Here is a 57671-nt window from a genome sequence, read left to right as displayed (position 1 = left end):
TTTGGGTAGGGACGAGCTTCATTTTCTGTTCAATCAATGCCCGTTCTTCCTCTGTTACATAGAATTTGATTTGTACTTTTCTTTTGCGTCCGTTCATGCAATCGTTCCTTTCCATTCCGAGGGTTTGGGACACTTCCCAACAAGCAATTTTTAACCGACGCACCGCAGGGCGGGAGGGCGAAAATACGGAAAAGGGTACTCTTTTCCTATGCTTGCTAAGAAAGTTTTTTATCTTTTATGTCCTTATTTCCCTCTACGGAGAAAAAACCATTTTGCCGAACTTATGCAAAAGAAAAACGCTGCAATCTCAAAAAAGATTACAACGCTTCCGAAAATCCATATTCAATTTTGCCGGACGTTTCTATTTGTCCTCTTTTTCGACTTCTGAAATTTCCTTTGCGGTTGCTGTTACAATCCGTATGCCGTTATCACTCATATCATCAAGCAGAGCGTCGAGCTGCCGCCGCTTTGTATCTTTTCCGACGGGCGTATCTAAAAGAAACTGGTCTACGGATATATTGTAACGGAGCATAAGCTCAAAAAAGATTTGCAGACTGGGGTGCTGTCCTTTATTCTCAATATTCGCAAGGTAGCGAGGGGAAATATACATTTCATCACTTACCTGTTTGCGGCTTTCCTTGCGTCCTGTCCGCGCAGCTTTTATCGCTTCTCCAAAGGCTTTGAAGTCATATTTTTCTACTGGTCTTTTTGCCATATTTATTCACCCAGTTACATTTTACTGTTCCCCTTTCTTCTTGGATATGTCTATACAGTTCCACTAATTAGCCATAATAATTCATATTTATATACTTGCTATTATTCGTATGTCCGACTATAATTATACTGATATGATTTGTAGAAAGGACTTGGGTGTTATGGAATATATGTCTTGCCCCGAAGCAGCGAAGAAATGGGGAATTTCTGAAAGGCGGGTACAGGTACTTTGCAGAGAAAACCGCATACCGGGTGTTTCAAAACTTGGATATATGTGGCTGATACCAAAGGACGCTGAAAAACCGATTGACGGGAGAACAAAACGAGGAAAGGAGCTGCACCATGAATAAAGTTTTGATTATAGATGATGATAAAGAGCTTTGCGCTCTTATGAAAAAGTGCATAGAGCAGGAAAAATTATCAGCCGTAACTGTATATAACGGTATTGAGGGGGTTCGTCTAATTGATGAAAATAAAGATAGCTATTCCCTTATTATTTTGGACGTAATGCTGCCGGATATAGACGGGTTTCAGATTCTCCAAAAAATTAGAGATACAAGCAATATCCCGGTGCTTATGCTTACTGCAAAAAGCAGCGAAGAAGATAAGGTTTTCGGTCTGCGACTGGGAGCAGACGACTACTTGACAAAGCCATTTGGTATTAACGAGCTTTTGGCGCGTGTCAATTCCCTTATCCGGCGATATACCACCTTAAACCCCTTTACGGCAGACATAGACAGCATATCGTTGAAAGATATGGTAATTGACAAATTAAATCGTACAGTTACGGTCAAAGATATTCCCGTTTTGCTTACAGGAAAAGAATTTGATTTACTTCTCTTTCTTGCTTCCAACAAAGGACGAGTATTTACCAAAAAACAAATTTATTCACAGGTATGGGAGGAAGAATACGCTTTTGATGATAGCAATATTATGTCTTTTATTAGCAAATTAAGGAAAAAGATTGAGCCAGACCCCGACCACCCCTTTTACATTTTAACTGTCCGGGGTGTCGGCTACCGTTTTAACAAGGAGGCGTAACATGGATATAAATGTTTATCTTTTCATAGTGATAGCCCTTATGCTGCTTATTATTATGTATCTCCTTTTTGTCTTACGGCGTGTGCGGACACAGCTTGCGCTGATAAAAGACGCCTTAGATGATATAAAGGGCGGGAATTTGAACCGACGTATTTTAGCAGGCGAAAACGATATGACAAAAACAATTTGCTATGACATTAACAAAATAGCAGTAAACAGTCAGGCGCAGCTTATACGGCAAAGACAATCTGAACAGGCATATAAACGGCTGATGACAAGTCTTTCACATGATGTAAAGACCCCGCTTGCTTCTCTTGTAGGTTATCTGGAAGCGGTTGAAAACAAAATTGTTATTGGAGAGGAAAAGGACGAATATATCCATGTCGCACATGAAAAAGCCCACTATATGAAATCCTTTGTGGAAAATTTGTTTGAATGGGTAAAACTGGATTCCGGAGAGCAGATTTTTCATTTTGAAAAATTTGACCTTAACGAGTTATCCCGCAACATTATAGCGGATTGGATTCCCGTCTTAGAAAGCAATCATTTTGAATATGAGTTTGTCATACCCGAAACAGAGTATTTTATTCACATAGATGTAAACGCATATACCCGCGTACTTAACAATCTTTTTCAAAATATTATTATCCATAGTGCGGGAGATAAAATGGCACTGCATATTTGTGAAGATATACAACAAGCTAAAATTATAATTTCAGATAATGGAAAAGGAATAGCTCCCGATAAGCTGCCACATATTTTTGAAAGAATGTACCAGTGCGACCAGTCGCGGTCTGCAAAGGGAAATGGTTTAGGACTGGCGATTGCTAAAGAGCTTATCAGTGTTCACAAAGGAACCATTACCGCTGAAAACAGCTCTGATAAAGGGACTGTATTTACTATATTGCTTCCCAAAGCCCTGTAAATAATGCGGGGCTTTCCTGCTATAAAACAAGAAAAAAGCAAGGTTTCGGCAAGGTTATGGCAAGGTTGATACTATATAATGGGAGGTAGAAAGGAGGAAAAGACAATGACTATCATTTCTACTGAAATGCTGAAATGGAAACGCAATAAGACAGTCTTAGGTATCTTTATTCTAACTGCAATTTTAGGAATATTCGCAGTTGAACGTGCTTTCAGTATATCAAGAAGTAGCTCACTAATGAATAGTTTTAGTGATTTATACACATTGGCATTTAAGAACCTTACAAGTTTGTTTCTGCCTATTGTGTTGAGTATGTTTGCAACCACATTGTTCTTTGATGAACAGAAAAATGATACCTTAAAAGGACTTCTGATTATTCCGATTTCCAAAACGCAACTTTATTTTTCAAAGATAGCAGTGGTAATTTTTATGTCATTAGCACTATGTCTGCTTACTTTTGCAATCTGTATTCTTGGCGGCTTTCTTGCAGGCGGCTTTACAGATTTGAATACGGAAACAATTTTACAGGCGGGATTATTATTTTTAGCCGGTGGCGTGTTAGTTCCACTTGCAATGCTCCCCGTTATTTTTTTAGCAACATTGGCAAAGGGATATGTTCTACCGATTGGGGCTGCATTACTTTATCTTGTGCCTGTCGTGCTTATTCCGTCGGGGATTATGGGACTGCACCCACTGGCGAGTGTTATGGGAATTTATCCCTATATTTCATCTGACGCAGCAGAAATGGTTAAGAAATGGGCGGGAGGAATAGAAATAACTATATCTCCGAATATCTGTTTAATTTCTCTTTTGGTAATTGGAAGTATTTCAGCCATTGTTTCCGTACTTGCATTGCGGAAACAGACCTATTGAAAGTGAGGATATATGATGAATAAATATGTAATTGAAACAAAACAACTGACAAAAACTTATGGAGAGCAAACGGTAGTCAATTCTGTTAATATTCATGTGAAACAAGGACAGATATATGGGCTGTTGGGGCGTAATGGGGCGGGTAAAACCACAATTATGAAAATGATTTTGGGGTTGACCGATATTACTTCCGGCGAAGTAGACGTATTCGGTCAAAATATCAAAGGGAGGGAAAAAAGAGTATATCCCCGGATTGGTGCTATTATTGAAACACCCGGCTTTTATCCGAATTTAACAGGTACGGAAAACTTGGAGATATTTGCAAAACTGCGCGGTACTGCTGCGCCAAATGCAGTAAAAAACGCCTTGGAGATTGTCGGTCTGCCTTATCGGGACAAAAAATTGTTTAGCAAGTATTCTCTTGGAATGAAGCAGCGTCTTGGAATAGCAAATGCTATTTTACATGACCCTGAACTGCTAATCTTAGATGAACCCACAAACGGTCTTGACCCGATAGGCATTGCAGAAGTAAGGGACTTTATTAAGACTTTAAGTATCGAGCGCGGAAAAACAATTCTCATTTCCAGTCATATTCTGTCCGAAATTGCACTACTGGCTGATGACATCGGCATTATTGACCATGGTGTACTACTGGAAGAAAACAGCATGAATGAGCTACAAAAGAAAAACAGTAAGTATATACTTCTGCAAGTTTCTGATATACCGAAAACTTCTCTTGTTTTGGAAAGGCAGTTTGGGGTTACCGAATATTCCGTACAGGACGAACACACCCTGCGGATTTATGACACTTCGTTGGATATGGCTGCTGTCAATAAAGCTCTTGTGGTACAGGATATAGCTGTTATCAGTTCTCAGCTATGCAATGATACATTAGAGGACTATTTCAAAAAAATCACAGGAGGAGAAGGAATTGCTTAGGCTGATACAGGCAGAGTTTCTTAAACTGCGTCGAAAAAAATTTATTGTGTTAATGCTGTTATCCGCTCTTTTCATGCCACTTCTTGCAGTTTTTTATTTCAGAAGTGCTGATAAAACAGTTATTGAACCATTACAATTTTATAAGTGGACTACATTCAGCTATACAGCTTGGATTATACTTCCTGTTGTATTGGGTTTGGTTTCTACTATGCTCATGTATGACGAAAATCAAAACGATATGCTCAAACAGTTGTGGATTATACCGATTAGCAAGACAGGATATTTTTTTAGCAAATTTATTGTTGTACTGTCTTATTCCGTTTGTTTTATGTTGCTTACAGCCATAGCGTCTGTATTTTTCGGTATGCTTCCCGGTTATATAACCTTTGAATGGAATAGTATCAGTTATCTATTTAAGAAATGTATTGAAATCGCCATACTTACCGCATTTTCCATATTACCACTTTTAGCGGTTGCAGCTGCCGGGAAGAACTATATACTCCCTGTATGTGTGACACTGGTTTACACCTTTCTTAGCTTTATTTTGCTTATGGTTAATATGTACCTACACCCTCTATCCAGTGCAACAGCAATTATCATGCGAGATATTCCCGGTGTTATTTTGGCACAGGAAGTCAATATTCCGGCTGCACTTTTTTGTATCGGTATATGGACTATTGTTTCTATCGTATTTGCGTACATTTCCTTAAAGCATAGAAAGTGAGTGATTGAATGATGAAAGAATTGATTTGGGCAGAACATCAAAAACTCCGACGTTCAAAAATTGTGTTGGTCGCCATATTCGCAGTTATTATGGTTGCAATTATTGTTTTTACTCAAGGGCAGTTTTCTTTTGGGGAAAAACGCTATATAGATGACGCAGGGTGGTTTATGAACGCAGCACAGTCTTTAGCAACTTTTTTTGTTCTTCCTGCGGTTATTGCACTTTTGGGAAGCTATATGATTTGTCGTGAGGAACAAGAAGATACTATTAAATCATTACGTTTAATTCCAATAAGTGAAGCTAAAATGACGATTGCAAAATTACTTATTACTTTTGCATTTAGCGTACTCTTTTATTTGCTGCTTTTCGGCATTACATTTTTAGTTGAAGTTATTTTGCATTTTAGGGGCTTGTCTATCAAAATGATTTTAAGTTTTTTCAAAATCTATTTACTTGACGGCATTGGGATTTTCTTTGCTATTGCACCTGTTATTGCGGTTGTATCAAGAATAAAGAAAGGCTATTGGCTTGCTTTGATTTTTACAGTAATTTATTCTTTTGCAGGATTATTCACAAGTATATCCGATGTTCTTTCGGCTTGCTATCCTATTACTGCTACATTCAATATTTCCGGCTATTATTCTGCCACCTTTGGAGAAATCATTATTAGCCTTATGAGTTTGTTCTTTTGTGGATTGTTTTCTGTCTTGATTTTAATATCTAAAAAAACAATCAAAAATAAGTAATGATACAACCAACATCTGCCGGACGACGGCAAAGAAAAAAAGCCGTCGCAGAGCAGCCATATTTTCACGCGCCTATTCTATTTCGGCGGCTTTGATTTTCAGAGCCGCCGTTTCTTTTTGTCTGTACGACGACCCTTAACCATGTAGACATGGCGGCTTTAGGAGGTAGCCGCCATGAGTTATAAACCACATCAACAAATTCTTACATTCTTTGATTTATCAAAAAAAGCCCGACCGCCACCGGGGATATTCCTACCCTTAGATATGAACTATTAAATCATCTAAATACTTTTTATTATTCCTATGCGCCTGTCCGCGTTTTTTTGCGGACGGGCGCATTTTGTATGCTTAAAAAAATTTTTGAAAAAATTTCCGAAAATATTTGGCATTTTTTCAAAGCTCCGTATTACCCCGCGAAAAGGGGGAAGCACCACCAACTTTCAACGAGAAAGGAGGTGAGAATGTGGAACCTAATAGCAGGGAGTTTTATAAGCAATGTTCTTTTCAGAAGTATTGCAATGCGGTATTGCACAATGAAGCGTGCGACGCTCATAGAGAGCTTCGTACACATAAGGCAAAGGAAGTAACCTTTTCCGACATGACCTTAGATGAAGCGCGACAGCTACATACCTTTGATGAATATTTCAAACGGGAAACTGCTGAAACCGTCTTTGAAAAAGCCGGAAAGAAAATCACGCCGAAGCTGCTTCTTGAAGCAATCCGTACTTTGCCGGAAGAAAAGCGCAAAGCCATATTGCTGTATTATTTCGAGGGAATGAGCGATACAGAAATTGCAGAGTTGCTCAATACACCGAGAAGCACAATACAGTACAGGCGGACAAGCTCTTTTGAACAATTAAGAAAATATTTGGAGGAAAATGCTGATGAATGGGACGAATGGTAATCAACCTGGCTACCCGGAAAATGCCCTTGTTCCTTATCCTGTCATTGTGGCAGCGACAAAGGGCGACCCGGACGCTATGAAAATGGTCTTGCAGCATTTCAGCGGTTATATAGCCCGTTTATCCATGCGAAAGTTATATGACGAGCGTGGAAATGTTTATTTTGGTATAGACAACGACATTCGGGAACGGCTGCAAGCCAAACTGATGATGGCTGTCCTCAATTTTAGAACAGAGAAATAACCGCAATCGGCGGTGGAACGTCTTTACTCCCCCTTTTCCGTTCCGCTGCTAATGCGGCAACACAGCCATTTTGAACCTTGACAAAGAAAGCGGCGCAATAGAACGGCGACGCAGCATAAGGCAAATCGGATACGTTCCTTTTGTGCCGAGCCATACGGCGGGTGCGCCATGACCTTTCTCCTACGGGAAAAGCGAGCGAACAACACCACCGCTGCAAAGCAAGTGTAGCAACTTGCGGGCGATAACGCACAGAATACATAATGATACTTCCTTACAGCCATAGTCCGAGCGTTAGAAGCGTCGCAGGCAATGGGTAGGGCTTCGGCAGACCGCCGGAGGGGTGCAAGTCCCATGAGGTTACGCTAATAGCCGTCCGATTAAAGCCTATGTTACAAATTGACTTTTGACCCATTTAGAAAGGGGGACGACAAATTGAACAATAACGACGTGCCGATTTGGGAAAAGTACACTCTTACCATAGAAGAAGCCGCAAAATATTTCCGTATCGGAGAAAGCAAGCTGCGGAAACTGGCAGAAGAAAATCCCGTCCCGGACTGGGTAATGATGAACGGAAACCGTATTCAGATTAAGCGTAAGCAGTTTGAAAAAATGATTGATACGGTGGACGCAATCTGATAGTGAAATCGAGCCTTGAATGTGGTACAATGTAGTCAAGCATATCAAGGCTCTTTCCATTATGGAAAGGAGCATAACGATGTCGGAAAAAAGACGGGATAATAAAAATCGTATTCTCCGCACCGGAGAGAGCCAGAGAAAAGACGGGAGATATGCCTACAAATATATAGATACCTTTGGAAAACCGCAGTTTGTGTATTCTTGGAAGTTAGTACCTACGGACAAAACCCCGGCAGGAAAACGCGACGATATAGCGTTGAGGGAAAAAGAGAAAGAAATCCAAAAAGACCTTGACGACGGTATCGACCATATCGGAAAGAAAATGACGGTCTGCCAACTCTACGCAAAGCAGATACGCCACCGGGCAAATGTGCGGCATGGTACAAAGCAGGGGCGAAAACAGCTCATGCGGATTTTGCAGGAGGATAAACTTGGAGCCTGCCGGATTGAAAATGTGAAGCTCTCCGACGCAAAGGAATGGGCATTACGCATGAAAGAAAAAGGTTACGGCTTCAAGACTATCAACAACCACAAGCGTTCCTTAAAGGCTGCTTTTTACACAGCCATACAGGACGATTGTATTCGTAAAAATCCATTTGACTTCCAGTTGAACACAGTCCTTGAAGATGATACGGAACCAAAGGAACCTCTATCCCCTACGCAGGAAGCGGCTTTTCTGTCCTTTGTGCAGCATGATAAAGTCTATCAGAAATACTACGACGAGATTATCATACTGTTAGGGACAGGGCTTCGCATTTCGGAACTCTGCGGACTGACGGAAGCTGACATTGACTTAGACAAACAGCTTATCAATGTAGACCACCAACTTTTGAAGATTGCAGACGTGGGTTACTATGTGGAAACGCCTAAGACGAAAAGCGGCAATCGGGTTATTCCTATGAGTGAAAAAGTGTTGGAAGCATTTCAACGGGTGCTGAACAAACGGAAATATGCACAGCCTGTTATTTTAGAGGGCTACACAAAGTTTCTGTTTCTTAACCGGAACGGCTTGCCAAAAGTGGCAGTCAACTATGAAAGTATGTTCCGGGGGCTTGTAAGGAAATACACAAAAACGCAAAAGGTAGCATTGCCAAAGGTAATGACACCGCACACCTTACGCCACACATTCTGCACCACGTTAGCAAATGCAGGAATGAACCCAAAGGCATTGCAGTACATCATGGGACATTCCAACATCAATATGACGCTGAACTATTACGCGCATACGACTTCCGAAACGTCGATAACAGAAATGAAGCGGCTGATTGCATAAGTAGTAAACGGAGAATTTACTACTCCACATACTACTTTTGAACACCAAAACATACGGGGATATAAGAAGATTTGAGAATATCTTCCATAACAAAAAATGCCGGAAAAGCCTGTAACAATAGGCTATACCGGCATATAAGAACTTTTGAAAAGATAGTCAAAAATTACTTTGTGATTTATAAGAAAAGTGAAACAAAATAGAAAGAAAAATTTCAAAAAATGATGGTATCATAAGAGACAATAAGGAGGAGACACAAATGAATCATTATTTTGTACAGACCTACACCTGGAATCCCTGGAGAAATCTGGCCGTGGAGAAGTATCTGGCAGACAAAATCGAGCCCGGCGACGTGGTGCTCTATCTCTGGCAGAACGACCATACGGTAGTCATCGGACGGAATCAGAACGCGATTCGGGAATGCAAGGCCCAGCTTCTGGAGGAGGAGGGTGGCTTCCTGGCCAGACGCACCACCGGCGGCGGAGCCGTTTACCACGATCTGGGCAACCTGAACTTTACCTTCCTGGCCGCCCCGGAGCGTTACGATCTGGAGAAGCAGCTGAAGGTCATCCAGTCCGCCTGCCGAAAATTCGGCATCGAGACACAGTTTTCCGGCCGCAACGACATCATTACCCAGGACGGCTTCAAGTTCTCCGGAAACGCGTTTTCCAAGAATTCCCATTGCAATATCCAGCATGGAACCCTGATGGTGAATGTGGATGTAAGCCAGCTGGGCAGATATCTGACTCCGTCCAAGGAAAAAATGAAGGCGAAGGGCGTCAAATCCGTACAGTCCCGGGTCTGCAACCTGAAGGATCTGAACCCGGAGATTACCACAGACGCGCTGCGGGCAGCCCTGAAGGAAAGCTTTGCGGAGGCCTATGGTGATTTCGTGGAGCTGGATCCGGCTATTTTCGAAAATGGGGAAGTGCAGGAGACGTACAACCTTTATTCCTCCTGGGACTGGAAATTCGGAAAATCCCCCGAGTGTGAGACCTCTTACAGCAAGCGCTTCGACTGGGGCGAGCTGGAGGTGTGGCTGCGCCTGAAAAATATGCATATCGAGGAGATCAAAATCTATTCGGATATGCTGGACGTGGAATTCCCGGCAAAGCTGGAAAAGCTGCTTCTGGGCCGCCGTTACGACATGGAGGATCTGGATGTGGAGCGGGATGCTGCGGATTTTACTCCGGAGCAGAGGGAAAAAGTGACAGAAGTGTGCCAGTGGCTGGCTCATTGTTCTTAAGAAATGCTTAAATTTCCCATAGACGAAAAAAAATGCTTTCCTTTTTGGAATTTCTTGTATATAATATAAGTTACGCAAATAGGTGCTTTACAGGAAGCATGAATAACTGCTTATAAATGTGTAAGACTGATAGTATAGAAGAAATTGGATCCGGAAAGATTCGGTGAGAAAGGGGAATTTGAAAAATGGCAGGAACAGATATCGGAATTGACCTGGGTACAGCCAGTATCCTTGTATATATAAATGGAAAGGGCGTCGTTTTAAAAGAGCCGTCCGTAGTAGCCTTTGACCGCGATACCAATAAGATTCGCGCGATTGGAGAGGAAGCCAGACTGATGCTGGGAAGAACCCCCGGCAACATCGTAGCGGTACGTCCGCTGCGTCAGGGCGTTATCTCCGACTATACCGTAACAGAGAAGATGCTGAAGTACTTCATCCAGAAGGCTACAGGCAAGCGTTCTTTCCGCAGACCGCGTATCGCAGTGTGCGTACCCAGCGGCGTGACCGAGGTAGAGAAGAAGGCAGTAGAGGACGCTACCTATCAGGCAGGCGCCCGCGAGGTTCTGATCATCGAGGAGCCCATTGCGGCAGCCATCGGAGCCGGCATTGATATTTCCCGTCCCTGCGGCAATATGATCGTAGACATCGGAGGCGGTACCAGCGACATCGCTGTTATCTCCCTGGGCGGCGCGGTAGTCAGCACTTCCGTGAAGATCGCGGGAGACGATTTCGACGAGGCCATCGTCCGTTACATGCGGAAAAAGCACAATCTTCTGATCGGTGAGCGCACTGCAGAGGATATCAAGATTAAGGTAGGTACCTGCTATCCCCGGGCTGAAGTGGATCGCATGAGCGTTCGCGGACGGAACCTGGTGACAGGTCTGCCGAAGTCTGTAGAGGTGACCTCTGAGGACTGCGAGGAGGCGCTTCGTGAGTCTACCATGCAGATCGTAGAGGCTGTCCACAGTGTGCTGGAGAAGACTCCGCCCGAGCTGGCAGCAGATATCGCGGACAGAGGAATCGTACTGACCGGAGGCGGAGCCCTGCTTCGCGGACTGGAGGAGCTGCTGGAGGAGAAGACCGGCATCAATACCATGACGGCTGAGGACGCCATGAAGTGTGTCGCTATCGGAACCGGTAAATTCGTAGAGTTCATGGCCGGCAACCGGGACGAGTAAATCTTATTTTTACAAATGAGGGGCATGACGGAGCTTTATCTGTCATGCCCATTTTTATAGAAATATATCTTCATACGAAGGAGAATTATGAAGCTTGAGGGGTATGTAGAGCACATCATCTACAGAAACGCGGAAAATGGATATTCGGTTCTGAATCTGGTATCCGACGAGGATGAAATCACAGTCGTCGGAATCTTTTCCTATATCAGTGAGGGTGAGCTGGTGGAGCTGGAGGGCGATTATACGGAGCATCCCATGTACGGCCAGCAGTTCAAGTCGGAGCGCTTCGAGGTGAAGACGCCAAAGGACGCCCTGGCCATGGAGCGCTATCTGGCCAGCGGAGCGGTGAAGGGCGTCGGCGCTGCGCTGGCGGCCCGGATTGTCCGAAGGTTTGGGGCGAAAACCTTTGAAATCATGGAGCGTGAGCCGGAGCGTCTGGCGGAGGTCAAGGGCATCAGTGAGCGGAAGGCCCGGGAGATCGCCGAACAGATGGAGGAAAAACGGGATCTCCGGGACGCCATGGTTTTTTTGCAGGAGTATGGCATCTCCATGAATTTAGCTGTAAAGATTTACCAGCAGTATGGGCAGGAGATTTATCGTATGATAAAGGAGAATCCCTACCGACTGGCAGACGATATCGCGGGCGTGGGCTTTCGGACCGCGGATGAGATCGCGAAACGGGTCGGCATCCGGGAGGACTCGGATTTTCGGATCCGAAGCGGCATCCTGTATACACTTTTGAACGCTTCGGCGGAGGGCCATACCTGTATTCCGGAGACCATGCTGTTAAATCGGACAGTGGAGCTTCTGGGCGTGCCGCCGGAATCGGTGGAGCGCCATGTGTCGGACCTCAGCATTGACCGGAAGCTCATAAAGAAGACCCTGCCGGACAGCCGGGGACAGGAGACGGTCTTCGTCTATGCGGCTTCTTATTATTACGCGGAGCTCAGCATCGCGGCCATGCTGTATCACTTGAATCTGTCCATGGATGAGACCGACGCGGTGATTGAAACGCGGCTTTCGAAGATCGAGAAAGCCACGAAGACCACCCTGGACGAACACCAGCGGGAAGCGGTGGCGGCAGCAGTGCAAAATGGCCTGCTGATCCTGACCGGAGGTCCCGGTACCGGAAAAACCACCACCATCAACGCCATGATTCATTATTTTGAGGCGGAGAACCTGGATATTTTTCTGGCCGCTCCCACCGGGCGGGCGGCCAAGCGGATGACCGAGGCCACAGGCTGTCAGGCTCAGACCATCCACCGGATGCTGGAGCTGTCCGGCGGTCCGGAGAACGCAGGCGTGGGCCGGGCTATGTTTGCCCGGAATGAGGAGAATCCCCTGGAGGCAGATGTGATCATCATCGATGAGATGTCCATGGTGGATCTGCATCTGATGCAGGCGCTGTTAAAGGCGGTAGTGCCGGGCACCAGACTGATTCTGGTGGGCGATGTGAACCAGCTTCCCAGCGTGGGGCCGGGCAGCATCCTGCAGGATATGATCCGCTCGGAGGCCTTTCCGGTGGTGCGGCTGACCAAGATCTTCCGCCAGGCGGCGGAGAGCGACATCATTGTGAACGCCCATAAGATCAACCGGGGTGAGCAGGTGACCCTGGACAATAAGAGCCGGGATTTCTTCTTTCTGCAAAGACAGGATCCGAACATCATTTTGCGGGTGGTGCTGGCTCTGGTACAGGAGAAGATGCCCCGCTATGTGGGCGCGGAGATTTCGGATATCCAGGTATTGACCCCCATGCGGAAAGGGGCTCTCGGTGTAGAAAACCTGAACCGGGTGCTGCAGCGCTATCTGAATCCCGAGGATAAGGACAAGACGGAGATTCCCTTCGGCCACGTGACCCAAGCGGAGGACGGCGGCGCCGGAAAAGGGATTCTGCGGGTGGGCGACAAGGTCATGCAGATCCGCAACAATTACCAGCTGGAGTGGGAGGTCCGCAACCGCTACGGCATTGCCATCGATAAGGGCGTGGGCGTATTCAACGGCGACATGGGAATCGTCCGTACCATCAATACCTTCGCGGAGGAAGTTACCGTGGAATTTGATGAAGGGCGTATGGCCTCCTACCCGTTCAAACAGCTGGACGAGCTGGAACTGGCCTACGCGATTACCGTACATAAGTCCCAGGGAAGCGAGTACCCGGCGGTGGTGATCCCATTGCTCAGTGGCCCCCGCCCCCTGATGAACCGAAACCTTTTGTATACGGCGGTGACCCGGGCCAGATCCTGCGTGACTCTGGTGGGCAGCGCCTCCACCTTCCAGGCGATGATTGAAAATGGTACGGAACAGAAGCGCTACACGGGTCTTTGCGAAACTATCAAATCTTATATATCCTCGCAGATGTCCGATCTGTGATGAACTCACAGGCCGATATGATCGATTGATCTGCGAAAACTGCCGGATGCTCCCGCGCCCGGCAGAAGAGCCGGTCTGCATGAAATGCGGGAAACCGCTTTCAGAGACAGAGACGGAATATTGTCCGGATTGCATGCGGCGGGAGCATGGATTCGAAAAGGGCCGGGCAGCCTTTGTCTACGATCAGCTTATGCGGGCTTCTATCAGCCGCTTCAAGTATCATAACCGCAGGGAATACGCGGATTTCTACGCGGAGGAGCTGCTGCGGCGCTTCGGGCGCACCCTTCGTTCCTGGCAGCCGGACGCGCTGATTCCCGTTCCGATTCACAAAAGCCGGATGCGAAAAAGAGGCTTTAACCAGGCGGCACTGGTGGCGGACCGCATCGGGGAGCGGCTTGGAATCCCGGTGGAAAAAGAGGTGCTTCTGCGGGTAAAAAAGACGAAGCCCCAGAAAAATCTAAGTGACGCCGGGCGGCGGGAGAATCTGAAAAATGCTTTTCAAGTCTGTGGGAATGCGGTAAAATTAAAGAGAGCGGTGCTGATAGACGACATCTACACCACCGGAAGCACCCTGGACGCGGCGGCAGCAGTTCTCCGGGAGGCCGGGGTCGAAAAAGTGTATTTTTTAAGCATATGTATTGGAAGAGGCTTTTAAATATGCTATACTGAGTTAGATTCGAATTGAATAATAAGGGGTACTTATGCTAAACGAAGAAAAAATCAGGCTTATGACAAAAGCAGCAGCCTTCGAATCAGGCGAGGGAAAGAAAGCGCTGGAAATGAACCGGTTCTATAAGGGCGACTATATCAGTCTGCATCTGATAGGCGCGTGGTTCTCCTACACGGTGGCTTTCTGTCTGTGTGTGAGTCTCTGGGCCTTTTATAAAATGGAATATCTGATGACGAACCTTCATAAGATGGATCTGGCTGCGATGGGAAAAGGCCTTGCGCTGCTGTATCTGAGCCTTCTGGGGGTATATCTGATTATCCAATATCTGACATATCATAACCGGTATCAGGAAAACCGGAAAAAGCTGGCGGCCTACAATCATATCCTGAAGCGGATATCGGACATCTACCAGTCCGAAGGCGGCGGAACTACGGCAGAAGGAGCGGAAAGACATGAAAACCTTACTGGAAATTAGAGAAAAAGCGAAATTATTTCTGAGCAAATATGATATCTATCTTTATCCGGTGTTGAAGTTCATACTGGCGCTGGTGGCCTTTCTGTTGATCAACAGTCATGTGGGCTTTATGAAGAAGCTGGATAATCCGGGCATTTCCCTGGTGCTGGCGCTTCTGTGTTCCTTCCTGCCGGTCAATGTGACGGCGGTGTTCGGAGCGATTCTGATTCTGCTTCACACCTATGCCCTTTCCATCGAAGTGTTTGCCATCACCTTCGTGGTATTCGCGGTGATGTTTCTGCTGTTCTTCCGGACAGCGCCCAAGTACGGCTATCTGCTGCTTCTGACGCCCATTGCCTTTGTGGTGAAGATTCCCTACGTCGTACCGCTGGCCATGGGACTGACAGCGACGCCCACGGCGGCAGTGCCGGTGGCCTGTGGCACGGTGGTCTACTTCCTGCTCCACTATCTGGGCATGAACACAGCTATGCTGGGCGGTACCCAGAACGGAACTGTGACTGAGAAGATTACCTATCTTCTGGATAATGTACTGAATAATAAGGAAATGCTTCTGACCGTGGTGGCTTTTGCACTGACCATCGTGGTGGTCTATATGATTCGCCGGATGTCGGTGGATCACGCGTGGACCATTGCCATCGTGGCCGGAGCTGTGACAGATGTGATCGTGCTTCTGGCCGGCAGCCTGGTACTGGGAATTTCTCCCAGACTGATTGCGGTGATTGTCGGCAGCCTGGTATCCGCGGTGCTGGCATTTATCCTGCAGCTTGTGGTATTCAGCCTGGATTACACCAGGACGGAATATGTACAGTTTGAAGATGACGAGTATTATTATTATGTAAAGGCGGTGCCGAAGATCAGCATCACCGTTTCGGAGAAGAAAGTGAAAAAGATCAATACACACAAGAAGACTTCTTCCGGAAGAAAGAAAAGCAGTTCGCCGAGACGGTAAGCTACGCCGCGGCAGAGAGGATGTGAAAACGTGCACAGTTCAATCTGGAACTTCATCAATCAATATGTATCCTTTAATACCATCCACTGGAATGATCTGCTGGATGTGATTATACTGTCTTTTCTGCTGTATGAAATCATGGTGTGGATCAAGAAGACCAGGGCCTGGGTGCTTCTGAAGGGCTTTGCAGTGCTTCTGGTTTTCATCTTCGTGGCCTGGGCTTTCCGCCTGAATACGATCCTGTGGCTGGGTAAGAACATCTTCAGCCTGGGAATTACCGCTCTGGTGATCGTATTCCAGCCAGAGCTTCGAAAGGCGCTGGAGCAGCTGGGACGCCAGAATATCATCAGCTCGGTGTTCAACTTCGACAGTTCGAAGGAGACGGAGGCCAGATTCAGTGACAAGACGGTCAATGAGCTGGTAAAAGCAGTCTTTGAGATGGCCAAGGTAAAGACCGGCGCATTGATTGTCATAGAGAAGAAGACGCCGCTGAACGAGTATGAGCGGACCGGCATTACGCTGGATTCTGTGATTACCAGTCAGCTTCTGATTAATATCTTTGAAAAAAATACGCCGCTGCATGACGGCGCGGTGATTATCCGCGGCGACCGGATCGTGTCGGCTACCTGCTATCTGCCGCTGTCCGACAACCTGTTCCTGAGCAAGGAGCTGGGAACCCGGCACCGGGCGGCTGTGGGAATCAGCGAGGTGACCGATTCCCTGACCATCGTGGTGTCTGAGGAGACCGGAGCCGTGTCAGTGGCCATGGAAGGCGATATCAAGCGCAATCTGACTCAGGACGATCTCCGGGCCCAGCTGGTGGCAGCACAGGATAAGGCCCAGGATACGGGCAGATTCAGATTATGGAAAGGACGGGTGAAAAAGCATGAAGAAAATGCTGACAAATAACCTGACGCTCAAGCTCCTTTCCGTGGTTGCGGCCATTATGCTCTGGCTGGTTGTCATGAATATTGACGATCCCTATACATACAGGGATTTTTCACCGGTTCAGGTCACCATGCTCAATGAAAATGTAGTTACCGATCAGGGAAAGGTATATAAGATCGAGGATGGAAGCGACGTCATCAGCCTGCGGGTCTGGGGAAAGAAATCCATTCTCCGGGATCTGAATATCGAAGATTTCACGGCGACAGCCGATATGCAGAAGAGTATCAAGTACAACGACCTGGTAGGTATCGAGGTCAGCTGCAGCAATAAGAATATCCGGACTGCGGATATCAATATGAGCCGCGAAAATGTGGTAATCAGCGTGGAAGACGCGGCATCCGAGCAGTTTAACGTGGTGGTGAAGCAGAACGGCAAGGTGGCGGACGGCTACATGATCGGCGCAGCCCTTCCGGAACAGAGCCTGATTCAGATCAACGGCCCGGCTTCTGTGATTGCGAAGATCAAGCGGGTGGAGGTGGAGATCAAGACCACCGGCGTCAACTCCGACCGGACGATCCACGGCAAGCTGAACGTGCTGAACAGCGACGGCGAGGCAGTGGATACCACCTATCTGGAATACACCGGAAAGACGGACGGCATGGATGTGACCATCACCATGCTCCGTACCAAAACCGTGTCCCTGACCATCGGACATACGGGCACACCGGCGGACGGCTACAACCTGGGAACCATTTCCTACAAGCCGGAGACGGTGAAGATAGCGGGATCTTCGGAAAAGATCAGCCAGGTAACAGCCATTGCAATTCCGGATGAAGCCCTGAATATCGACGGCCTGACGGAGAGCACGCAGCAGACCCTGGATATTACCCAGTATCTGCCGGATGGCATCCGGCTGGCGGACGAGGCAGATGCGACTGTGGCCGTCAGCGTGGAGATTGAGAAGAACCAGGAGAAGACCCTGGAGATTCCGGTGGGCAGGATCGGCGTGCAGAATGTGCCCAAAGGCTATGAGGTGGACTTCGGTGACACAGAGACCGTGGAGATCTCCGTCAGCGCTCCCGTGGCGGAGCTGGAAAGCCTGAAGGCGGACGATGTGGCCCTGTCTCTGAACCTGGAAGAATATTCCAAAGCCGGAAGCTATACGGCGGCTTTGAGCGTGACGTTTCCGGACAGTACATACAGTCTGGTGCAGGAGACGGAGGTGGCTTTTGAGCTGGTGAAAGCCGGCAGCACATCTTCGGAGAAAGATAAGAACACGGGCAGCTCCGACAGTACGGATAGCAGCGGCAGTACCACGGGCAGCTCCGGAAGCAGCACGGCCGGGAACAGCAATAGCAGCACCGGAACCGGTACGACCGGCACGGGAAGCGGCAGCGACAGTACCGGCAGCAATACCACAGGTAACAACACCGCAGAGTCCTCAGGCAGCAGCAGTACAGCCGGGGACACAGTGGGAGAGAATAAAAAAAGCGACACCAAAACAGAGTAGAACGGGAGGCAGACAGCATGGTAAGTCAAAAAGTAACGATCACCAATCCGACAGGATTACATTTACGTCCGGCAGGCATCCTCTGCAAGACAGCAATGCAGTTCCGCTCGGCAGTGACCTTCACCTTCGGTCACACGACGGCCAACGCGAAGAGTGTCTTAAGCGTACTGGGAGCCTGCGTGAAATCCGGCGATGAGATCGAGTTTCACTGCGAGGGCGCGGACGAAAAAGAAGCTCTGACCGCAATGGTAGAGGCTGTGGAGAGTGGACTTGGAGAATAGGAGAAAATGGGCAGTAGGGTATGCAGTACTCTGCATACTCTATTTTGCCGTGTCTGTCCTTATGCCCCATGACAGACTGGAATCGAGGGGACTGGAAGGAATTGGAAAGCCTTCCCTGAAACTGAAGACGGAAGCAATTACAGATAAGACAGAGCTGAGATTTGAATACCTGACGGATGCCCAGGCGTTAAGCCAGCTTTCTTTTTATTTTACGGCAGACGGCGGGGTGCTGACCCGTGGCGAGATTGAGATCGCGGCCTATGATTCCGATACGCAGGAACTGCTGGCGGACGCGGTCTATGATCTGAAGGATCTGGGAGCCGAGGGCTTCTGGGGTGTGGATTTTGAAAATGAGCCGGTGAATCAGGCGATTACGGTGGTGATTACCGGAAAAAATATAGAGGAAGGTCCCTATATCTGGCTCAACACAGAGACGGAGACGGCGGGAACCTCCTACGAGGACGGACAGGCGCTGGAGAAGAATCTGATTTTCAACGCGGTATACCGGACTCAGGTACATTATGTGAAAAAGCCGTTTCTGACCACGCTGATGCTGGCGCTGCTGGGAGCCATGTTTTTCCTGGTGGCAGGCGGGACAGAGAAGGAAGAGACCGGACAACGGGCTTCGGCCCGCAGGGAGAAGCTGGCGAAGCTTTCGGAGACCGCAAAGAGATTCTTCCGGCGATATCAGAAGCTTCTGGGGCTCGGGCTGCTGCTCTTTATCACGGCGCTTCTGTTCCTATACGTGTACGACGTACAGATCCGGAAAGCCATGAACAGCACCCACCGGGAAGTGGTCATGAAGGACAACCATGAGCTGCTGCCCGTGACTGCTGATACGCAGGATCTGACCCAGTATTACACTACAGAGGAGAACCAGCTGGTGGGTCTCGGCGTCCGGATGGATCTGGGCGTGGATTTCACAGGTGAGGGTACGATTCACGCGGAGGTCTACGATGTGACAGAGGCGGCCGCGTCCGGCGAGGACGCCGACTTATCGACCCGGGGAACGCTGCTCTGCGCGGCGGATATCAATGGGGCAGGGCTGCTGGACGGCCAGTATATGGGCCTGATTTTCGACAAGTCCCAGACGGATAGTAAGGGACACACCTATGAGGTGAAGCTGCATTTCTCAGAAGAGCTTCTGGATTCCGGCCTGTCCGTGATTGTGACGCCGGAGGGCTATTATGAGGACAATGCGCTGTACGTGAACGGCGTGGAAAGTACGAGACGCCTCAGCATGAACGCGCACACCTATTTTAACCTGTTCCTGAAGAAATATTTCTTTGGCATGTTCCTTTTTGCGGAAATCATGTGCGCAGGCTTTTATTATCTGGTCTTTATCCGGAAGACGAGAATCGAGCGGGTCTTTCTCTTCACGATTCTCTGCCTGGGCGTGCTGTATAATTTCCTGATTACGCCCTATATGACGCCGGACGAGTCTTATCATATCGACATGACCTACCGACAGTCCAATACCCTTCTGGGGATTGAATCCGCCGGAGAAAACAAGTGCTATAAGCGGGCGGACGACGCGGAGCTGACCTTCACATCCGAGCCTAGTCTGGAAAATTATAAGAATATCTATGACGGCCTGTTTACGATGGTGCAGGACGACCGTCTGGTGGAGGCGGACGCCACCTCTGTGACGGACGCGCCGATGGTGGTGTATCTGCCGGCCATCCTGGGCATGAGCCTGGCGCGGCTTTTGCATCTGGGAACGGTGCCGATGCTGCTGTTGGCCCGGTGGTGCAGCCTTCTGTTCTTTGCCCTGATGACGTATTTCGGCATGAAGAAGCTGCCCTTCGGAAAGATTACCCTGTTCCTGCTGGCGATTCTGCCCATGAATCTGCAGCAGTGTACCTCCTTCTCCTATGACGCGGTGATTACAGGCGTGATTTTCCTGTTTATCTGCTATTGCATCGCGCTGGCTTACCGGGAAGAACCGGCGAAGCCGGGAGAAATCCTGGTGATGGGTATCTTAAGCATCGTGATGATCTACGGAAAGAGCGGCGTCTATCTGCCGCTGGCGCTGCTGGCCCTTCTGATCCCGGCGAAGCAGTTCGGCGGAAGAGGAAAGCGGGGCTTCTGTATCCTGTGCCTGTGTCTGCTGCCGGTGCTGGCGTTCCTGAATAAGAACGCCGTGGCGGTCAATTACATCGCGACCACCACAGAGGCCACGGCCACCGTGGGTTCTTCCACGACCTCCGCTTACACGCTGGGCTATTTCCTGTCCCAGCCGCTGGAGCTGATTCGTGTGATGGCCAATACCGTGGCGGATAAGATCTCCTTTTACCTGATGTCCCTGGTGGGACAGAAGATGGGCTGGGTGGAAATTGAGATATCGGAAGTGATTCCCATGCTGTTCTGGCTGCTGCTGGTGCTGTCGGCCATGCGGCAGAAGGACGAGCCCCAGTATGTGCGGATCGGCCAGAAATGGTGGATTGCTTTGGTCTGCGCGGCCTGCGCGGGCGTGATTCTGGCGGGCATGCTGCTGACCTGGACGCCCCGGGATCACATTTCCATCGAGGGCGTGCAGGGACGTTATTTCATCCCCTTTATGCCGGCCCTGATGCTGTTGCTTCGGAACGGCCGCCTGACCTGGAAGGGTTCTGCGAAAAAGGGCCTGATGTACGCGGGCCTGGTGGGACAGCTTCTGACGGTCATCTACCTGATTAAAGCGGTGTTGATTCTGTAGGAAACAGCACAGCGCTCTGGAGAATAGTATGAATAAAAAACGAGTAGCGATCAATATGACGGCCCAGCTGCTGGCCTTCGGAGTCAATATGCTCCTGGGCTTCGTGCTGGTGCCGGTCATCGAGGCGATGATCCCCAATGCCTACGGGTTTACGGACATCGCCAATAAGTTTGTGTCGGCGGCGCAGATCGTGGTGTCAGCCCTGAATACCATGGCCAGCCGCTTCATTACCATCCGGATTCACCGGAACGAGCAGCAGGAGGCGGAGGAGTATTTCTCATCGGTCTTCTTTGCCAATGTGCTGATGGCGGTGGTTTTCATGCTCCCGGCCCTCTTCGTGGTACTGTATATAGGAAGAATTTTCCAGATACCGGAGACAGCCAGCGTGACGGATATTCAGATGCTGTTTTTCTTTATCTTTCTGAATTTCCTGATCAGCATTGTGACCAGCGTATTCAGTGTGGCTTCCTACAGTAAGGATCGGCTGGAATTGAGCTCTATTTCCACGATTCTGGGCGAGCTGACGCGTCTGGCGGTGCTGTCGGTCTGCTATCTGTGCTTTAAGCCCTATCTGTTTTACGTGGGCTGCGCGTCGGTCTGCTCCACCGTGATTCAGGCCATCGCGAACCTGACCTTTACGAGAAAGCTTCTGCCGGAAATGAAGCTTCGGCTCCGGGATTTCCGCTGGAGCAAGATCTGGGAGCTGGTCTCCCTGGGAGCCTGGAATTCGGTGACGCGTCTGGGCCAGCTGCTGCTGGACGGCCTGAATACGTCCATTGCCAATATTATGGTGAGCTCCGCGGCCATGACGACGATTTCCATCTCCACCCAGATTCCGGAGGTGATTTCGAACCTGATGGGAACCATCGCGGGCGTTTTCAATCCGCAGATGACGATTGCCTATGCAAAAGAGGACAAAAAGCAGCTTTTGGAAATTATTTCCAGTGCAGACCGCATTATGATTTTTATCATCAGCATTCCCATCGCCTTTCTGACTGTGTTCGGCAGAAACTTTTTTGAGCTGTGGGTGGGCAGAACCCAGAATGCCAGAGAGCTCTATATTCTGGCTATGCTGAATGTGGGTACTCTGTTTGTGAGCGCCAGTATCCAGGTGCTGTACCATGTATTTCTGATTACCAAGCGGGTGAAGCTGAATTCCCTGGTGATCGTGGGAAGCGGCGCCCTGACGGTAGCCACAGTGTTCGTGCTGTTGGAGACCACGGAGCTGGGAATGTACGCCATCGTGGGCGTGAGCATGGTATACGGTATCCTGCGGAATCTGATTTTTACGCCCCTGTACGCGGCGCGCTGTCTGCAGGTGAAATGGTATACCTTTTACGGAGATATTTTTATGGGACTGGTGTCCATCGGGCTGATTTGTCTGGTGGTGCTGCCCTTTGAGCTGTTTTTTACCATCGACGGCTGGGTGAAGCTGTTCGCGGTGGGGATCGCGTCCGGTATCCTGGCGCTGGTGGTGAATTTCTTTGTGGTTCTGCGCGCTTCCGAGCGGCAGATGGTCCTGAACCTGATTCGTAGTAAACTGGTAAGAAAATAACCGAGTTGTGAGAGGGGATTGCAATGGTAAGTATAATTGTACCGGTATACAAGAGCAGAGACACGCTGACGCGCTGTGTGGAGAGCCTGCAAAATCAGACCGCAGCGGATCTGGAAATTCTTCTGGTGGATGACGGTTCGCCGGACGGATCCGGGGAGCTCTGCAGGGAGCTGGCCGGGCATGACGCGCGGATCCGGGTGATTCACAAGGAGAACGGAGGCGTGTCCTCCGCCCGGAACGCAGGGATTCGGGAAGCGAAGGGAGAGTACCTGATTTTCACGGACAGCGATGATTATGTGGAGCCGGATATGGTGGAGAAGCTGCTGGACGGAATCGGGGAGGGCGACATCGCCATCTGCGGCTTCCACCATCACTATCAGGGAAGAGACGTGATTCGGATTCCGGAGGTGCCGGGGCAGAACGGCGAGGAAAATTTTCTGGCGCTCTACGGCCAGGGGTTTTTAAATATGCCCTGGAACAAGCTTTACAAGCGGGAACTGGCGGGCCGGTTTGACGAGTCCTTAAGTCTGGGCGAGGATCTGCTGTTTAACCTGGATTATCTGCGGAAGACGGACGGCATCGCGCTGGTCAAGGCTCCGCTCTGCCATTATATGCAGGACGAGACCGGGGAGAGCCTGTCCTCCCAGAAACGGGAGAATCGGCTGGCCCTGGCCAAGTGCATCTGGCGGGAGACCAGCGATTTTTACCGGGAGCTGGCGGGCCATGAGGATGAGAGCGGCGTCATCAACGCGCGCCTGATTCAGGATGTGCTGGACGACGTGGAGGGCCTGCCCTTTGATGAAGAGCGGACAAAAAAGGAAAAACTGGAAGTGATAGATCGGTATTGCCGGGACGCGGAACTCCACAGCGCGGGAGCGAACGCGGCGCTTAAGGCCCTGGATTATCAGATGATTCATTTCTGTATGCGTCGGGGCTGGAAACGGCTGACCTATGAGCTCTGTGAGCTGCGCGCCATGCTGGTGCGGGCGAAACGGGCTTCTGTGGAGGAAGAGAAGGAAGCGGAACATGAATGATTTAATATCAGTAATTATTCCTGTTTATAAGGTAGAGGAATACCTGTGCCGCTGTGTGGATTCGGTGCTGGCGCAGACATACGGGAATCTGGAAATTATTCTGGTGGACGATGGTTCGCCGGACGGCTGCCCGGCCATGTGCGACGCGTATGCGGGGCAGGACGCCCGGATTCGGGTGATTCATCAGGAAAATGCCGGGCTGTCCGGAGCGCGCAACGCCGGAATTGACGCGGCCAGGGGTCAGTGGCTGGCTTTCGTGGATTCAGACGATTATCTGGCGCCGGATTTTCTGGAATGTCTGTATCGGGCCTGTGTGGATACGGGGAGTGAGCTGAGTGTGTGCCGGTGGATCTACGTGCGCGGGGAAGCTGTCCTGGAGCTGGGAACCGGGGCGGTGGAGACCTGTACGGGCCGGGAAATGCTGCACAGGATGTACGGGCCGGACGGTTCCCGTTTTGTGGTGGCCTGGAACAAGCTGTACCGGAGGGAGCTGTTTCAGGGAATCCGCTATCCGGCGGGCCGGATTCATGAGGATGAGGCCACGACCTACCGGATCTATGATCGAGTGAAGAAGGCTGCTGTGGTGGACTCCACGCGGTACGGGTATTTTATCAACGTGGACAGTATTACCAGAAGCTTCAGCCCCAGACGGCTGGACTGGATCCGGGCGGTCTCGGAGCGGATGGATTTCTTTGAACAGAAGGGCTATGTGGATCTGATGGAGCCGGGGCTTCGGGATCTGGCGGACGGCAGCATCCATATTTATTTTGAAATGCAGGATCAGCGGGCGGCGACGCCGGAGGAACAGCGCTGGATCCGGGATCTGGTGCGGCAGGGGCTGAAACGGGTCAGACGCTACGGAAATTTTCCGCTGCGGACGCGGATTGGTTATCGGCTGTTTCTGCTCTGTCCGGGACTTTATTGGAAATTATTGAATCAGGTGATGAGTGAAAGTGAAAAACAGTAAAAGATTGAGTGTGATTGTTCCGGTCTACAATGTGGAGCAATATCTGAAGCGCTGTGTGGACAGTATTTTAAATCAGACTGTAGCCGATCTGGAGATTATTCTGGTGGACGACGGCTCCACGGACGGATCCGGGGCCATGTGCGATGCTTATGCGAAGAAGCACACGAATATCCGGGTGCTTCACAAGCCAAACGGCGGCCTGACGACCGCCTGGAAAGCGGGACTTGCGCTGGCGACCGGGGAATATACGGGCTTTGTGGACAGCGACGACTGGATTGATCCGGATATGTATGAGCGGATGCTGACACTGGCCCAGCGGGAGGACGCGGACGTGACGGTCTGCGGACTGACCTTTGATTTTGAGGATCCGAAGATCCCGGGTCGGGATGAAATTTCCAATTTCAAGAAGGAGGTCTATGACCGGAAGGCTCTGGAAGCGATGTTTCCGACGCTCATCAATGACGGCTATTTCTTCGGCCGGACGCTGCAGTCGGCCCGGGTGACGAAGATTTTCCGGACAGAGCTTCTGCGGGCGAATGTGCAGTTCTGCGACGACCGGGTGGCGGTGGGGGAGGATATGCAGATTACGTTCCCGGTGCTTCTGGATACGCAGAAGCTGTGCGTGGTACAGAATTTTTATCCCTATCACTATTGGATTAATAACAAGTCGATTACGGGACAGTATGACAGTGGCTATATCGAGAAGGTGAAGCTTCTGAGAGCGCGGCTGCAGGCCATCAGCGACGCCAAGGGCGTCTATGATTTTACGGCGCAGATCCGGAATGATTTTCTGGGACTGGCGGTGCTGGCCGTGAAGAATGAGATCTATCGGAATTATAAGTCCGGGCGGCGGACGGTGGTGGCGAATGTGCGACGAATCTGCGAGGATCCGGAAGTTCGGGAGGCCATCGAGGAGCATACGATGGATAAGCTGTCGGTGTCCATCCGGCTGTATCTGTGGCTGATGCGGACGGGACATTATAACCTGTGTTACTGGCTGGTGCTGGTGTTCTTTAAGGTGAATTATTATCTCGGGAGAGAGTATAAAAGACAGTAGAATACAGACGGACGAAGAGAAAACTATCTCCGCTCACTGAGGTTGGCGGGGATAGTTCTCTCTTCTGGTAGCGTAAGACTTTAATAAGCTAAACGAATAAAACAAATTTTTAGAAAACTATTGACAAACCGGAAAAACGTGCATATAATACAAACAACATCAAACAGAGAAACCTGTGAAGAAGAGTAGTAGCGGACAGATGCGGATCTACAGAGAGTTCCGGAGGGTGGAAACGGAGCGTGAGGCAGTCGGTGAATGGACTTCGGAGGGCGGCTTTGAACGAGCAGACGGTCAAGTAGAAGCTGACGGGACCCCACCCGTTATCCATCGGGGCACGTATGATGGTACGTGTAGCGAGCGGACATTTCGCAGGAAATGTCAATTTGGGTGGTATCGCAGAAGTATATGACGCTTTTGTCCCATATATATGGGGCAAAGGCGTTTTTTTCGTATACCTAATGAGCCAGGCGTTCAGATATGAATTCAAACTGGATGAGGTGCTTGCACATCAGCCAGTTTGAATTCATATCTGAACATGCGGCGAACAGCCGCGAGCCTGGGAACACGGAGTGTTCTCAGGCTTTACCTGGCGGGGGTAGGACGAATGATACTTTCCTCCAGACAGTCAGCTCCGGCAAGGCGGACTGTTACATCTGCCATCTAAATTAAAAAAGAATGGAGAACAAAATTATGAAAAACATGACTCTCAAGAAACTGGTAGCTTTTGGTTGTGCGGCAGCACTGACATTTTCCATGGTAGGATGTGGATCCAAGGCCGATACCTCCGCAGACACCGGAGCTTCCAGCACCGCGGCAGAGACCGACGCTGACACAGACGCGGCGTCCGGCGACACTGCAGAGTACAACGTAGCCATTGTAAAGCAGCTCGATCACGCTTCCCTGGATGAAATCGCCAACGCGGTAGCGGCAGAGCTGGACCAGATTGCGAAGGATAACAATGTAACCATCCATTACGAGATTTATTCCGGACAGAACGACCAGACGACCCTGAAGCAGATTGGCGACCAGGCTATCGCGGACGGTGTAGACGCCATCATCCCGATTGCGACTCTGGCAGCACAGGTCATGACTGTATGCGCTCAGGATACCCAGACGCCGGTGATCTTCGCGGCAATTTCTGACCCGGAGGCAGCAGAGCTGACCGGCATCGACTACGTAACAGGAACCAGCGACGCTCTGGATACCAATAAGATTATGGAAATGATGTTTGCCCAGAACCCGGACATCCAGAAGGTAGGCCTTCTGTACTCCCTGTCTGAGGCCAACTCCACAAAGCCGATTGCGGACGCAAAGGCATACCTGGAGGAAAAAGGCATCAATTACACCGAGCAGCCGGCCAATACCAACGACGAGGTAATCGCAGCGGCCTCCTCTCTGGTAGCTGACAAGGTAGACGCTATCTTCACACCGACCGACAATGTCATCATGGCGGCAGAGCTGGCTATCTATGAGGATCTTGCAAAGGCTGGCATCCCGCACTACACCGGAGCAGATTCCTTCGTAAGAAACGGCGCGTTCGCCACCTGCGGCGTGAACTACACAGACCTTGGCGCTCAGACGGCTGACCTGGCATACACCGCTATGACAGAGGGCATGGACGGCCTGGAGGACTACTACGTAACAGAGGGCGGCATCATCACCGTCAACACGGAGACAGCAGCGACTCTTGGCATCGATTACTCCGTATTCAATGATATGGGAACTGTCGTAGAGGTTCAGACCACTGAGGAATAAAAAAGATTTTAAATAAGAAGAGACAAGAAAGCAGGACAGCGGCAATCTCTAAAATGCGGCTGTCCTGCCCATCTTTATGTATGGAGGTGTTCCTGTGTTACATATTTTACAAACGGCCCTGGAATTGGGCTTCCTGTACGCGTTGATCCCCATGGCCCTGTTCTTAAGCTTCCGTGTATTGGACATTGCCGATATGACCACCGACGGCTGCTTCGTACTGGGCACGGCGGTATCCGTCACCATGGCGGCAGCCGGACATCCGTTCCTGGCCATCCCCGCGGCTATGGCGGCAGGCGTCTGCGCAGGTTTCGTGACCGCATTCCAGCAGACCCGCCTGGGCGTACCGTCCATCCTGGCCGGAATCGTTACCAATATGGGACTATATACGATTAACCTGATGGTTATGAAATGGAGCGCCAATGTGAGCCTCCTGAAGACTGCCACCATTTTCACCCTGTTCCAGCAAACCGGCATCGGCGGACAGTGGTATGAGGTGCTGCTGGCCGGAACCGTTGTGATTCTGGCAGGCGTGCTGCTGGTGCTGTTCCTGAGTACCCGACTTGGTCTCTCCATCCGCGCCACCGGCGATAATATCGATATGGTGCGTGCTTCTTCGGTAAATCCGACCTTTACCATCACCGTAGGCCTGTGCGTGGCCAATGCGCTGACGGCTCTCTCCGGCGCCATGGTGGGCCAGTATCAGAATACTGCCGACATCAACGGCGGCACCGGAATCGTGGTCATCGGTCTGGCCTGTCTGATCATCGGTGAGACCGTGCTGGGCCGCAAAAGCGTGGTAAAAGGCGCGTTGGCGGCTGTGATTGGTTCGATTATCTATCGTTTTATCTACGCGATTGTATTGTATACAAAAATTATGCCGGTACAGGGGCTGAAGCTGGTGACTGCGATTATCGTGGCCCTGGCCATCGCGTTCCCGACCATGAAGAACTGGGCGGCCTTCCAGAAGCGGAAAAACGCCCGGAAAAAGGCACATACCGTGAAAGGGGGCCGTTTCTAATGCTGGACATTCAGAACATATCGAAAACCTTTAACCCGGGGACGGTCAATGCGAAGAGCGCCCTGTCCGGTCTCTCTCTGCATCTGGATCACGGGGATTTTGTGACCATCATCGGCTCCAACGGAGCCGGAAAATCCACCCTGTTCAATGCCATTGCAGGCGGCTTCTATGTGGACGAGGGCGCGGTGATGGTGGACGGCGAAGACATCACCTTCCTGCCGGAGTATAAGCGCAGTCGCTTCATCGGCCGCCTGTTCCAGGATCCCTTGAAGGGAACGGCCCCGGGCATGACCATCGAGGAAAATCTGGCGCTGGCCTACTTACGTGCATCCAGGGGAACTTCCGCCTTTTCCCGCATCTCGAAGAAGGATAAAGAAGTATTCCGGGAGCGCCTGTCCCTGCTAAATATGGGACTGGAAGACCGGATGAAGCAGCCGGTCGGCCTGCTCTCCGGCGGACAGCGTCAGGCGCTGACCTTACTGATGTCAACCTTAGTGACGCCGAAGCTTCTGCTGCTCGATGAGCACACGGCAGCCCTGGATCCGGCGACAGCGGAGAAGGTGCTGCAGCTGACGAAAGATATCGTGGAGCAGGAACAGATCACCTGCATGATGATCACCCACAACATGCGCCAGGCCCTGGAGCTGGGCAATCGGACCCTGATGATGGCCGACGGCAATATCGTCCTGGACGTGGGCGGAGAAGAGCGAAAGCATATGACCGTGGAAGATCTGCTGACCCGCTTCAAGGCAGGCGCAGGACATGAGCTGGACAATGACCGGATCCTGCTTTCCGACGCGGCACAGTAAAAGCGAAGAAAGAGAATATGGAAAATAGAAAGAGTATGTAACCATTTCAGGAAAGTAAGAATGCGTTACATACTCTTTTTGTTATGTAATAGGAAATTCCTATGGAATCCCCTATTACATAAAAATATTATCGCACTGCGGCGGAAAGGAATCATGTCGCTAAAGCGACCCGCCGCAGGCGGAGAATCCTGCGAAGCAGGATTCTTTCTTACCTTCGGATTTTCCGATATCCCCGCCCCGCCAGAATCGCCAGCCATACAAGCCCGGCCAGCCCGCTTATCGCGATTCCGGCCTTCATCCCCGGCGGCGTCAGGCACAGACGGATCTCATGCTCCCCGGCCGGAAGCTTTGCGCCTGCGAATGCGGTATTGACCGTATACAATTCCGTAGCCACCCCATCCACATAGAGCTTCATGCCCTTCTGCATGGGAATGGAAGTGACGAACCAGCAGTCCGTATCGGCGGAAGCCTTGCAGGCCAGGATCTCATTTTTCGTAGTATCGCAGTCCAGCGCTTCCACAGCCGTCCAGGCCTTCTCCTGGAACACCGAAGCGTCTAAGAGACCGAACCGGATATTTTTCAATGTATAATGCCCTTTGGGCAGCTTAATTTTCAATTTTGTGATGCCCTGCCCAGAGTCTGCCACGCCGTCCACGGAGGCGGAGAGAAACTGATACTGGAAGGTCCCGTTTCCGTTGGGATAGGCTGCGCCGGGTGCGGACAGTTTGTTTTTCACGCCGTTGATGGTGATAGTCACAGCCTTGCCGGTGTGGTTGGCCACGTCGAAGCGGAGCAGCAGGAGTTGTTCCTGAACGGGGGTTTGGAAGTTCAGGATCACGGTGCTGTCACGGGTGACCTTGAGATCGTAGGAGCGGTTTTTGGCGTCCCCGGAGGCGGCAAGCTGCACCGTGGCCGGGATTTCTTTGGAAGACCAGAGAGGCTGGTAGTACCGGATTTTTGTGCGCCAGCCTTCTTCTTTTTCAGAAGAAGATTTACCGGAAATGGTGGAGCTGTCAGCTGCTTCGTCCGGAATCACGGTGGTGCGGGTCAGGGCCTCGGCCTGCTCCCAGCCTTTGATTCGGTTGAACAGGGTGTCGGTCATGGTATCGCTGGTCAGATAGGCCATCGGCAGCACGGATTCATTTTCCGAGACAGCCATCGTATCATTTTCCCAGAGCACCCGGTAGCCTGCAGGTACCTGGGATGGGCTGGTCTCCAGATAACGGATGCCCATAAAATTCAGCAGAAACGGGTTGTTGGCGGTCAGGATGGCCAGCCGGTTATTAATCTGCACCGGGGTTTTCAGGTAGTCATAGTACACTCGGGAGTATTCATTACTGTAGACCGACGAGTACATGGAGCTCTTACTGCGGACGGATGACGCGTCCCGGTTACCGTTGACTAACGGATGAACCAGAGAATCATAGCGGTACAGGGAGTCCGTATACAGGGTCAGGGCAGGTTTTTCAATGGCGGCATCCATATCAGCCTGGGTGACAAATTTTTCCTTCGAAGCCGAGCGAAGGAAGAAGAGACAGGGCATAATCAGGAGACAGAGAAACGCGAAGCGGGACAACAGATAGCGAAGTCCCGAACCTGCCACAGGGGCAGCGCCTTCGGAAGCTTCGGCCCGATCCTCACTGACTGCCATGGCCAGCAGCACCACAGCCAGCAGAAAGAGAAAGTCCGCCTGTACCAGCGTCCAGTAGCTCTTATGCAGGTAGCGGAAAATGACCGCAAATAGCAATGGGAACGGCCAGAGCCGGAAGCTCACGCGACCGTTTTTCAGATCCGACAGAATCAGCGCGCAGTGGAGCAGAAGCAGCGGCAGAAACGGCATCAGAATCTTCGCCCGGGCGTAAAGGGTGGCGTTCAGGAGGTAGGAGATCCCGCCCCAGAGGAACAGCAGCAAAAAGATCAGGCTGACGGCCCGATACTTCCGGATGGCCACGCCCAGCACCACCAGATACAGGACGATAAGGGTCACGCCCAGCCCGTAGGAGCTGTAAAGCAGGGACTGGAAATCTTCAAAAAAAGTGGTTAATCCCGCATCCCCCGAAGCCGAGGCGCGCCGGTGCTCCAGAAGGGACAGGCCGGTGGGCAAAAGAAGTGCAAAAGCCAGAAAGCCGCCCAGGGCGCAGGAGACAAACCAGGGCTTGAAGAAATATCGACCGGACAGCCAGGCCCAGTACCAGCCGATGACCACGAAGCAGGCCGGGGCATAGTAGAAGCTGTGGAGGCAGATCAGCAGCATCCACAGCGGCAGCAGGGCCGGCATCCGTCGGGGGCTCTTTTTCACAGATAAAAGGGCCAGCAGCAGAAACGGCATATAATTTACGAACATGAGCTGCCGATGAGTATGGAAAAAACAGGAAGCGGTCAGAAAGAGGACGCTTCCCATAAAGGAGTCAAAGCCGGACAGCCGGTGCCGTCGGAGCAGCAGATAGAAGAGCAGCACGCTTAAGAGGCAGCCGCCCAGCGCATAGGCAATGACGATTTTGTACATGGGGACTGCGGGCAGAAGACAGCCAATGAGGATGTCCGGGCGCAGATACCCATAATAAGAAAACTGAAATCCATTGCTGCCGCCGCCCAGAGGCAGGTAGGCAGGCAAGAGCGTATGCTGCTCCCGCATGGCTGTGCGGATGGTCTCAGCCAGGGCTGTGTGCTGGCTCAGCCAGTCCGTGGTGGAGCCGTAGACGCAGCCCGCCGGAAGGGACAGATGGATGAGCAGCGCAAAAAGTCCGGTCAGAAGCACCGGGTAAATCCATTTTCGAGTCATAAAATCTCCTTCGATGTCAGCGTGATACAGTTTCGCCGTCTATTCCCCGGCAATGACCTTCTCGATGCCCCGCATATCGGCTGCTGTGTCTGTAAAGGAGCTCCAGTAGCTGCCGATGATCTTGTCGCTGGCAGCCAGGCAGTAGAGATCCAGCAGGGCGTCATGCATACCGGCCACGGAATTGCGGTCGATGGTACGGGATTGATTGCTGATAATTTTTCCCGGGAAGCGGCTGCGGAGCAGATCTTCCTCGCGCTGGTCGTCGGTGGCCAGGAAGAAGCGGGTCTCCGGGTGGGCCAGAAGCTCCTGTTCCATCTCGGCGATGAATTGCTCTGTGGTGCTCTTGCCCATGGAAACGGCGTTGTCAGTGCGGCGGATATGGACGCCCACGCAGCGGGGCGCAAAGTCCTTTGTAAATGCGTCCACACGCTTCTGAAGCGCGTCAGTGGGCACAAAAAGGGAGTAATCCTTCGACGGATAAAAATGCTCCCAGGTGAAGATGTAGACCCGTTTTTTCAATGCCCGGTAGAAATTGTCGTTCAGTGTGCCGTCGGTCTTGTTGTTCAGAATATCGTCATTTCCGAAGCGCTGGCCTGCGGAAAGCTGGTAGTAGAGCTTTCTGGGGTCTTTCAGGGAGCGGATATTGATAAGGATGATATCCGGCTCGTGGATGGGCTGAAACAGATCCTCGAAAGCAGCGTTCAGCTCCGGATTCAGATACCAGAGGATGACAAGTTTTTCCTTTCTGCGCCTGGAAAGCTCTCTTGCGGAATTAATCACGCGCATCCTATTGCATAAACCGCCGGAAGGTTGTATGATTAACATAGTATACCCTGCCGTAGCTGCGGACAGGTCATGAGACGTAAAGCAGCCACGGTTGCCTTTCATTCTTATTGATATAGTATAAAAGTAACGCGCATATTATAGCATTCCGGCGTTACACACACAAGGGAGAACTTATGAAACCACAGAAAATTAAGAATCTGTTTTTGAGACAAAGCTATCAGGACGCCTGGGAGGAGTATGAAAAATCCCTGACCAGGAAATATTTTATCCACTGGGATTATGTGATTCTGACTGCCTCCAACGAGGAGCAGGCGGACGCCTACCAGGCGCAGATCGACGCGCGCCTGGACGCGGGAAGACTGCCGAAGGAGACCACCTACCGGGTACTGCCCGATCCGGACGGCAAGCGGGTGGGCAGCGGCGGAGCCACCTTCCATGTGATGAAATACTTAAGCGAACAGGGCGGGGGCGCAGACTTCTTCCGGGGCAAGCGGATTCTCGTGATTCACTCCGGCGGGGACTCCAAGCGGGTACCCCAGTATTCGGCCTGCGGAAAATTATTTTCACCAGTGCCGCGGGAGCTGCCGGACGGACGGCGTTCCACCCTGTTTGATGAATTTATGATTGGCATGGCGGGCATGCCGTCCCGGTTCCGGGAGGGTATGCTGGTGCTCTCCGGCGACGTGCTACTCCTGTTTAATCCCTTGCAGATTGATTTCACCTTCCACGGCGCGGCGGCCATTTCCATCAAGGAGGATGTGGATACCGGAAAGGACCATGGTGTATTTCTGGGAAATGCGGAGGGCTATGTGGCCAACTTCCTGCACAAGCAGAGCGAGGAGCGCCTGCGTAAGCTTGGCGCGGTGAACGAACACGGCGCGGTGGATCTGGACACCGGAGCCATCATGCTGGACTGCGATCTGCTGGAAAGCCTGTTCTCCCTGATTGGGGAAGATGGGAAAATCGTTCCGGAGAAATACGACCGCTTTGTAAATGAACGGGCGCGCATCAGCTTCTATGGGGATTTCCTGTACCCGCTGGCGTCCGAGTCCACCTTTGAGCAGTTCTTAAAGGAAAAGCCCGAGGGCGACTTCTGTCCGGAGCTTTTAGCCTGCCGGAAGGAGATCTGGGAGGCCCTGCATCCCTATTCTCTGAAGCTTCTGTGCCTGTCCCCGGCCCAGTTCATTCATTTCGGAACGACCCATGAGCTCCTGAAGCTTGTGACCGAGGACATCGACAACTACGAATTCCTGGACTGGAAGCGCCAGGTACTGGGCGTGGAGGAGTCGGAGGGCGCCAATGCCTGCAGCAACAGCTACATCGAGAAGCATACGGAGATTGCGGAATCCTCTTATATAGAAGACAGTTATATTTACGACGGCAGCGAAGTGGGCGAGAACTGCGTGATCTCGGCAGTCACCCTGCGGGGCGAGCGGATCCCGGCGGACACGGTGCTCCACGGCCTGAAGCAGAAGGACGGCCGTTTCGTGGTGCGCGTTTACGGCGTGCAGGATAACCCGAAGGTGACCCTGGAGGACGGCGGCGCGTTCCTGAACAGTACCTTACCGGATTTTCTGGGAAATGTGGGAATGCAGCCTGGAGACCTCTGGGCGGACGCGGAAGGAGCGCACTATCTCTGGACCGCGAAGCTCTATCCGGTCTGTGACACCATCGAGGAAGCCGTGGCGGCGGCCGTGAAGCTTCTGGCCATCGCGGACGGTACGGCGGATGAGGCGACCCGCGGCTGGTACGCGGCCGCGAAGCGTCTGAGCCTCCAGGAGAGCTTTGAGCAGGCCGATGTGAAGGAAATCACCGCATGGCAGGCGAAGCTGGGCACCAGAGTGCGAATTGCCAGATTTTTACTGATGCTGGAGGAACGTAAAAGCATTGAGGAGATCCGGGCGGTCTTCGGCGAGCAGGGCGTGACGACCTCCCAGGTAGAGAAGCTGCGGGCCATTGCGGAAAAGTCTGATTTCAGCATCCGCATGCGCATTTACTATTATTTATCGAAAATGACAGTCGGACAGGTGAGCGAGGATCTGGAAAACCAGTGCTTCCGTTATCTCTGCGACAGCTTATATGAGGCCAGCATCGGCAAGGCCCCGGCGGAGGAGTCGTACCACATCACCAGGGATGAGGTGAAGGTGGAGCTGCCCATCCGCGTGAATTTCGGCGGCGGCTGGTCTGACACGCCGCCCTACTGCAACGAGCACGGCGGCACGGTCCTGAACGCGGCGGCGAAGCTGAACGGTATCCTTCCGGTCATCGTCACCGTGAAGAAGATGGATAAGCCCTGTATTGCGCTGGCCAGCACCGATTCCGGCGCTTACGATGAATTCACGGACGTGAAGGTGCTGCAGAGCTGTCGGGATCCCTTCGATACCTACGCCCTTCACAAGGCGGCGCTTCTGGCCTGCGGCATCGTGCCGCTGAACCGGGAGGCGACCTTGGAAGAACTGTTGGAGAAGCTGGGCGGCGGTCTCTATCTGTCCACAGCAGTTATGGGAATTCCGCGCGGATCCGGCCTTGGCACCAGCAGTATTCTGGCGGGCGCCTGCGTGAAAGCGATTTTCGAATACATCGGGAAAGAAGTGACCGAAAATGAATTATACACCCACGTCCTCTGCATGGAGCAGCTTATGAGCACCGGCGGAGGCTGGCAGGATCAGGTGGGCGGCCTGACGGGCGGCATCAAGCTGGTGAGCACCAAGCCGGGCCTGATGCAGAATATTGAGGTACAGCATCTGAATATCCCGGAGGAAGCTTTGCAGGAGCTGAAAGACCGCTTCGTCCTGATTTACACCGGCCAGCGGCGTCTGGCGCGGAATCTGCTCCGGGAGGTGGTCGGCGGCTACATCGGCTCCAATCCCAATTCCCTGGAGGTGCTCTATGAGATTCAGCAGGTGGCAGTCCTGATGAAGTTCGAGCTGGAAAAGGGCAATATCGACGGTTTCGCGGAGCTGCTTGACCGGCACTGGGAGCTGTCCCGGCGGCTGGACGGCGGCAGCACCAACACCTGCATCGATCAGATTTTCCTGAGCTGCGAGGATCTGCTGGCGGCCCGGATGATCTGCGGCGCGGGAGGCGGCGGCTTCCTGCAGGCTATCCTGAAAAAAGGCTGCACGAAGGAGCAGCTGCGTGAAAGAATCCACAGCGTGTTCCAGGACAGCGGCGTGGACGTGTGGGACTGCGCGTTAGTATAAGGAGATTATTTTGAAAGTATTACAGATCAATACCATCTGCGGCAGCGGAAGTGTGGGGCGGATTACGGTGGACATCGTACACGCCCTGGAAGCCCGGGGTGACGAGGGAATGGTGGCCTTTGGCCGCCGGACCGGGCCGGAGGGCGTGCCGACTTATAAGTTCGGCACAAATCTGGACATGGGGCTTCATGTGCTCTGTACCTTTTTTCGGGGAGAACACGGCTTCGCTTCGAAGAAGCAGACGGGCAGACTGATAGAGAAGATAGAGGAATACAACCCGGATATCATTCATCTCCACAATATCCACGGGTTTTATCTGGACGTGGAGCAGCTGTTCCGATATCTCAGGACAGCCGGAAAGCCGGTGGTCTGGACCCTCCACGACTGTTGGAGTTTCACGGGACACTGCGCCCATTTCGATTACATCGGCTGTATGAAATGGAAGACGGGCTGCGGGAACTGCCCCCAGTACCGGAGCGTCTATCCCTATGCTTTATTTAAGGACAATACAGCCTCCAATTACCGGAGAAAAAAGGCAGCCTTTACGGGCGTGCCCTCTCTGACCGTGGTGACGCCCTCACGGTGGCTGGCCGGTTACGCGCGCCAGTCCTACCTGGGAGAGTATCCGGTGCAGGTGATTCCCAACGGGATCGCCCTGGATAAATTTCATCCGGTGGAGAAGGGACTTCGCAAAAAGCTGGGTTTCGAGGGGAAATTCATTCTTCTGGGCGTAGCCAGTATGTGGGAGGAACGAAAGGGGTACGCCTACTTTGAGCAGCTGGCAGATCGGCTTCCCGACGATTATCAGATTATTTTAATCGGTTTGTCGAAGCAGAAGATGAAAAAGCTCCACCCGAAGATCCACGGCGTTATGCGAACCAACAGCATGGAGGAGCTGGCGGAGTATTATTCCATGGCGGACGCCTACGTGAATACGACCCTGGAGGATACCTTCCCCACCACGAACCTGGAGGCCCTGGCCTGCGGCACCCCGGTAATTACCTTTGCCACCGGCGGCAGCGTGGAGTCGGTGGACGAGACCTGCGGCAAAGTGGTTCCCAAAGGCGATATCGACGCGCTGGAGGCGGCGGTGAAGGCCATGCGGGCGGAGCCGGATAAGCGGACCGCCTGTCTTACCAAAGCGTCCCATTATGATAAAAACGAGCGTTTTCAGGATTATCTGAGACTGTACGCGAAGCTGTTACACAAGGAGTAAATTTATGGAAAATCCAAAGGTTTCGATCATCACGACAACCTATAACGATAAAGAGAATCTGAAGAAAATCATTGCCCAGGTGAAGAACCAGGACTATGAGAATATCGAGTACGTCATTGTGGACGGCGGTTCCACGGACGGAACCCTGGAGGTCATTGCGGAGGCGGCGGAGTATTTCGGCGACCGGCTGAAATGGATTTCCGAGAAGGATAAGGGCATCTACGACGCCATCAACAAGGGAATCCGCCTGTCCACCGGCGATATCCTGGGCTGCTGCTTCGACCAGTACGCGGGTCCGGACGTCATCAGCAAGATGGTGACGATCATGGAAAAAGAGGGTACAGACGGCGTACACGGCGATCTCTATTATATGGAGGGGGACAAGGTAGTGCGCTACTGGCACCAGGGCCAGGGCAATATCCGCTTTGGCTGGATGCCGGGCCATCCGACCCTGTACCTGCGGAAAAGCGTCTATGATAAATATGGCCTTTATAAGACGGATTACCGGATTTCGGCGGATTATGAGTTTATGATCCGGATTCTGAAGGACGATAAGGTGAAGCTTTCCTACCTGCCGGAGGTGCTGATCTACATGTCCCACGGTGGCACCAGCACCAACAGCCTGGGGGCTTATCTGGCCGGGATGAAAGAGGGACACCGGGCGCTTCGGGAGAATGGGGTGCGGTTCGCATGGTTTACGGACTTGTGCAGAACTTTAAGAGTGCTTGCACAATTCGCTCAAAAGGGTTAAAATATGGCGTAACACTAAGGCATGCGAAAGTGCAAACATAAGCAGACGTGCCGTGCTTGCACGTAAGCGGCTGTTTATGTTTGCGCTTTCATAGGGCGTAGCCCGGTAGCGAGATGAAGCGAAGCGGCAGGGTGAGCTCGAAGAGCGAGAGAGTGCCCTGGGGCAAATCGAGCGCATGCCTGGCCGATATAGAAAAGGAGACACACAGATGAAATGTCTGGTTATCATCCCCGCCTACAACGAAGAAGAAAACATCGTGCGCGTGGTGGAAAACCTGAAAAATAATTACCCGATGTACGACTACGTCGTCATCAACGACGGTTCCGCAGACAGCACTGCGAAAATCTGTCGGAAGTATGGCTACGAGCTGGTGGATCTGCCGGTAAACTTAGGCCTGGCCGGAGCCTTCCAGACGGGCCTCAAATACGCCTATCGGAAGGGTTACGATTACGCCATCCAGTTCGACGCGGACGGACAGCACCGTCCCGAGTTCATTGCCCCCATGCTGGACAAGATTCAGGAGGGCTACGATATCGTCATCGCTTCCCGGTTCGTGACCGAGAAGAAGCCCCATTCCCTTCGGATGCTGGGCAGCAACCTGATTTCCGCGGCCATGAAGTTGACCACGGGCCACAGGGTCAAGGATCCTACCTCGGGCATGCGCCTGTTCAATAAGAAAATGATCGCGGAGTTCGCCCTGAACATGAACTACGGACCGGAGCCGGACACCATTTCCTATCTGCTGAAGCAGGGGGCCACCATCGCCGAGGTTCAGGCGAAGATGGATGAACGGATCGCCGGCGAGAGCTATCTGAACATGACCAAATCCATGATGTACATGCTCCGGATGCTGCTGTCCATCCTGTTTATTCAGAACTTCCGGAAGCGCAGGGAGGTGAAGGTTTCATGACACCGGTATTTCGAATCATCCTGATTGTAGTGTCGATTTTGAGCACCTGGTATATCCTGAAGAAAATCCGCCAGTCCAAGCTGCAGATTGAATATGCGATTTTCTGGATCATTTTTTCCGGGGTGCTGGTAATCATCAGCCTGTTCCCGTGGCTGGTGAGCCTGTTTACCAGACTGCTGGGCATGCAGCTGCCGGTAAACTTTGTGTTCATGGTGTTCATCTTCATCCTTCTGGTGAAGCTCTTTATGATGACCATTGAACTGTCTACACTGGAAAATAAAGTAAAAGACCTGACCCAGGAGCTGGCCCTGGCGGAAAAAGAACGCCGGGATGAGCTTCTCATCCAGAAAGAGAAAAAAGAAAGCGAATCTTAAGTATAGAAAAGGAGAAATCAAATGAAAAAGATTATTGTGACAGGATGCAACGGACAGCTGGGCCGTGCAGTCAATCAGCAGTATGCAGACAGCACCGAGTATGAACTGGTGAACACCGACGTGGCAGAGCTGGACATCACCAGGGTGGATAAGGTGCTGGAGCTGGCCAGAGAGGTAAAGCCCTACGCCATCATCAACTGCGCGGCTTACACCAACGTAGATAAGTGTGAGGTGGAGCAGGATCTGGCTTATAAGATCAATGCCATCGGAGCCCGCAACCTGGCCATCGCAGCCGCAGATACCGGCGCGAAGCTCATGCACATTTCCACAGACTATGTATTCCCGGGCGATGTGTCCGCCCATCCGCTGACCGAGTTTGATCCGGTAAGCCCCAGGAGTATGTACGGCGCCACCAAGCTGGCAGGCGAGAACTTTGTGCGTGATTTCGCAAATCAGTACTTCATTATTCGTACCGCATGGCTGTACGGCGACGGCCATAACTTCGCCAAGACCATGCTGAAGCTGGCGGAGAATAACGATAAGATCGGCGTCGTGATGGATCAGGTGGGAACACCCACCAGCGCGGTAGAGCTGGCCAAGGCCATCAAGTACCTGCTTCCGACGGACAACTACGGCCTGTTCCACGGCACCTGCGAGGGCGACACCAACTGGGCAGAGTTCGCCGCTACCGTCCTTCGTCTGGCGGGCAGCAAAACCGAGATCGAGCCGATTACTTCCGAGGAGTACAAGCGCCGTTTCCCGAATTCCGCAGACAGACCGGCCTACTCCATTCTGGAGAACTATATGCTGAAGCTGACTACAGATTTCTCCTTCGCTTCCTGGCAGGACGCCATCGAAGTGTATATGAAAGAGCTGCTGGCGAAATAATTTACCTAAGAGAAGGAGAGAGATCCGATGACAGGAAATGATATTTTGTATCTGGTAATTCCCTGCTACAATGAGGAGGCCGTGCTGCACGAGACCGCGAAGCAGCTTCTGGAGAAGATGAATTCCATGTTCGACCGGGGCATGATTTCCCGGGAGAGCAAAATCATGTTTGTAAATGACGGCTCCAGGGACAGGACCTGGGAGATCATCAAAGAGTTACACGAGTCTAACCCCATCTATTCCGGCGTCAAGCTGTCCCGGAATAAGGGCCATCAGAACGCGCTGCTGGCTGGGCTTATGACGGCAAAAGAGAAAGCGGATATGGCTATTTCTCTGGACGCCGATCTGCAGGATGACGTGGATGTCATCGACCAGATGGTGGAGAAATACTACGAAGGAAATGATGTGGTATACGGCGTCCGAAGCGCCCGGGATACCGACACCTTCTTTAAAAAATTCACAGCCGAGGGCTTCTACAAGATCATGCAGGCCATGGGCGTGGAAATCGTGTTCAACCATGCGGATTACCGTCTCATGAGCAAGCGTGCCCTGGAGGGACTGTCTGAATTCCGCGAGGTGAATCTGTTCCTGCGCGGTATCGTACCCCTCATCGGCTACAAGTCCGATATCGTCACTTACGAGCGCCATGAGCGTTTCGCGGGCGAGTCCAAGTATCCGCTGAAGAAGATGCTGGCCTTTGCCACCGACGGCATCACATCCTTCAGCATCAAGCCGATCCGTATGATCACCACCTGCGGTTTCCTGATTTTCGCTATCAGCATTCTGATGCTGCTGTATTTCCTGGTGGTACATTTCATGGGCAGAACCGTACACGGCTGGACCAGCACCATCGTGTCTATCTGGGCCATCGGCGGACTGCAGCTTCTGGCCATCGGTATTGTGGGTGAATATATTGGAAAAATTTACCTGGAAACCAAGGCGCGTCCCAAGTATATCATTGAGACCGTACTGGATAAATAAGTAGGAGAGTTTTATGAACAGCTTTTTGAAAAAGCAGGGGCTGACCAGGCTTGATTTGTTTTATCTGGCGGCCCTGACGCTGATTGGCCTGAGTATCCGTGTGATCCTGCGTGTGGTCATCACGGACGACTGGCTGATGTACTGGGATCCGTGGATTTCGGATATTAAGGAGATGGGCTTTTCCTATCTGGCTACGGATCGCTATGACTATACACCGACCTTTATCTATATCCTCTGGGTCATCAGCAAGCTGCCCATCAATCCCATGACCGCCTACAAGGGATTGCACTGCATCCTGGACTTCGTGGCGGCAGCGATTTTGGGCAAAATGATATACAAGGTCACCGGAAGCAGGCGCAAGGGCGTCCTGTCCTACGGCCTGTTCCTGATTGTGCCCACCATCTGGGCCAACAGCGCGCTCTGGGCCCAGTGCGACATCATCTTCATGACCTTTTTACTGCTGTGCTTTTATTACCTGTTTGCGGATCGGCCCTGCAGGGCCATGTTCTTCTACGGGATGGCCTTTGTGTTCAAGCTCCAGTCCCTGTTTATTTTCCCGTTCCTGGTGATTCTGTGGGTGAATAAAAAGGTGGATCTGAAGCATTTCCTGTGGATTCCGGCGCTGTATTTCCTGAGCATCGTGCCCGCCTGGATCGCGGGACGGCCTCTGATGGAGCTCATCAACATTTACATGGCCCAGGGCGCCCAGGACGTGTGGTCCCTGTCCATCAAATGGCCGAACATCTATCAGATCATCGGAAATCAGTTCTTCCTGCTGGAATATGCTTCCGCGGGTACCTGGCTGATCCTCGGCATCCTGATGATCATCATGTTCGCCATGGCTCAGAAGCGCTATCGGATCACCAATGAATTTATCGTGCAGATGGCGCTGTTTTTCGCGATTCTGACGCCCTGGTTCCTGCCCCATATGCATGAGCGGTACGGCTGCGTGGCGGATATTCTGGCGATTATCTATGCGATGATGAACAGGAAGAAGTTTTATTTCCCGCTGGTGCAGATTCTGGTGTCCTTCAATTCCTACATGGCCTACTTAAGCCATCTGGGGGCCGATGAGCCGACCATTTACTACGGTGTGTGGGCCTTCGTGGAGCTGGGGCTGCTGATCCTGGTGGGCCTGGATATCTGGCATTATATGCAGAACCCGGAGAATCAGCTGCCCATGGAAAATGAGGCCGTGAAGAAGAAGGAGGCTGCGTGATGGATGATTTCCTGAGAAATTTTATTTCCAGAAAATGGAATCTCAAAGGCCTGACCTTTACCTTTCTGGATGTGCTGCTGTCCGTGTGCATCACCGGCACCGGACTGGCGCTGCGTTCCACAGTGATGGAATATACGCCGACCAATACCTGGAAGCTCTGCGCGATTCTGCTGGAGTTCGCATTGGCGATCTTGTGCGGCGCGATTGTACACAGCTATACGGGAAGCCGCCTGCGGGCCTTCCTGACTTATGCGGTTCTGGCGATTTATCCCACGGTGGTGGCCAACGGCTCCCTGTGGAATATCAACTGTATCTACTATGTGATTCTGTTTTTCCTGGGGCTCTATCTCTACAGCCGGGGAAATGCGCTGTTGGGGACCGGAAGTATCCTGGCGGGCCTCCTGATCGCGGTATTCCGCATGCGTTCCTGGTGGATGACGCTTAGTGTGGCTTATCCGGTATCTTTGAACCGCGGCTGGCCGAATTTCTATGAGATCATCGGGAAAACGGCCTTCGTGGAGCTCTACGATAAGGTGTCCCTGCTGATTCTGGCGGGGATGATTCTGACCGGAATCTACTGGTTCGCCGATAAGAAGGTGAAGGTGACGAAGGACATGGTGCTTCGCCTCTTTCTGTTCGCGGCGATTCTGATTCCGTATTTTGCGCCCTATATGCCGACCTGGGCCGGGTATACGGCGGATGTGGCGGCGCTTATCTACTTTATGCGCTGGCCGAAGCGGTTTTATCTGCCGATGCTGCACCTGATTGTGTCCTACAGCGCTTATGCCTGTGCCATCAACGGTGAGACGAAGCTGCCGATGGTGGCGTTCTCAGTACTGCTGCTTGCGATGCTGACGATTGTGGGCGTGGATATCTATCAGGCGGCTGTGAAAGGCGAGTAAAAGGAGAGTACATGGTTTCCAATATCATGCTGACCCTGGTATTTTCAGCTGGCGTAGCGGCGGTCTACTACCTGGTTCCGAGACGGTTCCGGCAGTGGCTGCTGCTTCTGGCGAGTGTCCTATTTTATGTGAGCGCGGGGCCCTGGCTGCTGGCACTGTCCGGCGGAAGCGCCCTCTGGAGCTTTTATACCGGGGTAAAAATCGAACAGGCGGAGACGAAAGAAAAGAAGAAGGTCTGGCTGTGGGCAGGGATTCTGCCGATACTGGGCGTTCTTTTTGTGTATAAATATTTCAATTTTTTTGTGGGGTCCGTGGCGGCCCTGCTTACCATAGCAGGACTTGGCGGTTCCGCGCCGGTGCTGCAGCTGGCCGTTCCCATGGGAATCTCCTATTATACCTTTAAAATGATCAGCTTTCTGGCAGACATTTATCTGGGAAAGCGGGAGGCAGAGCACGGCGTGGACGGCTGCGGCGCTTACCTGACCTATATTCTGTTTTTCCCGCAGATTCTGTCAGGCCCCATTGAGCGATCAGAGCATTTTCTGATGCAGCTGTATGCGGGACCGGTGTATCAGCCGGAGCTTTTTTCTATGGGTCTGCAGCGGATCGTGCTGGGACTGTTTAAGAAAATCGTGATTGCGAACCGGCTGGCGGGGTACGTGGACGCGGTCTACGGAGCGCCGGAGAGCTATCCGGGGCTGGCCTGTGTGATGGCGGCGTTCTTCTACTCCTTCCAGCTATACTGTGATTTTTCCGGATATTCGGATATCGCCATCGGCATGGCGAACGTGCTGGGCATCGACAGCCGGGAGAATTTTGACTGTCCCTATTTTTCACGGGGGATTAAGGAGTTTTGGAGTCGGTGGCACATTTCCCTGTCCAGCTGGCTCAGGGATTATATCTACATCCCGCTGGGCGGTAACCGGGTGAGTAAGGCGCGGCATAAGCTGAACGTACTGGCAACCTTCCTGGTCAGCGGTCTCTGGCACGGGGCGAATTGGAGCTTCGTCATCTGGGGCGGGATTCATGGCCTGTGGAATATGATAAGTACGAAGAAGGCGGAGAATGTCAGCCTGGCCCGCAGGGTGCCTGAGATCCTCGTGACATTTTGCGGCGTGACCCTGGCCTGGGTGTTCTTCCGGGCGGAGAGCTTCGGAAAGGCGCTTAAGTTTCTACGACACGCAGTCACCGGCTTTTCCCTGTCCTATGTGGATATCCAGAATTCCATCCTGCCCTTCACCGGCGATAATACCTGTGCCGCTTATTTTCTGACGGCCTGCGGCTTTCTGCTGCTGCTGTTCCTCTATGAGAGGGGGCAGGTGTATGGGAAGAAGCGCGGGGGCGCGGTGCTGAGCAGCGGGTGGCTGGCCGTAATGCTGGTGAGCGTGGTGCTGTTCGGGGTATTTGGAGCGTCCGGATTCCTGTATGCGAATTTTTAAAAAATTCGAGGAATTGGGATATGAAAGGATCTGTCCACCTTTTTTCTAATGGAAACGTGGATAAATTTCTTTTTTACAGAAACTAATGTGGATAATATTTTAATTAGGACAATTTGTTTATGAAACGAGTTTTGAAAACAATCGTAGTTGCATTTGCCATAGCGCTGGCCCTGATTTTCATAAAAAATGAATATGCCCGCTGTCTCCCGGCCTCCACCTACGGCATGCAGGCGGCCATCCGCAAGGGCAGCACGGATAATCTCTTTATCGGTTCTTCCATGTTCCGGCAGGGCCTGGACATCGATGTGCTGGAGGAAGAGCTGCCCGGCAGCACCTATATCCTGTCCTACAACGGCAACCAGCCTGCATTGATGGCTATGGAGCTTCAATACATGCTGGAACAGGGCCTGGAGATTCAGAACCTTTATATCGATCTGTACCCCTACACAGCGGCAGCCGATCCCTGGATCAGCGATACGAAGATTCTGCTGGACACAGATCTGAAGTTCAAGGCAAAAGCCTGGCGGCTGATAAGCAACAGCACCGGCGCCAGCTTCGGGGACTTCTATGAGTTCTTTGTGACGGCCAATAACGAGCAGCTTCTGACCTATCCGTTGAATAATAAAATTGTGTCCTCCCAGTTCCGGGACGGCGGCAGCCTGCTCCGTCAGCCGGGCAGGACCCGGGAGGAGCTCTACGCCCTGGGTACTTTAGGCAGCCGGGACGGCGTGAACCGCACCCAGGCCGGGGGCTATGGGAAAATCGTGGAGCTGGCGGAAGAATATGGCCTGAATCTCTGGTTCCTGGAGACGCCCAAATACGAGCGGATGTACGCGGATGAAGATTATCAGAAGCTGTATACAGAATCCCTTTCCATCCTGCGGGAGCTGCAAAACGGCTGGACCGGAGACGGAACATTCCAGATTCTCTGCGCGGAGGAGTTGGATTTTGATACCTCTGAGGCAGACTGTTATCAGGATCTGATTCATCTGTCGGCGGAGGGACGGGAGAACTATACAAAACTGCTCTGCGAAACATTCAAAGCGACAGAATAAAAGCTATAAAAGAATGAAAACAAAGTTATGTAAACCAAATGGAATCACCGCGAAGGAACCGCGGAGGCAGAATGGAGGAAGCAGCTTGAAAAAACTGGACTATATCGACGGACTGAAAGGAATCGGCGCGCTGATGGTATTTTTCTGCCATTTTGTCTTCGCCTTTTATTACGCGGCCTACAGCCTGACGGAGGACGCGGTGAATACGGCTTCCGGCATCGAGATTGCCATCGGCAGGACGCCCCTGAATCTGCTATACAGCGGCAATGCTGCGGTCTGCTTATTTCTGGTGTTCAGTGGCTTCGTGCTCTGCCTGTCCTATTTTCGCACCCGGGATAAAAAGCGGCTGAAGGCCGCGGCCTGGAAACGCTATTTCCGGCTGATGCCGATGATTCTCATGGTCAATATGGCGATTTTCATCCTGATGAGCCTGGGGCTTTACCGCAACGACGAGGCGGCCATTCTGACAAAATCTACCGTCTGGTTTGCAGGCTTCAATCAGTTTCAGCCGAATGCTCTGCAGATGCTGGGCGAGAGCCTGGTCGGCTGTTTCCTGTTCGGAAGCAATGATTACAACGGCGTTCTGTGGACCATGCCCTACCTGTTCTCCGGTGCGCTGGTGGTCTATCTGGCAGCTTATCTGGTGGGGGAGAATCCCTTCCGGTATGTGGCCTATGGGGTGATGCTGCTGGTGGCTGTGAAGACGGACGTCTATTTCTCAGGCATTTTCCTGGGCTTTGCGGCGGCGGACTTTTTCTGTACCCGGGAAAAAGGCATGGAGCTGTGGAAACGGTGGTGGGCGCTGCCAATGGGAAGCTTTGTGCTGGGCCTCTACCTGCTGTCCTATCCCTCCATCGGCGCGGACATGAGCGGCACTATTTACGGGGTGCTGCCCCCGGCGTATACGACCATCTATCATCTGGCGGGGGCGGCCCTGCTGCTGGCAGGCGTATTGGGACTGCCGGGACTGCAGCGGTTCTTCGGGGCGAAGCCCTTCCGGTTTCTGGGTAAGATATCCTATTCTCTGTATCTCTTACATTTTCCGGTGATTGCGACCTTTTCCTGCTGGCTGTTCTTAAGCCTCTACGGGAAAATGAGCTACGGGCTGCTGGCATCCTTAAACTTCGTCTGCACCCTTGCGCTTACGCTGGCGCTTTCAGCCCTGAGCCAGAAGTATCTGGAGCCGGTGAGCGGGCGGCTGATACATGGAATTTCGAACTTATTCACAGGGCATAAGAAGGGGTGAGACAGATGGAGAAAAAACGAATCGCATGGCTGGACGCGGCCAAGGCCATCGGCATTCTGGTGGTGCTGCTGGTACATACGGGCCGATCCTTCGGGCTGGTGAGCTACTACGGCGGCATGTTCTATATGCCCATCTTTTTCGTGACGGCGGGTATGACCTTTTCCTATAAGCCGGAAGAGAGCTTCGGAACCTTCGTGAAGAAGAAGGCGAAGCGCCTGCTGGCGCCGTATTTCGGGTACAATCTGTTCCTGTTCGCGTTTTTCTTCCTGCGGGGCCATGCGGACATGCAGACGCTGCTTGGGATCCTCTATTCCCGCAACTGCCTGATGCCCATGGATTCTGCCACCAATGTGCATTTTATGCAGATCCTGAACGCGCCCACCTGGTTTCTGACCTGTATGTTTGTAAGTTATATCCTGTTCTGGCTGCTCATGCGGGCGGCGAAGGGCGATTCCAGAAAGGCCTTTGTGGGAAATGGCGTTTATCTGCTGATCGCCATCGCCCTCCATTACCTGTGCCCGATTTTGCTGCCCTGGAGCATCGACTGCGCGTTTTACGCCGTGTCCTTCCTGATCGTCGGCAAGCTGGCGGCGGTGCAGGACTGGGTTGGGAAGCTTACAAAAAAGCCGCTGTATCTGATTCTGCTGGCCTCGGCCTTTGCACTGGCCTCTCTCTGGAACGGCAGCGTCAATATGTCTGTGGGCGATTATGGACAGAGCATGGCGCTGTATCTCTTCGTGGGAACGGCCGGATCGTTGATTGTGATGGCTCTGTGCAATGCTTTCTATGCGACGAAGCATACGGAATGGCTTCAGAAGCCGCTGGATTTTATCGGTCGGCATACCCTGCCGATTTTGTGCCTGCACTTATTTGTGTATTCCATCATCGGAACGGTGCTTGCGCTGCTTGGTATAACGCTGTAAGATAGAGATAAATGGAGGTAAGAATATGAATTATCACGTAAACGAACATATAAAGAACACCGTCCGGGTATTCCCTATGCAGAACCGCTACGGCCTGCACCGCTACGACATGAACGAGAACCCGGAGGGACTGCCGAAGGAATTCGTGGATTCCGTGCTGCAGGAGATTACGCCGGAATTCCTGGCCATTTACCCGGAGCCGGACAGATTTCTGCATAAATACGCGAAATTCATCGGCGCAGAGTACGAGAATGTCCTGACCACCAACGGTTCCGACATGGCTATCCGCTATCTCCTGGAGACCTTCGGCGAGGTGGACAAGGAGGTCGTGACTGTGGCTCCGTCCTTTGAGATGTACTGGGTCAACTGCTGTATCCTGGGCTACAGGCACGTGCCGGTGGTCTACGAGCCGGATCTGACCATCAAAATCGAGAACATCCTGAACGCGATCAACGACAATACCCGCATCGTGGTACTGCTGAATCCCAACAATCCGGTGGGAAATGTATATACCGAGGAGGAGCTGCAGCGGGTCATTGCCCGGGCGAAAGAGGTGGGCGCGATCGTCATCATCGACGAGGCCTATCACTATTTCTACCCGAATACCTTCCTGAACTATGCACTGGAGGGTGAAAATGTGGTGGTACTCCGTACCTTTTCCAAGCTGTTTTCCATCGCGGCCTGCCGTCTGGGCGTCATCATCAGCAACCCGGAGATCATTCACTACGTGAAGAACGCCCGTCTGACCTTTGACGCCAATTCCATCGCCCTGCTCTTCGCGGAGCGGATTCTGGATCACCCGGAGATGGTGGAGGAGTTGATCCGTATTGAGAACGAGGGCAAGGCCTACACCCTGGAAGAGCTTCAGAAGAAGGGCTACGAGTGCCGCGACTGCCGCGGAAACTTTATTTTCGTAAAGCCTCATCATGACGCGAAGGAGATCACAAAGCGGCTGGAAGAGGAGAAGCAGGTGTTGGTTCACGCTTACGGAAATGAACTTCTGAAGGATGATATCCGTGTGTCTGTGGGTTCAAAGGAAGCCATGCAGATATTCCTGGACGCCTTTTTCGAGGTGGACGCAGACTAAAGCCGCAGGGGGATTTTTATGACGAAAGTAATCACATATGGAACCTATGATTTACTCCATTACGGCCATATTCGTCTGCTGGAGCGGGCCAAGGCGCTGGGCGACTACCTGATCGTGGGCGTAACCGCCGAGGATTTTGACAAGACCCGGGGCAAGATCAACGTGCAGCAGTCCCTGATGGAGCGCATTGAGGGCGTGCGGGCCACCGGACTTGCGGATGAAATCATCATCGAGGAGTATGAGGGTCAGAAGATTGACGATATCCGCCGCTATCATGTGGATATTTTTGCCATTGGTTCCGACTGGCGTGGAAAATTTGATTATCTGAATGAATATTGTAAAGTGGTTTACCTGGATCGGACCGAGGGTGTATCCAGTACGAAGCTTCGATCGGAAAAGCATGCCATCCGCCTGGGACTGGTGGGCGAAACTTCGGATCTCCGCAAGTTCCGGAAGGAGAGCGGCTATGTAAACGGGGCCGTGATTTCCGGCGTCTGCGGCGATGAGGAAAGCGAATTTCAGGATCTGCTGGAACAGTCGGACGCCATGTATATTCTATCCCACCCGGATGTGCATGCCCGGCAGATTAAAGCAGCCCTGGAGGCAGGCCGACATGTGCTCTGCGAGTCGCCCATCGCCCTGTCTGTGCAGGAGTGTGAGGAACTGTTTGCGCTGGCGAAGGAGAAAAAGTGTGTGCTGATGGAGGCTATCAAAACCGCCTATTCCACCGCCTATTACCGCCTGCTTCTGCTGGCCAAGAGCGGCCGTATCGGCAAGGTGGTTTCGGTGGACGCCGCCTGCACCCGTCTGGAGGACGAGGCCAACGTCTACCCGGGCCAGTTTAACCGCAGCTGGGGCAGTCTCTGCGACTGGGGCCCCACGGCGCTGCTCCCGGTATTCCAGCTTCTGGGAACCGACTACGCGGAGAAGCAGATCATCACCCACTATGCGGACGAGGCGAAGGCCTATGACGCATTTTCCAGAGTGAACTTCGTATATAAGGACGCCATGGCCTCCATTCAGGTGGGCAAGGGCATCAAATCCGAGGGCGATCTGGTGGTCTCCGGCACAGAAGGGTACATTTATGTTCCTGCCCCCTGGTGGAAGACCGACTACTTCGAGATCCGCTATGAAAATCCCGCCAACAACAAGCGCTACTTCTACCAGCTGGACGGCGAAGGCATCCGCTACGAGATTGTGGCGTTCCTGAAGTCCATCGAGGACGGCCGGGACAATTCCTATGTGGATCGGCATGTGTCGAAGGCGATTACAGGGATAATGGAAGATTTTTACAGAAAAAAAGATGTGAGAGAAATCTGATTTTATAAAAAGGACCGGAACAGCTGGATTCATGCTGTTCCGGTCTTTTTTACTCTATAGGAAAGACCGCCTCCGGCGCTCTCTTGAACGAAAAAGGCCCGCACGGAGGCGGGCATAAAAACGGGACGGTTGTGAAATTAGAAGATATAAAAACCTTCTGTTCCCCAATCGTCATCATCGTCATCGAATTCATGTAAGAAATAATCCATATCCAGAAGGTCACTCTCGCTCATCTGGCGAATGTCCCTGGGTGTCATTCCTTCCGGTGGATTTTTGATGTATTTATTGCGCAACTCCTCGATATCAGATTTCATGGCGGCATCCTCCTTTAAGAGGATTGTAGCACAGAAGGATGGAAAAGAGAAGCTATCCATAGCCTCTTTTCCTACGAGCTTTGGACATGGCTTTCTCGTACATTTCTTCGAGGGAGACGCGCTTATGGTTGTAGTAAAGTTCAAGGACGGACATAGTAGAGCCGCAGTCAGGACATTTTAAAGGGTCATATCCAAATGAAAGAGAGATAGCCTGATGCCAGCGGTTAAAACTACGATAAATGTGATGCTTTTCGCGAGAAATAGCACGATGAAGTTTTTTGTCAATCTTACGGTGTCTGGCATAAAGACCACCATAGTGGATCATTTTGAAATGCTTTTCCGGTATATGTTGAATTAACCGTTCAATAAAGGTAATGGCGGGAACGGTCTCGACGATATATTTATTATCTTCATGACGGTTGTAGTGAAAGGTAACCAAATCACCGTCATAAGAATCAATGCGGGAAGTCGCGATAACAGGTCTGCCAAGGTAACGACCGATGTAATTAAGAACGGTTTTGGAATCGCAACTGTGGGGCTTGGCATAAACATAGAAACCATTGGGATGATCTTCATAACATTTGGCCTTTACTTTTTTGAATGAGTTTCCAAGCTTATGCTGCATCTCGTTGAGTAGGGCGGTACGGAAAGAATTTCGGAGAAAAGTATAGTTGAAGTGAGAAATATGCCGCCATTGCCCGAAATCGCTGTAACCACCTTCGGAAATGAGACAGTGAATGTGAGGATTCCATTTGAGATCCCTGCCAAAGGTATGAAGAACCATGATGAATCCAGGGACAAAGTTTTGAGACTTGTTAAGCTTGGAGAACATACGCAAAACAACACTGGAAACAGCATGAAAAAGACAATGAAGCAAGAAACGCTCTTCTAAGAAGAAAGGGCGAAGATTCTCATCAATGGTAAAAACACAATGACGGTGAGTAACGTGAATGAGTTTAAAAGCCATGGAAGTAGTACGTTCCATAGAGTACTTATTGCCACAGGTAGAGCAAAAGTGGCTGTGACAGCGGAAAGGGACAAACTTGAGATTGCCGCAATGCTTACAGCCATACATGGCACCGCCGAAGGAGGGGTCGCCACAATGGATCATTTTGTCCACATTTTCAATAATGGAATCACGTGGATGCAATGTATAAAGCATTTCTTCATAATGGTCTGTAAAAATTTCCTGAAGGATGTTCATAAGACTATTATGCAGGAAAAAGCAAAAAAAAGAAACCCCCACCCCTCAAGAATGAGGGGCAGGGGAGTTGAATAGGCGAAGCCTATTTTTAATGCCAATTTTGGCGAGTTTACCAGAGATTTACCAGATTTGGTGGAAAGAAGTTAAACCCTCGAGACGATTTTCGGAAAAACTATTTATAGATGAATTCAATGAGTGCATTATAAAACGGAGATGATTACTATGGATATTTGTGGAATGAGAAGATGTCTGGGAGATACACAGAGCGAGTTTACGGCACAATATCACGGAAAAAGAAAGCGTCCGGAAAACGTTGTGCTTCTGCGGAAAATCAAGTATAATAATAAAAAAGACGGAGGTAGCGGCATTGGGAAAAGAATGGAATGAGATCGGGATAAGCAATGATTTTCTTTTTGGAAAAGTCATGCGGGATCCGGAGCTGTGCAGAGAGCTTCTGGAAGTCATCTTAAATGTTCCGATAGAGCGGGTCGAGTATCCGGAAGAACAAAAGACCATTGATATCGCACAGGATGCCAGGAGTGTCCGGCTGGATGTATATGTGGCAGATGGAAATAATACGGTATATGATATCGAGATGCAGACGGTTCAGGAGGAAGGCTTACCCAAGCGCAGCCGTTACTATCAAGGCATGATTGACCTGGCACTGATAGAAAAAGGGGAGCCCTATACGAAGCTGAATAAGAGCTATGTGATTTTTATCTGCACCTTTGATGCCTTTGGAAAAGGGGAAAGCGTTTACACATTTGAAAATATGTGCAAAGAGGAGGAAGGCTTGTCCCTGGGGGATGAAACCCATAAGATTTTCCTGAATGCAAAGGGAGCAAGCAAAAATGTAAGTCCGAGTCTCCGGGCATTCTTGGAGTATGTGGCAGGAAATAAGAGCGAAGATCCGTTTGTGAAAAAACTGGATGAAGCAGTAGTAAAGGCAAAGAAAAATGAGAAATGGAGGCGTGAGTATATGACGTTATTGATGCGGGACAGAGAAAATGTGGAAAAGGGACGTGCAGAGGGATATGTAGCGAGCATTCGGCTGTGCCGGAAATTCCACATGACGAAAGAGGCTACGCTGGAGGAACTGAAGCATGATTTTTCCCTAAGTGATGCAGAAGCTAGGAAGGTTCTGGAAAAATACTGGAACGACGAAAGAAAATAGAAGTACCACTAAGAAAAAGCATTTATTGTGTATCAGACAGGTATGCAGTAAATGCTTTTTTAGTGAATAAAATAATATTTCGAGAAGGGGATTGCAAATATATTTATGTGGGAAATAAGTGGAGGGGGCATATATTCATGGCTAATTGGTAGCACGATTTTATAAAAACAGGTTAGAATTTGTGAAAATTATATAAAAATAGGAACATAAAATTAGAAGTTTAATACATTGACATACGAAAGCAAACTGTGGTAAGATGCAAATGTAATGAAAAGGTTTTCATGAAGAAAGATACGCCCTGTGCATGGGTTGTATTACCGAAAATACCATGTGATTTTAACTAGAAATGCAGGTCATTTTCCAAATACTAAAACAATAAATGAAAACCTTATCATTAACATCCAATATGTAGGGAGGAAAATAAAATGAAAAAACTCATCGCACTATTATTGGCTACACAGCTTGTATTCTCTTTAACTGCTTGTGGCACAGCACAGACTCCGGCGGAAAGCAATAGCGCCGCAACTGATGATACATCTGCGGATTCTGACGCATCTGCGGATTCTGACGCATCTTCTGGAGAAAAATATGAGTTGGCAGTTCTTGTAAAGGGTCTTGATTCTGATTATTGGCAGCAGTTGATTGTCGGTGCAAAGAATTTCGAATATGAAAATTCTGATAAGGTGACTGTGACGGTTTACGGACCTACATCTGAAGCAGATGTGGCTGAACAAACAGAAATGCTTGACAATATTATTACGAAGCATCCCGATGGTATTGCCGTAGTACCCACTCTGGTGGACAACTGCAATACAGGTATTGAATCTGCTATGCAGGCAGGAATTCCGGTTGTTACTATGGACAACCAGCCGACTACAGATGCTTATATTACCCATTACGCTACAGACAACTATGTAGCAGGACAGCAGTTGGCACAGCGGTTTGTCGATGAACTGAATGCCCGGGGTGTGGAACCAAAAGGTAAGGTCGGACTGATTTCAGCTATGGCCGGTGTACAGACACTGGTAGATAGAGAAGGCGGTTTCAAAGATAAGCTGAAGGAGATTGCGCCGGATATTGAACTTATGGAGCCCCAGTATGTGGACAATGATATTCCGAAATCGCTGAGCGCTGCTGAAACAATTTATACAGGAAACAAAAACGATTTGCTGGGCTTTTTTGCTTCTAACAATGCGACTGGTGATGGTGTGGCGCAGTTCCTTTCCGAGAATCAGCTGGGTGATCAGCTGGTTGCTGTAGCTTTTGATGCAGATCCGGCAGAGGTAGACTCTATCCGCCAGGGCGGCATTGTAGCTATTGCAGTACAAAATCCTTACAAAATGGGTTATACGGCATGTCAGTCTCTGTTAGAGATTCTCAGTGGAGAGAAAACCTATGAAGATTTTGACAAAAAATATGATACTGGTGTAGCTATCATTGATTCCACGAATGTGGATTCGGAGGATATGGCTGGCATCATTGATCCGTTTTCTTTGAAACTGTATGAGTAATAAAGATGAGGGGTGGAGTAACTCTGCCCCTCCTTATATGAGCACAGGGGGTAAAACCAATGGAACGGAGACAACCGCTGGTTAAATTGGTGGATATTAAAAAAGAATTTCCCGGTGTCAAAGCTTTGAAAGGCGTAAGTCTGGAAATTTTGCCCGGTGAAGTGCATGGCTTGGTAGGTGAGAATGGAGCCGGCAAGTCTACGTTGATTAAAATTATGATGGGCGCATATACCGCCACATCAGGGGAAATTTATATCGACGGTGAGCGTCAGCACATTCACAATCCGCAGCAGGCAAAAGCACTGGGATTGGGAGCGGTATATCAGGATGTGACCTTGGCACCGCATTTAACAGTTGCGGAAAACTTTTTCCTGGGCTGTCAGCCGAGAAAAGGCGGACTGGTGGACTGGAAAACCATGTATCGAAGCGTGCAAAAAACGCTTGATGAATTGAATATCCGGGTTAGCGCAAAGGCACAGATTAATGAACTGACCATCGGTCAGCAGGAAATGGTTACGATTGCAAAGGTGGTTTATCAAAATGCAAAAGTTATTGTGTTTGATGAACCGACGGCGCTTCTGGCAAACGAGGAAGTACAGCTTCTTTTTAATATGATTGGCCAATTGCGTGAAAAGGGTTATGGCATTGTCTATATTTCCCATCGTATGGAGGAAATATTTGAGCTGTGCGACCGGGTAACAGTGATTAAAGATGGAACCTATGTTGATACGGTCAAGACCAGTGATGTGTATGAGGATAAGCTGGTTCAGATGATGGTTGGACGTGATGTGGAAGATTTGTACAATCTGCAGCGTCCAGATATGGGCGAGTGTGTGCTGGAAGTCAATGGATTGACTCGTAAGGGAAGTTTCGAGAATATCAGCTTTTCGGTTCATCGCGGCGAGATCTTTGGAATGTTTGGACTTGTAGGAGCCGGACGGACAGAGGTATGCCGAGCTATCTTCGGTGCAGACCCCTATGAGGCGGGTGAGGTTACAATTCTTGGAAAGTCAGTTCATCACCGTCATCCCATGGAGGCTATTGAAAATTCCATCGCTTTTTTAACAGAGGATCGGAAAAAGGAAGGGCTTTGCTTAGGACTGTCAGTGGAAAAAAATGTGAATTTAGCTTCCTATCCCATGATCAGCCGAAGCGGCATTATCAACTTGAAAAAGGAACGCCAGCGTGCAGAAGAGTACCGAAAGGCGTTGGCTATAAAAACACCTTCGATACAGCAGCTGTGTAAGAATCTGTCTGGCGGCAATCAGCAAAAAGTAGTAATTGCCAAATGGCTTTGCCGAGATAGTGATGTTTTCATTTTTGATGAGCCGACGGTAGGTGTAGATGTAGGTGCTAAAGTAGAAATTTATCGTCTGATGGGCGAATTGCTTCAGCAGGGAAAGGCGATCATCTTAGTTTCTTCATATCTGCCAGAGGTTATGGGATTATCGGATCGGATGCTGGTGATGTCAGAAGGAAAATCTATGGGTATTGTGGAAAAAGATCAATATTATACAGAAGATGGTCGGCTTAATGAAGAATATGTTCTGCGGAAAGCTTCAAATTTGTAAAAGGGGGGAACCGATAACGATGGAAAACAAAAAATCTGGATTGCTTGTGCGTCTGCAAAATAAGATCACCCGATCTTATGGTATCGCACTGGTGGTGCTGTTGATATTGATGACTGTGCTTTCTCTTACCACGGGCGGTAATTTTCTTACCTATGAAAACATCTTTAACCTGTCCAGAGCCACGTCTGTGTATGGCATTGTTGCATTAGCCATGACATTTGTGATTATTACAGGAGGTATTGATCTTTCTGTGGGTGCCAATGTTGGCCTTGCTGGTATGTTGGTAACTTTGTTGACGGTACATCGAGGGGTCAATATGTGGCTGGCTATGCTGATTGCTGTGGTGGCATGTGCCTTGGTAGGACTTTTGAATGGAATTCTCATATACGATGGAAAGCTGCCTCCGTTTATTGCCACACTTGGTTCTATGACCATAATCCGCGCTGTTATTTTATTGATTTCAGATTCCCGAAATATTACTGGTCTGCCTGAAGAATTTTTGAAAATATCCAAGATCACAATTGGCTTTACAAAAACCAATAATCTGGGTATGTCTGTGACTTATGGAATCCCGTTTATGACATTGGTTTGGCTGTTGCTGATTTTTGCCTCGGCAGCGATTTTTAAATATACTTATTTTGGACGTAATATTTTTGCAATAGGTTCAAACTGTGATGCTGCCCGCCTTTCGGGTATCTCTGTCAGGAAGACTATTTATGGTGTGTATGTATCTTCTGGCGTACTTTGTGCATTAGGTGGTATTCTGTTGACCTCGCGTCTGGCCAGTGGTATTCCTACCCTGGGTACCGGCTATGAGATGAATGCCATTGCAGCTGCGGTTGTAGGCGGTGCTTCGATGAGTGGCGGCGTGGGATATATTGGTGGTACGGTTGTCGGTGCGATTCTGATTGCAACCATCAGAAATGGCGGTACTTTGTGGAGTCTTAACGGTCAGATTATCGAGATCCTGATTGGTTGTCTGATTATTGCCGCTGTACTCATGGATAAATTGAAGAAGACAAAATAGGTCATGCTGGTAATTATGGAGGGGAGACAGTTTGACTAAATAGTTGTTTTTTTGTTATGAGTGAGTAAAAAAGGAAAGGAAGTTATACCATATGAAATCTACATATTTGAAAGCGCCATTTCAGTTTGAACAGCGGGATATCCCGGTACCGGAGGTCGGTGCCGATGAAGTACTTATCAAGGTTAAAGCCTGTGGCTTCTGCGGTCATGAGATGATCCAGGCTAAATATGCCGCTACAGAATGGACACCTTTCGGACACGAATTTTCCGGAATTGTGGAGAAGATTGGCGAGAATGTGCAGAATGTAAGTGTGGG

Annotated in this window: 54 protein-coding genes, 1 pseudogene and 1 other annotated feature (1 of these 56 running past the window's edge); of the genes and pseudogenes, 49 read left to right on the top strand and 6 right to left on the bottom strand. The window is 50.8% G+C overall.

Annotated features, from left to right (window positions below; all coding sequences use genetic code 11):
- Nucleotides 1-97, bottom strand: partial view of a relaxase/mobilization nuclease domain-containing protein gene (locus OCV63_RS12380; RefSeq protein WP_262670850.1) — the start only. 1544 nt of this gene lie to the left of the window's left edge; 97 of the gene's 1641 nt are visible here — the first part of the coding sequence; the start codon lies at nucleotides 95-97; the stop codon falls past the left edge of the window.
- Between the two features lie 264 nt (nucleotides 98-361).
- Nucleotides 362-715: a helix-turn-helix domain-containing protein gene (locus tag OCV63_RS12375; protein ID WP_005933802.1), complete on the bottom strand. Its 354-nt coding sequence runs from the start codon at nucleotides 713-715 to the stop codon at nucleotides 362-364.
- A gap of 160 nt (nucleotides 716-875) precedes the next feature.
- Between OCV63_RS12375 and OCV63_RS12370 the strand changes: the two genes are divergently transcribed.
- The 29 genes and pseudogenes from OCV63_RS12370 (at nucleotide 876) to OCV63_RS12230 (ending at nucleotide 29473) form a co-directional block, all read left to right on the top strand.
- Nucleotides 876-1064, top strand: coding sequence for a helix-turn-helix domain-containing protein (locus OCV63_RS12370; RefSeq protein WP_025578756.1), 189 nt, complete (start codon nucleotides 876-878; stop codon nucleotides 1062-1064).
- A complete protein-coding gene (locus OCV63_RS12365; protein WP_005933804.1) occupies nucleotides 1057-1755 on the top strand; it encodes a response regulator transcription factor in 699 nt (232 codons plus the stop codon). The genes OCV63_RS12370 and OCV63_RS12365 overlap by 8 nt, the downstream gene beginning before the upstream one ends.
- A 1-nt stretch (nucleotide 1756) precedes the next feature.
- A complete protein-coding gene (locus tag OCV63_RS12360) occupies nucleotides 1757-2680 on the top strand; it encodes a sensor histidine kinase (RefSeq protein ID WP_025578755.1) in 924 nt (307 codons plus the stop codon).
- A 105-nt stretch (nucleotides 2681-2785) separates the two neighbouring features.
- Nucleotides 2786-3553 carry an ABC transporter permease gene (locus OCV63_RS12355; RefSeq protein ID WP_021421428.1) on the top strand — a complete coding sequence of 256 codons (768 nt, stop codon included), beginning with the start codon at nucleotides 2786-2788 and terminating at the stop codon, nucleotides 3551-3553.
- A 15-nt stretch (nucleotides 3554-3568) separates the two neighbouring features.
- Nucleotides 3569-4492: an ABC transporter ATP-binding protein gene (locus OCV63_RS12350; protein ID WP_021421427.1), complete on the top strand. Its 924-nt coding sequence runs from the start codon at nucleotides 3569-3571 to the stop codon at nucleotides 4490-4492.
- Nucleotides 4485-5216 (top strand): ABC transporter permease, encoded by a 732-nt coding sequence (locus OCV63_RS12345; protein ID WP_021421426.1) that lies wholly within the window; start codon nucleotides 4485-4487, stop codon nucleotides 5214-5216. The genes OCV63_RS12350 and OCV63_RS12345 overlap by 8 nt, the downstream gene beginning before the upstream one ends.
- An 8-nt stretch (nucleotides 5217-5224) precedes the next feature.
- On the top strand, nucleotides 5225-5962 hold the full coding sequence (locus tag OCV63_RS12340) for an ABC transporter permease (protein ID WP_005933814.1): 738 nt from the start codon (nucleotides 5225-5227) through the stop codon (nucleotides 5960-5962).
- Between the two features lie 463 nt (nucleotides 5963-6425).
- The gene (locus tag OCV63_RS12335) at nucleotides 6426-6866 is read left to right on the top strand and encodes an RNA polymerase sigma factor (RefSeq protein WP_021421424.1); all 441 of its coding nucleotides are present in this window, start codon (nucleotides 6426-6428) and stop codon (nucleotides 6864-6866) included.
- Complete coding sequence (locus OCV63_RS12330; RefSeq protein ID WP_005933821.1) at nucleotides 6847-7107, top strand: helix-turn-helix domain-containing protein; 261 nt, start codon at nucleotides 6847-6849, stop codon at nucleotides 7105-7107. The genes OCV63_RS12335 and OCV63_RS12330 overlap by 20 nt, the downstream gene beginning before the upstream one ends.
- A 432-nt stretch (nucleotides 7108-7539) precedes the next feature.
- The gene (locus tag OCV63_RS12325; RefSeq protein WP_009905235.1) at nucleotides 7540-7743 is read left to right on the top strand and encodes an excisionase; all 204 of its coding nucleotides are present in this window, start codon (nucleotides 7540-7542) and stop codon (nucleotides 7741-7743) included.
- Between the two features lie 79 nt (nucleotides 7744-7822).
- Nucleotides 7823-9016, top strand: a complete 1194-nt coding sequence (locus tag OCV63_RS12320) for a site-specific integrase (RefSeq protein ID WP_022398882.1) — start codon at nucleotides 7823-7825, stop codon at nucleotides 9014-9016.
- Nucleotides 9017-9272: 256 nt separating this feature from the next.
- Nucleotides 9273-10259 carry a lipoate--protein ligase gene (locus OCV63_RS12315; RefSeq protein WP_158364295.1) on the top strand — a complete coding sequence of 329 codons (987 nt, stop codon included), beginning with the start codon at nucleotides 9273-9275 and terminating at the stop codon, nucleotides 10257-10259.
- Between the two features lie 185 nt (nucleotides 10260-10444).
- Nucleotides 10445-11437 (top strand): rod shape-determining protein, encoded by a 993-nt coding sequence (gene mreB / locus OCV63_RS12310; protein ID WP_158364293.1) that lies wholly within the window; start codon nucleotides 10445-10447, stop codon nucleotides 11435-11437.
- An 87-nt stretch (nucleotides 11438-11524) separates the two neighbouring features.
- On the top strand, nucleotides 11525-13807 hold the full coding sequence (recD2, locus tag OCV63_RS12305; RefSeq protein ID WP_158364291.1) for an SF1B family DNA helicase RecD2: 2283 nt from the start codon (nucleotides 11525-11527) through the stop codon (nucleotides 13805-13807).
- A pseudogene (locus OCV63_RS17645) lies at nucleotides 13779-13883 on the top strand (double zinc ribbon domain-containing protein); the annotation flags it as partial. The gene recD2 and the pseudogene OCV63_RS17645, both read left to right, overlap by 29 nt.
- Before the next feature lie 3 nt (nucleotides 13884-13886).
- Complete coding sequence (locus OCV63_RS12295) at nucleotides 13887-14462, top strand: ComF family protein (RefSeq protein WP_262670851.1); 576 nt, start codon at nucleotides 13887-13889, stop codon at nucleotides 14460-14462.
- 46 nt (nucleotides 14463-14508) lie between these two features.
- A complete protein-coding gene (locus OCV63_RS12290; protein WP_262670849.1) occupies nucleotides 14509-14952 on the top strand; it encodes a hypothetical protein in 444 nt (147 codons plus the stop codon).
- Complete coding sequence (locus OCV63_RS12285; protein WP_158364285.1) at nucleotides 14930-15901, top strand: hypothetical protein; 972 nt, start codon at nucleotides 14930-14932, stop codon at nucleotides 15899-15901. The genes OCV63_RS12290 and OCV63_RS12285 overlap by 23 nt, the downstream gene beginning before the upstream one ends.
- Before the next feature lie 30 nt (nucleotides 15902-15931).
- Entirely contained in the window at nucleotides 15932-16810 is an 879-nt protein-coding gene (gene cdaA / locus OCV63_RS12280) for a diadenylate cyclase CdaA (RefSeq protein WP_158364283.1), read from the top strand.
- Nucleotides 16788-18299 (top strand): CdaR family protein, encoded by a 1512-nt coding sequence (locus OCV63_RS12275; RefSeq protein WP_158364281.1) that lies wholly within the window; start codon nucleotides 16788-16790, stop codon nucleotides 18297-18299. Before cdaA ends, OCV63_RS12275 begins: the two co-directional genes overlap by 23 nt.
- A gap of 17 nt (nucleotides 18300-18316) precedes the next feature.
- The gene (locus OCV63_RS12270; protein ID WP_158364279.1) at nucleotides 18317-18580 is read left to right on the top strand and encodes an HPr family phosphocarrier protein; all 264 of its coding nucleotides are present in this window, start codon (nucleotides 18317-18319) and stop codon (nucleotides 18578-18580) included.
- Entirely contained in the window at nucleotides 18570-21278 is a 2709-nt protein-coding gene (locus tag OCV63_RS12265) for a DUF2142 domain-containing protein (RefSeq protein ID WP_158364277.1), read from the top strand. The genes OCV63_RS12270 and OCV63_RS12265 overlap by 11 nt, the downstream gene beginning before the upstream one ends.
- Before the next feature lie 28 nt (nucleotides 21279-21306).
- Nucleotides 21307-22833 (top strand): lipopolysaccharide biosynthesis protein, encoded by a 1527-nt coding sequence (locus tag OCV63_RS12260; RefSeq protein ID WP_158364275.1) that lies wholly within the window; start codon nucleotides 21307-21309, stop codon nucleotides 22831-22833.
- Between the two features lie 23 nt (nucleotides 22834-22856).
- Nucleotides 22857-23867 (top strand): glycosyltransferase family 2 protein, encoded by a 1011-nt coding sequence (locus OCV63_RS12255; RefSeq protein WP_158364273.1) that lies wholly within the window; start codon nucleotides 22857-22859, stop codon nucleotides 23865-23867.
- Nucleotides 23860-24834, top strand: coding sequence for a glycosyltransferase family 2 protein (locus OCV63_RS12250; RefSeq protein ID WP_262670848.1), 975 nt, complete (start codon nucleotides 23860-23862; stop codon nucleotides 24832-24834). The genes OCV63_RS12255 and OCV63_RS12250 overlap by 8 nt, the downstream gene beginning before the upstream one ends.
- Complete coding sequence (locus OCV63_RS12245; RefSeq protein WP_262670847.1) at nucleotides 24821-25891, top strand: glycosyltransferase; 1071 nt, start codon at nucleotides 24821-24823, stop codon at nucleotides 25889-25891. Before OCV63_RS12250 ends, OCV63_RS12245 begins: the two co-directional genes overlap by 14 nt.
- Before the next feature lie 166 nt (nucleotides 25892-26057).
- Nucleotides 26058-26316, top strand: a binding site (T-box leader).
- Between the two features lie 265 nt (nucleotides 26317-26581).
- Complete coding sequence (locus OCV63_RS12240; protein ID WP_158364269.1) at nucleotides 26582-27646, top strand: ABC transporter substrate-binding protein; 1065 nt, start codon at nucleotides 26582-26584, stop codon at nucleotides 27644-27646.
- Between the two features lie 94 nt (nucleotides 27647-27740).
- Complete coding sequence (locus OCV63_RS12235) at nucleotides 27741-28664, top strand: ABC transporter permease (protein WP_158364267.1); 924 nt, start codon at nucleotides 27741-27743, stop codon at nucleotides 28662-28664.
- Entirely contained in the window at nucleotides 28664-29473 is an 810-nt protein-coding gene (locus OCV63_RS12230) for an ABC transporter ATP-binding protein (RefSeq protein ID WP_158364266.1), read from the top strand. The genes OCV63_RS12235 and OCV63_RS12230 overlap by 1 nt, the downstream gene beginning before the upstream one ends.
- Nucleotides 29474-29681: 208 nt before the next feature.
- Here the strand turns inward: OCV63_RS12230 and OCV63_RS12225 are convergent, their stop codons facing one another.
- A complete protein-coding gene (locus tag OCV63_RS12225; protein WP_158364264.1) occupies nucleotides 29682-32255 on the bottom strand; it encodes a YfhO family protein in 2574 nt (857 codons plus the stop codon).
- 39 nt (nucleotides 32256-32294) lie between these two features.
- Complete coding sequence (locus tag OCV63_RS12220; protein WP_158364262.1) at nucleotides 32295-33080, bottom strand: O-fucosyltransferase family protein; 786 nt, start codon at nucleotides 33078-33080, stop codon at nucleotides 32295-32297.
- Nucleotides 33081-33214: 134 nt separating this feature from the next.
- Between OCV63_RS12220 and OCV63_RS12215 the strand changes: the two genes are divergently transcribed.
- The 15 genes from OCV63_RS12215 (at nucleotide 33215) to OCV63_RS12145 (ending at nucleotide 50555) form a co-directional block, all read left to right on the top strand.
- Nucleotides 33215-36244: a fucose pyrophosphorylase domain-containing protein gene (locus OCV63_RS12215; RefSeq protein ID WP_158364260.1), complete on the top strand. Its 3030-nt coding sequence runs from the start codon at nucleotides 33215-33217 to the stop codon at nucleotides 36242-36244.
- A gap of 10 nt (nucleotides 36245-36254) precedes the next feature.
- Nucleotides 36255-37460 (top strand): glycosyltransferase, encoded by a 1206-nt coding sequence (locus OCV63_RS12210; protein WP_158364258.1) that lies wholly within the window; start codon nucleotides 36255-36257, stop codon nucleotides 37458-37460.
- Nucleotides 37461-37464: 4 nt separating this feature from the next.
- Entirely contained in the window at nucleotides 37465-38211 is a 747-nt protein-coding gene (locus OCV63_RS12205) for a glycosyltransferase family 2 protein (protein WP_158364256.1), read from the top strand.
- Between the two features lie 208 nt (nucleotides 38212-38419).
- A complete protein-coding gene (locus OCV63_RS12200) occupies nucleotides 38420-39121 on the top strand; it encodes a glycosyltransferase family 2 protein (RefSeq protein WP_158364254.1) in 702 nt (233 codons plus the stop codon).
- Nucleotides 39118-39495, top strand: a complete 378-nt coding sequence (locus OCV63_RS12195) for a DUF2304 domain-containing protein (RefSeq protein WP_158364252.1) — start codon at nucleotides 39118-39120, stop codon at nucleotides 39493-39495. The genes OCV63_RS12200 and OCV63_RS12195 overlap by 4 nt, the downstream gene beginning before the upstream one ends.
- A gap of 21 nt (nucleotides 39496-39516) precedes the next feature.
- Nucleotides 39517-40383: a dTDP-4-dehydrorhamnose reductase gene (gene rfbD, locus OCV63_RS12190; RefSeq protein WP_158364250.1), complete on the top strand. Its 867-nt coding sequence runs from the start codon at nucleotides 39517-39519 to the stop codon at nucleotides 40381-40383.
- A gap of 27 nt (nucleotides 40384-40410) precedes the next feature.
- A complete protein-coding gene (locus OCV63_RS12185) occupies nucleotides 40411-41364 on the top strand; it encodes a glycosyltransferase family 2 protein (RefSeq protein ID WP_158364248.1) in 954 nt (317 codons plus the stop codon).
- A gap of 13 nt (nucleotides 41365-41377) precedes the next feature.
- Nucleotides 41378-42583 carry a hypothetical protein gene (locus tag OCV63_RS12180; protein ID WP_158364246.1) on the top strand — a complete coding sequence of 402 codons (1206 nt, stop codon included), beginning with the start codon at nucleotides 41378-41380 and terminating at the stop codon, nucleotides 42581-42583.
- Complete coding sequence (locus tag OCV63_RS12175) at nucleotides 42583-43485, top strand: hypothetical protein (RefSeq protein WP_158364244.1); 903 nt, start codon at nucleotides 42583-42585, stop codon at nucleotides 43483-43485. The genes OCV63_RS12180 and OCV63_RS12175 overlap by 1 nt, the downstream gene beginning before the upstream one ends.
- An 11-nt stretch (nucleotides 43486-43496) precedes the next feature.
- Entirely contained in the window at nucleotides 43497-44924 is a 1428-nt protein-coding gene (locus OCV63_RS12170; protein ID WP_158364242.1) for an MBOAT family O-acyltransferase, read from the top strand.
- Between the two features lie 119 nt (nucleotides 44925-45043).
- The gene (locus tag OCV63_RS12165) at nucleotides 45044-45979 is read left to right on the top strand and encodes a hypothetical protein (RefSeq protein ID WP_158364240.1); all 936 of its coding nucleotides are present in this window, start codon (nucleotides 45044-45046) and stop codon (nucleotides 45977-45979) included.
- Between the two features lie 85 nt (nucleotides 45980-46064).
- The gene (locus OCV63_RS12160; protein ID WP_262670846.1) at nucleotides 46065-47225 is read left to right on the top strand and encodes an acyltransferase family protein; all 1161 of its coding nucleotides are present in this window, start codon (nucleotides 46065-46067) and stop codon (nucleotides 47223-47225) included.
- Nucleotides 47226-47230: 5 nt separating this feature from the next.
- Nucleotides 47231-48148 carry an acyltransferase family protein gene (locus OCV63_RS12155; RefSeq protein WP_158364236.1) on the top strand — a complete coding sequence of 306 codons (918 nt, stop codon included), beginning with the start codon at nucleotides 47231-47233 and terminating at the stop codon, nucleotides 48146-48148.
- A gap of 25 nt (nucleotides 48149-48173) precedes the next feature.
- Nucleotides 48174-49235, top strand: coding sequence for a pyridoxal phosphate-dependent aminotransferase (locus OCV63_RS12150; protein WP_158364234.1), 1062 nt, complete (start codon nucleotides 48174-48176; stop codon nucleotides 49233-49235).
- Between the two features lie 18 nt (nucleotides 49236-49253).
- Nucleotides 49254-50555 carry a Gfo/Idh/MocA family oxidoreductase gene (locus tag OCV63_RS12145; RefSeq protein WP_158364232.1) on the top strand — a complete coding sequence of 434 codons (1302 nt, stop codon included), beginning with the start codon at nucleotides 49254-49256 and terminating at the stop codon, nucleotides 50553-50555.
- A 137-nt stretch (nucleotides 50556-50692) separates the two neighbouring features.
- Here the strand turns inward: OCV63_RS12145 and OCV63_RS12140 are convergent, their stop codons facing one another.
- Complete coding sequence (locus OCV63_RS12140) at nucleotides 50693-50869, bottom strand: hypothetical protein (protein WP_262670845.1); 177 nt, start codon at nucleotides 50867-50869, stop codon at nucleotides 50693-50695.
- Between the two features lie 52 nt (nucleotides 50870-50921).
- Nucleotides 50922-52073 carry an IS91 family transposase gene (locus OCV63_RS12135; protein WP_158364230.1) on the bottom strand — a complete coding sequence of 384 codons (1152 nt, stop codon included), beginning with the start codon at nucleotides 52071-52073 and terminating at the stop codon, nucleotides 50922-50924.
- 367 nt (nucleotides 52074-52440) lie between these two features.
- On the opposite strand from OCV63_RS12135, the gene OCV63_RS12130 reads away from it, so the two are divergent.
- The 5 genes from OCV63_RS12130 to OCV63_RS12110 form a co-directional block, all read left to right on the top strand.
- A complete protein-coding gene (locus tag OCV63_RS12130) occupies nucleotides 52441-53247 on the top strand; it encodes an Rpn family recombination-promoting nuclease/putative transposase (RefSeq protein ID WP_262670844.1) in 807 nt (268 codons plus the stop codon).
- A 425-nt stretch (nucleotides 53248-53672) separates the two neighbouring features.
- Complete coding sequence (locus OCV63_RS12125) at nucleotides 53673-54758, top strand: ABC transporter substrate-binding protein (RefSeq protein ID WP_158364228.1); 1086 nt, start codon at nucleotides 53673-53675, stop codon at nucleotides 54756-54758.
- A gap of 59 nt (nucleotides 54759-54817) precedes the next feature.
- Nucleotides 54818-56329: a sugar ABC transporter ATP-binding protein gene (locus tag OCV63_RS12120; protein ID WP_158364227.1), complete on the top strand. Its 1512-nt coding sequence runs from the start codon at nucleotides 54818-54820 to the stop codon at nucleotides 56327-56329.
- Nucleotides 56330-56348: 19 nt separating this feature from the next.
- Nucleotides 56349-57356, top strand: coding sequence for an ABC transporter permease (locus tag OCV63_RS12115; protein WP_262670843.1), 1008 nt, complete (start codon nucleotides 56349-56351; stop codon nucleotides 57354-57356).
- A gap of 91 nt (nucleotides 57357-57447) precedes the next feature.
- A partial coding sequence (locus OCV63_RS12110) for an alcohol dehydrogenase catalytic domain-containing protein (RefSeq protein ID WP_158364223.1) occupies nucleotides 57448-57671 on the top strand: 224 nt, incomplete at its 3' end.

The sequence above is a fragment of the Laedolimicola ammoniilytica genome, from assembly GCF_025567165.1.
Taxonomy (GTDB): Bacteria; Bacillota; Clostridia; order Lachnospirales; family Lachnospiraceae; genus Laedolimicola; species Laedolimicola ammoniilytica.
This window is presented reverse-complemented; position numbering and strand designations above follow the sequence as displayed.

Coding starts and splice junctions, on each gene's coding strand:
- OCV63_RS12285 (WP_158364285.1), top strand. CDS start 14,930: ATGAAAACCTTACTGGAAATTAGAGAAAAAGCGAAATTATTTCTGAGC.
- OCV63_RS12270 (WP_158364279.1), top strand. CDS start 18,317: ATGGTAAGTCAAAAAGTAACGATCACCAATCCGACAGGATTACATTTA.
- OCV63_RS12215 (WP_158364260.1), top strand. CDS start 33,215: ATGAAACCACAGAAAATTAAGAATCTGTTTTTGAGACAAAGCTATCAG.
- rfbD (WP_158364250.1), top strand. CDS start 39,517: ATGAAAAAGATTATTGTGACAGGATGCAACGGACAGCTGGGCCGTGCA.
- OCV63_RS12145 (WP_158364232.1), top strand. CDS start 49,254: ATGACGAAAGTAATCACATATGGAACCTATGATTTACTCCATTACGGC.
- OCV63_RS12315 (WP_158364295.1), top strand. CDS start 9,273: ATGAATCATTATTTTGTACAGACCTACACCTGGAATCCCTGGAGAAAT.
- OCV63_RS12135 (WP_158364230.1), bottom strand. CDS start 52,073: ATGAACATCCTTCAGGAAATTTTTACAGACCATTATGAAGAAATGCTT.
- OCV63_RS12185 (WP_158364248.1), top strand. CDS start 40,411: ATGACAGGAAATGATATTTTGTATCTGGTAATTCCCTGCTACAATGAG.
- OCV63_RS12330 (WP_005933821.1), top strand. CDS start 6,847: ATGAATGGGACGAATGGTAATCAACCTGGCTACCCGGAAAATGCCCTT.
- OCV63_RS12295 (WP_262670851.1), top strand. CDS start 13,887: ATGAAATGCGGGAAACCGCTTTCAGAGACAGAGACGGAATATTGTCCG.
- OCV63_RS12195 (WP_158364252.1), top strand. CDS start 39,118: ATGACACCGGTATTTCGAATCATCCTGATTGTAGTGTCGATTTTGAGC.
- OCV63_RS12150 (WP_158364234.1), top strand. CDS start 48,174: ATGAATTATCACGTAAACGAACATATAAAGAACACCGTCCGGGTATTC.
- OCV63_RS12200 (WP_158364254.1), top strand. CDS start 38,420: ATGAAATGTCTGGTTATCATCCCCGCCTACAACGAAGAAGAAAACATC.
- OCV63_RS12250 (WP_262670848.1), top strand. CDS start 23,860: ATGAATGATTTAATATCAGTAATTATTCCTGTTTATAAGGTAGAGGAA.
- OCV63_RS12370 (WP_025578756.1), top strand. CDS start 876: ATGGAATATATGTCTTGCCCCGAAGCAGCGAAGAAATGGGGAATTTCT.
- OCV63_RS12175 (WP_158364244.1), top strand. CDS start 42,583: ATGGATGATTTCCTGAGAAATTTTATTTCCAGAAAATGGAATCTCAAA.
- OCV63_RS12140 (WP_262670845.1), bottom strand. CDS start 50,869: ATGAAATCTGATATCGAGGAGTTGCGCAATAAATACATCAAAAATCCA.
- mreB (WP_158364293.1), top strand. CDS start 10,445: ATGGCAGGAACAGATATCGGAATTGACCTGGGTACAGCCAGTATCCTT.
- OCV63_RS12155 (WP_158364236.1), top strand. CDS start 47,231: ATGGAGAAAAAACGAATCGCATGGCTGGACGCGGCCAAGGCCATCGGC.
- OCV63_RS12220 (WP_158364262.1), bottom strand. CDS start 33,080: ATGTTAATCATACAACCTTCCGGCGGTTTATGCAATAGGATGCGCGTG.
- OCV63_RS12290 (WP_262670849.1), top strand. CDS start 14,509: ATGCTAAACGAAGAAAAAATCAGGCTTATGACAAAAGCAGCAGCCTTC.
- OCV63_RS12355 (WP_021421428.1), top strand. CDS start 2,786: ATGACTATCATTTCTACTGAAATGCTGAAATGGAAACGCAATAAGACA.
- OCV63_RS12350 (WP_021421427.1), top strand. CDS start 3,569: ATGAATAAATATGTAATTGAAACAAAACAACTGACAAAAACTTATGGA.
- recD2 (WP_158364291.1), top strand. CDS start 11,525: ATGAAGCTTGAGGGGTATGTAGAGCACATCATCTACAGAAACGCGGAA.
- OCV63_RS12240 (WP_158364269.1), top strand. CDS start 26,582: ATGAAAAACATGACTCTCAAGAAACTGGTAGCTTTTGGTTGTGCGGCA.
- OCV63_RS12225 (WP_158364264.1), bottom strand. CDS start 32,255: ATGACTCGAAAATGGATTTACCCGGTGCTTCTGACCGGACTTTTTGCG.
- OCV63_RS12375 (WP_005933802.1), bottom strand. CDS start 715: ATGGCAAAAAGACCAGTAGAAAAATATGACTTCAAAGCCTTTGGAGAA.
- OCV63_RS12320 (WP_022398882.1), top strand. CDS start 7,823: ATGTCGGAAAAAAGACGGGATAATAAAAATCGTATTCTCCGCACCGGA.
- OCV63_RS12205 (WP_158364256.1), top strand. CDS start 37,465: ATGGAAAATCCAAAGGTTTCGATCATCACGACAACCTATAACGATAAA.
- OCV63_RS12115 (WP_262670843.1), top strand. CDS start 56,349: ATGGAAAACAAAAAATCTGGATTGCTTGTGCGTCTGCAAAATAAGATC.
- OCV63_RS12230 (WP_158364266.1), top strand. CDS start 28,664: ATGCTGGACATTCAGAACATATCGAAAACCTTTAACCCGGGGACGGTC.
- OCV63_RS12125 (WP_158364228.1), top strand. CDS start 53,673: ATGAAAAAACTCATCGCACTATTATTGGCTACACAGCTTGTATTCTCT.
- OCV63_RS12120 (WP_158364227.1), top strand. CDS start 54,818: ATGGAACGGAGACAACCGCTGGTTAAATTGGTGGATATTAAAAAAGAA.
- OCV63_RS12275 (WP_158364281.1), top strand. CDS start 16,788: ATGAAGAAAATGCTGACAAATAACCTGACGCTCAAGCTCCTTTCCGTG.
- OCV63_RS12165 (WP_158364240.1), top strand. CDS start 45,044: ATGAAACGAGTTTTGAAAACAATCGTAGTTGCATTTGCCATAGCGCTG.
- OCV63_RS12180 (WP_158364246.1), top strand. CDS start 41,378: ATGAACAGCTTTTTGAAAAAGCAGGGGCTGACCAGGCTTGATTTGTTT.
- OCV63_RS12365 (WP_005933804.1), top strand. CDS start 1,057: ATGAATAAAGTTTTGATTATAGATGATGATAAAGAGCTTTGCGCTCTT.
- OCV63_RS12360 (WP_025578755.1), top strand. CDS start 1,757: ATGGATATAAATGTTTATCTTTTCATAGTGATAGCCCTTATGCTGCTT.
- OCV63_RS12260 (WP_158364275.1), top strand. CDS start 21,307: ATGAATAAAAAACGAGTAGCGATCAATATGACGGCCCAGCTGCTGGCC.
- OCV63_RS12255 (WP_158364273.1), top strand. CDS start 22,857: ATGGTAAGTATAATTGTACCGGTATACAAGAGCAGAGACACGCTGACG.
- OCV63_RS12340 (WP_005933814.1), top strand. CDS start 5,225: ATGATGAAAGAATTGATTTGGGCAGAACATCAAAAACTCCGACGTTCA.
- OCV63_RS12170 (WP_158364242.1), top strand. CDS start 43,497: ATGGTTTCCAATATCATGCTGACCCTGGTATTTTCAGCTGGCGTAGCG.